General features: G+C 44.4%; 41 protein-coding genes, 1 pseudogene and 1 riboswitch. Of the genes and pseudogenes, 31 read left to right on the top strand and 11 right to left on the bottom strand.

The genetic code is table 11. The features are described from left to right. Positions 1–101: 101 nt before the first annotated feature. From qoxD to qoxA, 4 genes are read right to left on the bottom strand one after another with little or no spacing between them, the layout of a single operon-like run. The gene (qoxD, locus tag ABDZ72_RS09350; protein WP_343752548.1) at positions 102–401 is read right to left on the bottom strand and encodes a cytochrome aa3 quinol oxidase subunit IV; all 300 of its coding nucleotides are present in this window, start codon (positions 399–401) and stop codon (positions 102–104) included. A gap of 1 nt (position 402) precedes the next feature. Beyond that, on the bottom strand, positions 403–1,008 hold the full coding sequence (gene qoxC / locus ABDZ72_RS09345; protein ID WP_343752547.1) for a cytochrome aa3 quinol oxidase subunit III: 606 nt from the start codon (positions 1,006–1,008) through the stop codon (positions 403–405). Position 1,009: 1 nt separating this feature from the next. Next, entirely contained in the window at positions 1,010–2,947 is a 1,938-nt protein-coding gene (gene qoxB / locus ABDZ72_RS09340) for a cytochrome aa3 quinol oxidase subunit I (RefSeq protein WP_343752546.1), read from the bottom strand. 21 nt (positions 2,948–2,968) lie between these two features. Further along, entirely contained in the window at positions 2,969–3,901 is a 933-nt protein-coding gene (qoxA, locus tag ABDZ72_RS09335) for a cytochrome aa3 quinol oxidase subunit II (RefSeq protein ID WP_343752545.1), read from the bottom strand. 395 nt (positions 3,902–4,296) lie between these two features. Here qoxA and cyoE point away from each other — a divergent pair, with 395 nt between their 5' ends. Together cyoE and ABDZ72_RS09325 are read left to right on the top strand one after the other, a co-directional pair. Then, positions 4,297–5,238, top strand: coding sequence for a heme o synthase (gene cyoE / locus ABDZ72_RS09330; RefSeq protein ID WP_343752544.1), 942 nt, complete (start codon positions 4,297–4,299; stop codon positions 5,236–5,238). Between the two features lie 70 nt (positions 5,239–5,308). After that, positions 5,309–5,590, top strand: coding sequence for a GNAT family N-acetyltransferase (locus tag ABDZ72_RS09325; protein ID WP_343752543.1), 282 nt, complete (start codon positions 5,309–5,311; stop codon positions 5,588–5,590). Between the two features lie 84 nt (positions 5,591–5,674). Here the strand turns inward: ABDZ72_RS09325 and ABDZ72_RS09320 are convergent, their stop codons facing one another. Next, complete coding sequence (locus tag ABDZ72_RS09320) at positions 5,675–7,177, bottom strand: helix-turn-helix domain-containing protein (RefSeq protein ID WP_486191617.1); 1,503 nt, start codon at positions 7,175–7,177, stop codon at positions 5,675–5,677. 300 nt (positions 7,178–7,477) lie between these two features. On the opposite strand from ABDZ72_RS09320, the gene ABDZ72_RS09315 reads away from it, so the two are divergent. The 9 genes from ABDZ72_RS09315 (at position 7,478) to ABDZ72_RS09275 (ending at position 22,010) form a co-directional block, all read left to right on the top strand. Further along, on the top strand, positions 7,478–14,470 hold the full coding sequence (locus ABDZ72_RS09315) for a Cna B-type domain-containing protein (RefSeq protein ID WP_343752541.1): 6,993 nt from the start codon (positions 7,478–7,480) through the stop codon (positions 14,468–14,470). Between the two features lie 21 nt (positions 14,471–14,491). Next, positions 14,492–15,073 (top strand): class D sortase, encoded by a 582-nt coding sequence (locus ABDZ72_RS09310; protein ID WP_343752540.1) that lies wholly within the window; start codon positions 14,492–14,494, stop codon positions 15,071–15,073. Between the two features lie 208 nt (positions 15,074–15,281). After that, a riboswitch (FMN riboswitch) is annotated at positions 15,282–15,433 on the top strand. Between the two features lie 179 nt (positions 15,434–15,612). Beyond that, positions 15,613–16,719: a bifunctional diaminohydroxyphosphoribosylaminopyrimidine deaminase/5-amino-6-(5-phosphoribosylamino)uracil reductase RibD gene (gene ribD, locus ABDZ72_RS09305; protein WP_343752539.1), complete on the top strand. Its 1,107-nt coding sequence runs from the start codon at positions 15,613–15,615 to the stop codon at positions 16,717–16,719. Continuing rightward, positions 16,700–17,314, top strand: a complete 615-nt coding sequence (gene ribE / locus ABDZ72_RS09300) for a riboflavin synthase (protein WP_343752538.1) — start codon at positions 16,700–16,702, stop codon at positions 17,312–17,314. The genes ribD and ribE overlap by 20 nt, the downstream gene beginning before the upstream one ends. A gap of 15 nt (positions 17,315–17,329) precedes the next feature. Continuing rightward, positions 17,330–18,523 carry a bifunctional 3,4-dihydroxy-2-butanone-4-phosphate synthase/GTP cyclohydrolase II gene (locus tag ABDZ72_RS09295; RefSeq protein WP_343752537.1) on the top strand — a complete coding sequence of 398 codons (1,194 nt, stop codon included), beginning with the start codon at positions 17,330–17,332 and terminating at the stop codon, positions 18,521–18,523. Between the two features lie 45 nt (positions 18,524–18,568). Continuing rightward, positions 18,569–19,051 carry a 6,7-dimethyl-8-ribityllumazine synthase gene (gene ribH / locus ABDZ72_RS09290; protein WP_343752536.1) on the top strand — a complete coding sequence of 161 codons (483 nt, stop codon included), beginning with the start codon at positions 18,569–18,571 and terminating at the stop codon, positions 19,049–19,051. Between the two features lie 83 nt (positions 19,052–19,134). After that, a complete protein-coding gene (locus tag ABDZ72_RS09285) occupies positions 19,135–19,332 on the top strand; it encodes a hypothetical protein (protein WP_343752535.1) in 198 nt (65 codons plus the stop codon). A gap of 5 nt (positions 19,333–19,337) precedes the next feature. After that, positions 19,338–21,218: an ABC-F family ATP-binding cassette domain-containing protein gene (locus ABDZ72_RS09280; protein WP_343752534.1), complete on the top strand. Its 1,881-nt coding sequence runs from the start codon at positions 19,338–19,340 to the stop codon at positions 21,216–21,218. A 120-nt stretch (positions 21,219–21,338) separates the two neighbouring features. Beyond that, positions 21,339–22,010 carry a hypothetical protein gene (locus ABDZ72_RS09275; protein WP_343752533.1) on the top strand — a complete coding sequence of 224 codons (672 nt, stop codon included), beginning with the start codon at positions 21,339–21,341 and terminating at the stop codon, positions 22,008–22,010. 467 nt (positions 22,011–22,477) lie between these two features. On the opposite strand, the gene ABDZ72_RS09270 is transcribed toward ABDZ72_RS09275, so the two are convergent. Beyond that, the gene (locus ABDZ72_RS09270; RefSeq protein WP_343752532.1) at positions 22,478–23,818 is read right to left on the bottom strand and encodes a CoA-disulfide reductase; all 1,341 of its coding nucleotides are present in this window, start codon (positions 23,816–23,818) and stop codon (positions 22,478–22,480) included. A gap of 297 nt (positions 23,819–24,115) precedes the next feature. On the opposite strand from ABDZ72_RS09270, the gene ABDZ72_RS09265 reads away from it, so the two are divergent. The 11 genes and pseudogenes from ABDZ72_RS09265 (at position 24,116) to ABDZ72_RS09215 (ending at position 35,432) form a co-directional block, all read left to right on the top strand. Then, positions 24,116–25,273 carry an aminotransferase class I/II-fold pyridoxal phosphate-dependent enzyme gene (locus tag ABDZ72_RS09265; RefSeq protein WP_343752531.1) on the top strand — a complete coding sequence of 386 codons (1,158 nt, stop codon included), beginning with the start codon at positions 24,116–24,118 and terminating at the stop codon, positions 25,271–25,273. A 60-nt stretch (positions 25,274–25,333) separates the two neighbouring features. Then, on the top strand, positions 25,334–27,004 hold the full coding sequence (locus tag ABDZ72_RS09260) for a thiamine pyrophosphate-dependent enzyme (RefSeq protein ID WP_343752530.1): 1,671 nt from the start codon (positions 25,334–25,336) through the stop codon (positions 27,002–27,004). A gap of 26 nt (positions 27,005–27,030) precedes the next feature. Beyond that, complete coding sequence (locus tag ABDZ72_RS09255; protein ID WP_343752529.1) at positions 27,031–28,527, top strand: aldehyde dehydrogenase family protein; 1,497 nt, start codon at positions 27,031–27,033, stop codon at positions 28,525–28,527. Positions 28,528–28,531: 4 nt separating this feature from the next. Then, a pseudogene (locus tag ABDZ72_RS09250) lies at positions 28,532–28,974 on the top strand (saccharopine dehydrogenase family protein); the annotation flags it as partial. Between the two features lie 110 nt (positions 28,975–29,084). Next, entirely contained in the window at positions 29,085–29,873 is a 789-nt protein-coding gene (locus tag ABDZ72_RS09245) for an IclR family transcriptional regulator (RefSeq protein WP_343752528.1), read from the top strand. Further along, positions 29,873–30,190 (top strand): DUF3870 domain-containing protein, encoded by a 318-nt coding sequence (locus ABDZ72_RS09240; protein ID WP_343752550.1) that lies wholly within the window; start codon positions 29,873–29,875, stop codon positions 30,188–30,190. Before ABDZ72_RS09245 ends, ABDZ72_RS09240 begins: the two co-directional genes overlap by 1 nt. A 177-nt stretch (positions 30,191–30,367) precedes the next feature. Then, entirely contained in the window at positions 30,368–31,051 is a 684-nt protein-coding gene (locus tag ABDZ72_RS09235; RefSeq protein ID WP_343752527.1) for a response regulator transcription factor, read from the top strand. Between the two features lie 2 nt (positions 31,052–31,053). Continuing rightward, positions 31,054–32,055 (top strand): sensor histidine kinase, encoded by a 1,002-nt coding sequence (locus ABDZ72_RS09230; RefSeq protein ID WP_343752526.1) that lies wholly within the window; start codon positions 31,054–31,056, stop codon positions 32,053–32,055. 135 nt (positions 32,056–32,190) lie between these two features. Then, the gene (locus ABDZ72_RS09225) at positions 32,191–32,874 is read left to right on the top strand and encodes an ABC transporter ATP-binding protein (RefSeq protein ID WP_343752525.1); all 684 of its coding nucleotides are present in this window, start codon (positions 32,191–32,193) and stop codon (positions 32,872–32,874) included. Further along, on the top strand, positions 32,871–33,077 hold the full coding sequence (locus ABDZ72_RS09220) for an ABC transporter permease (RefSeq protein ID WP_343752524.1): 207 nt from the start codon (positions 32,871–32,873) through the stop codon (positions 33,075–33,077). Before ABDZ72_RS09225 ends, ABDZ72_RS09220 begins: the two co-directional genes overlap by 4 nt. Further along, positions 33,078–35,432, top strand: coding sequence for an ABC transporter permease (locus ABDZ72_RS09215; protein WP_343752523.1), 2,355 nt, complete (start codon positions 33,078–33,080; stop codon positions 35,430–35,432). It abuts the gene before it with no gap. Positions 35,433–35,541: 109 nt separating this feature from the next. Here the strand turns inward: ABDZ72_RS09215 and ABDZ72_RS09210 are convergent, their stop codons facing one another. The 3 genes from ABDZ72_RS09210 to mreBH form a co-directional block, all read right to left on the bottom strand. After that, on the bottom strand, positions 35,542–36,744 hold the full coding sequence (locus ABDZ72_RS09210) for an acyl-CoA dehydrogenase family protein (protein WP_343752522.1): 1,203 nt from the start codon (positions 36,742–36,744) through the stop codon (positions 35,542–35,544). An 87-nt stretch (positions 36,745–36,831) separates the two neighbouring features. Beyond that, a complete protein-coding gene (locus tag ABDZ72_RS09205; protein WP_343752521.1) occupies positions 36,832–37,983 on the bottom strand; it encodes a CaiB/BaiF CoA transferase family protein in 1,152 nt (383 codons plus the stop codon). A gap of 507 nt (positions 37,984–38,490) precedes the next feature. Next, a complete protein-coding gene (gene mreBH / locus ABDZ72_RS09200) occupies positions 38,491–39,498 on the bottom strand; it encodes a rod-share determining protein MreBH (protein WP_343752520.1) in 1,008 nt (335 codons plus the stop codon). Between the two features lie 432 nt (positions 39,499–39,930). Here mreBH and ABDZ72_RS09195 point away from each other — a divergent pair, with 432 nt between their 5' ends. Beyond that, positions 39,931–40,671 carry a CAP domain-containing protein gene (locus ABDZ72_RS09195; protein ID WP_343752519.1) on the top strand — a complete coding sequence of 247 codons (741 nt, stop codon included), beginning with the start codon at positions 39,931–39,933 and terminating at the stop codon, positions 40,669–40,671. A gap of 35 nt (positions 40,672–40,706) precedes the next feature. Here the strand turns inward: ABDZ72_RS09195 and ABDZ72_RS09190 are convergent, their stop codons facing one another. Beyond that, positions 40,707–41,876 carry an MFS transporter gene (locus ABDZ72_RS09190; protein WP_343752518.1) on the bottom strand — a complete coding sequence of 390 codons (1,170 nt, stop codon included), beginning with the start codon at positions 41,874–41,876 and terminating at the stop codon, positions 40,707–40,709. Positions 41,877–42,077: 201 nt separating this feature from the next. Between ABDZ72_RS09190 and ABDZ72_RS09185 the strand changes: the two genes are divergently transcribed. The 5 genes from ABDZ72_RS09185 to ABDZ72_RS09165 all read left to right on the top strand — a co-directional run bounded on the left by ABDZ72_RS09185 (position 42,078) and on the right by ABDZ72_RS09165 (position 45,518). Continuing rightward, the gene (locus ABDZ72_RS09185; protein ID WP_343752517.1) at positions 42,078–43,073 is read left to right on the top strand and encodes a glutaminase; all 996 of its coding nucleotides are present in this window, start codon (positions 42,078–42,080) and stop codon (positions 43,071–43,073) included. A gap of 47 nt (positions 43,074–43,120) precedes the next feature. Further along, on the top strand, positions 43,121–43,789 hold the full coding sequence (locus ABDZ72_RS09180; RefSeq protein WP_343752516.1) for an SOS response-associated peptidase: 669 nt from the start codon (positions 43,121–43,123) through the stop codon (positions 43,787–43,789). Positions 43,790–43,868: 79 nt separating this feature from the next. Then, positions 43,869–44,339, top strand: coding sequence for a low molecular weight protein-tyrosine-phosphatase (locus tag ABDZ72_RS09175; protein WP_343752515.1), 471 nt, complete (start codon positions 43,869–43,871; stop codon positions 44,337–44,339). A gap of 19 nt (positions 44,340–44,358) precedes the next feature. Continuing rightward, on the top strand, positions 44,359–44,658 hold the full coding sequence (locus tag ABDZ72_RS09170) for a YtxH domain-containing protein (protein ID WP_343752514.1): 300 nt from the start codon (positions 44,359–44,361) through the stop codon (positions 44,656–44,658). A 26-nt stretch (positions 44,659–44,684) separates the two neighbouring features. Next, positions 44,685–45,518: a YihY/virulence factor BrkB family protein gene (locus ABDZ72_RS09165; protein ID WP_343752513.1), complete on the top strand. Its 834-nt coding sequence runs from the start codon at positions 44,685–44,687 to the stop codon at positions 45,516–45,518. An 18-nt stretch (positions 45,519–45,536) separates the two neighbouring features. On the opposite strand, the gene ABDZ72_RS09160 is transcribed toward ABDZ72_RS09165, so the two are convergent. Then, positions 45,537–47,474, bottom strand: coding sequence for a heavy metal translocating P-type ATPase (locus ABDZ72_RS09160; protein WP_343752512.1), 1,938 nt, complete (start codon positions 47,472–47,474; stop codon positions 45,537–45,539). Between the two features lie 296 nt (positions 47,475–47,770). On the opposite strand from ABDZ72_RS09160, the gene ABDZ72_RS09155 reads away from it, so the two are divergent. The 3 genes from ABDZ72_RS09155 to ABDZ72_RS09145 all read left to right on the top strand — a co-directional run. Next, positions 47,771–48,634 (top strand): transporter substrate-binding domain-containing protein, encoded by an 864-nt coding sequence (locus ABDZ72_RS09155; protein WP_343752511.1) that lies wholly within the window; start codon positions 47,771–47,773, stop codon positions 48,632–48,634. Between the two features lie 3 nt (positions 48,635–48,637). Beyond that, entirely contained in the window at positions 48,638–49,318 is a 681-nt protein-coding gene (locus tag ABDZ72_RS09150) for an amino acid ABC transporter permease (protein WP_343752510.1), read from the top strand. A gap of 98 nt (positions 49,319–49,416) precedes the next feature. Then, the coding region (locus ABDZ72_RS09145; RefSeq protein ID WP_343752509.1) for an OsmC family protein at positions 49,417–49,624 on the top strand (208 nt) is incomplete at its 3' end.

Genomic DNA, 49,624 nt, shown 5'->3' with positions numbered 1-49,624 from the left:
ATTAAAGAACAATTCAGGTTCTTGTTCGCATCTTTGATGGATCAAAACTGTAGTTTTTCACCAGTCTTCTAGGGATTCATCGATTTGTAAATCAAGATTATTTACCAGCCAAACGTCATGGTAAACAAGGATCCCGCAACGATAATCGCTGCCATGACGAAACCGTGGAACATCATATTCCAAGGGACATGGCCATTACCACTGGCGGATTCGGTCACGTGCATGAACATAAATAACTGAATTCCGGCCTGCAGAACAGCCATTACCATAATGCCTGCAACGACCCAGGATACAGGTAAATCAGATCCTAAAGCGGTCCAAGCTGCGAGAATTGTAAGGACAATGGAAATGACGAATCCGACAATGTGTTTTATAGGATAACGTTCGGTACGTTCTGACATATTACATCACCATCCCAATCAAGTATACACCGGTAAAGATGAATATCCATACAACGTCAAGGAAGTGCCAGTACAGGCTTATGATAAAAACTTTGGTTCCGGTCGTCGGGGTTAATCCACGTTGGGCCAATTGAATGAGCAACATGATGGCCCAACCGATACCAAGTGTTACGTGCAGACCATGCGTGCCGGCCAGCACAAAAAATCCTGACCAATAGGCACTGGCTTGTAGAGTAGCCCCTTCCCCCGCATAATGGGCGAACTCATATATTTCAAAACCTAGAAAGCTAAGACCGAGTATAAGTGTTACGATCAGCCAGGTGAGCAATGATTTCAATGATCCATTCCGCATACTGTGAATGGCCAATCCACACGTGAAGCTGCTCGTCAACAACAAAAATGTCATCGTCAGTGCGGTTCCCGGTTCAAACAATTCTCCCGGTGTTGGTCCATTGGCGGTCCGTCCGAACAAAACAGCATAGGTGGCAAATAACGTTGCAAACAGTGCCATTTCTGCGCCCAAAAAGATCCAAAAACCGAGGATGTTCATTTGGCCGGTTTGTGTCCGATATTCCAGCGGTCCGGTTTTTGATTGAGGAGCACTCATGTTATAACCTCCTTGCTGATTGTTCATATTTTTTAATCTCATCGGTTTCGATATGGTAGCCTTCATCATAATCAAAGGACCGCAACCCCATAAAGATAAGTGTACCGATCAAGCCGATAATAGCCAATGTAATCCATTCAAATACAAGAGCAAAGCTTGCAAAGGCCAAAATCGCCATCATAAGAAACGGTCGTCCACTGTTGCTTGGCATGTGAATGGGTTCCACCTTGGCTTCATCAAACGTTGTTTCGCCCTTTTTCTTCATTGCCATAAACGCATCATGTTGATCGATGTGTGGCAACGTCGCAAAGTTGTAATGCGGTATTGGTATCGGTGTTGCCCATTCAAGCGTTCGACCATCGCCCCATGCATCGCCGGTGGTTTCACGTTTGCTGTGGCGATAGCTGTAATAAACGTTGTAAACAAATATCGCAAAACCAATTCCCATGCCGAATGCACCGACTGTGGCAATCACATTCAATGGCATCCATTCCGGAATGATCGTAAACACACGACGCGGCATTCCATCGAGTCCGGCAAAATAGAGCGGGAAGAAACAGACATGGAATCCAATGACGAAAAACCAGAATGCGTATTTGCCTATTCGTTCGTTCATTTTGTGACCGAATATTTTCGGGTACCAGTAAATCAAGCCGGCAAAACTAGCAAACACCGTCCCTGCAATGAGAACGTAGTGGAAGTGTGCAACTAGAAAATACGAGTTATGGAATTGAAAATCGGCAGCTGCCATTCCCAGCATAACGCCGGTCACACCGCCTATGACAAAGCTTGGGATAAAGGCAAGGGCCCACATCATAGGCACGGTTATACGTATTTTCGACTTATACAGGGTCGCCAGCCAGTTGAATATCTTTACTCCTGTTGGCACGGCAATCAGCATCGTTGACACCGAGAAAACTGAGTTGACGAATGATCCCGCACCCATGGTAAAGAAATGGTGTACCCAAACAAGGAAGCTTAGTCCAGCAATTATCACCATTGACCAAACCATAGCCGTATAGCCAAATAACTGTTTACGGGCAAATGTGGCGATAACCTCGGAAAAGATACCAAAAGCCGGTAAAACAACAATATATACTTCCGGGTGACCCCAAAGCCAGAAAAGGTTCGCCCACATCATAGGCAGTCCTTCACCTGTCAGTGTGAAGAATTGGGACCCGAATATCCGGTCGATGGTCAACAGGGCCAGTGCTACCGTTAAAATCGGAAAAGCAAAGACGATAATAAAACTTGTCACCAATGTTGACCACGAAAATATCGGCATTTTAAACATTTTCATGCCAGGTGCACGCATTTTTAAAATCGTGACCATTAAATTGATTCCCGTTGCCAGTGTCCCAATACCGGATAGCTGCAGCCCGAGTAGATAAAAGTTCTCGCCGGGACCGGGACTCATGGCTGCACCAGCAAGTGGCGTATAGCTTGTCCATCCCGCATCGGGTGAACCACCAATGACGAATGAAACGTTAAACAGCATAGCGCCAAAGAAAAATGCCCAAAAGCTCATGGCATTTACATACGGAAACGCAAAGTCGCGGGCGCCAATTTGAAGCGGAACGATAATATTCATGAGCCCGATCAGAAACGGCATGGCCATAAAGATAATCATGACCGTTCCGTGCGTGGTAAAAATTTCATCATAATGTTGTGCGTCCAGAAAATTCATATCAGGAAAAGCCAGCTGTACCCGCATCATCAGCGCATCAGCGCCACCGCGGAACAACATGGCTAATGCACTTAAAATATACATAATTCCTATTTTTTTGTGATCGACTGTTGTCAGCCATTCACGCCATAACCATCCCCACTTTTTAAAATAGGTTAATAGAAAGATAATCGCTGACGTTACAAGCGCAATCGCCACCATTCCGCCGTAAATTAACGGTTCGCCAGTGACAAAAAACTCATCTAATTTCATCGGTTCACCTGCTTTCTATGATTATTCATTGTTGTCATCGTCTTTCTCATTTTTCAGGTGTAATAATTGGTCGTACGCATCAGGGTGCCGTTTGATGGCATAATCACTTCCGGACATTGTTCCATGATCAACCCATTGAAGGTGCGTGGAAGAGAACGCCAATTCCTCCGATAAACCGGGAGCAAGCAATGAATTGTACTGCTTTTGTGTTAATGCCGGGGCATCGTCTTGGGTTTTTTCTACCCATTCCTCGAACGACGCGGTGTTCTCGGCGTGGACCTCAAACGTTTGTTTCGTGAATCCTTCCCCATTAAAGTTGGCATTGCGTCCGGTATAAACGCCACGGTCATCAGCCTGCAGATACAGAATGTTTTCCATACCAGCCATGTTGTACTTTTGTCCACCGAGTGCCGGAATCCATAATGCGGCCATCGAATCGGCCGAAGAAAGACGGAATTCCACTGCCCGATCGGTCGGTATATGCAAATAGTTTACCGTTTCAATGTTTTGTTCCGGGTAACTGAAAAACCATTTCCAGTCAGCAGATGTCGCATACACAACAAGTGGATCTTTATCCTGGGAAACGTCCGGTGGCTGCTCCAGATCAAACAATGTTTTAACGGTTGGAACGGCCAATGCAGTAACAATGATAAGAGGAATTATTGTCCAGAGCGTTTCTATTGCTAAATTACCATGGATGTGTGGCGCATAATCACCTTCTTTTCGATTCGGGTGATCACGAAAGCGTATCACCATATATGTGAACAAGCCGAACACAACTACAATGATGCCGAGCATGAACCACACAGAATACATAATCAGGTCTTTCTGACTGTCCCCGACCGGCCCTTTTGGGTCAAGCACAGTGATGGCATCACACCCACTTAAAAACAAAATGAAACCGAGCGGCAGAATCGCCAATAGTTTTTTAGCATGATGTTTAGTAACTTTCATCGGTGTATCACTCCATATCATTCATACTGATCGTTCGGTATTGAGTTTTTTATCAAAATACAGTATTGATTATAACAGACGAAAAGGAGGAACAGATGATAATAGCGGAAGTTAACCATCATCTTCATCGAATTGTGGATATTTCGAAATAAAATGTTCACAAAAAATACATTGACCTTTATTGATTTCGTATTACGATGGATGCAAACGACGTAAATACTCATGTTCATGGTCGTTTCATCAAAACGACGTATGGTATGAAAGAAAAAGGATATATTAAAACGGAATACCCTGTTTAGGCATTAACAATTCTTTCTGCTTACATAAACGGATGAAACGGTCTATAATAGACGGTAGTGTGTTTATTAGCAACGAAAATTAAAGGGATGAATCAAATGAGCAAACAAATGATGACGTCATCAACCATGAATCAAGCCGAATGGGTGCCTGATAAAGATAGTGAAACATCACTCGCTGCTGATTTAAAATCTTTGTTTAAAATCACGGTTTTGGTAGCGAATGTCGTTCCTGTTTTTGCTGGTTTCTGGCTGGCTGCGTATTTTACCGAAGCCTCTTTTGCTGCAAATATTGATATATTTCTGCTCGTCATGATTGGGAGCACACTGGTTATGGGCGGGGCCCTTGTTATTAATAATTGGTACGATGCCGATATTGATTTGATTATGTCCCGAACACAATCCCGGCCAACCGTGACCGGGAATATACCTCCCCGAACCGCTCTGCGGATTGGTGTTGCAACCAGTATTGCCGGATTTATTTTGTTGATGTTTACGACGGCTGAGGCAGTGCAATTTGCTTTTATAGGCTGGTTTGTGTACGTCGTGTTATACACGATGTGGTCCAAACGCAAATATACGCTGAACACAGTTATTGGCAGCATTTCCGGTGCTGTGACACCGCTAATTGGCTGGGCCGCACTCGCTCCGGTTTCGCATTTTGCTCCCATTGCTCTGGCACTCATCATTTTCATTTGGCAAATGCCGCACACGTTTGCCATCGCCATTCGTAAATATGATGAATACAAAGCAGCGGATGTGAAAATGTTGCCGGTCGTTCACGGTATTGAAATAACGAAGCGGCAAATGATTATTTATACCGCCTGCCTCTTGCCGCTGCCGTTTTACTTGTTTTCACTCGGAACCGCTTTTGTCGTCATCACAAGCGTTCTTAATGTTGCCTATATCGTCCTGGCTATCAGTGGGTTGTTCGCTAAAGATAATGTGAAATGGGCGCGCAATATGTTTCTTGTCTCGGTTAACTATTTATTGATTATTTTTGTGATGGCGATTGTTGCCACGCTTCCTTGGTCAGGATGATGGGCTGAATGATTATGTTTTGGCCGGAACGGGAATACTTATTTCAAGTGATAATCTATAAAGGAGGCCGATGTTGGTGGAAATTAAAAAAGGCGACGGCAAATTTTATATCGGGGATAATGAGCAAAACCCGACGGCAGAGATTACGTTTAAGCCAATCGGGGATGATAAGCTGGATGTGGATCATACGTATGTAGCTGAAGAACTGCGTGGGGAGGGAATTGCCGGAAAACTGACGGAAAAAATGGTGTCCCACGCAAGAGATGAAGGAAAGACAATTAAACCAACATGTCCGTACGTAGCGGATAAAATGGAACAAACACCGGAATATCAAGACATGTTGGCTGACTGACAGCTGTGCGCCAGGGTTGAACCACCTTGGCGTCTGTTCGTATCGGATGAAAGCGCAAGATTGTAGAACCAAAACGCCAATTGTCTAATGAAAAACGCCAAATTCACGATCATGAAGCGACTGTGAAATTCGGGAAAGAAATTGACCTTTTTTCCGTTGAATGACATCATCAATGGCCTGTGCTATTTTTTGAATGGTTTTATCCGAAATGATTGGCGTGATCAATATAACCTCCTTATCAGGTGTGTTTAATGAATGGGGTGAATCGGTAATAATTATATCCGTTTCGGCAGGTATATCGTCGTCACTTGTTATACGAGATGCATCCCTTGTTTTAAAATAGGCTTTGCCCTCAAAATGTGTTTTTAATATCCCGTTATTATCCTTAACAAAGAACGACCGTGACGTTAATACTAAAATGTTGGCTTTTAACGCTTCTAAATTGTGGAGGTGACGATTTAATAAAATAGCCAACGAAATCATATTGCTTTCATGAAAAACGAAACCTGCTTCCTTGGACCATTCATGACATAAGCAATGCACCATTGTGTAAACGTGTTTTGCGTTATTCTTTGCTGAGCGCAAAATGGATTCCTGTGGTACATATTGAATATCAGGAGCTACGCTTCGCAATAGGGAAACTTGGTATAAGTTAAAAATGTCAAACAACAGATCTTTATCATCCCATATCGCAATTCCTAAATGCTCCTCCAAAAACTGTATGAACGTTTTGAAAGCATCGTGATCTTTATGGGTTTGAAGGATCTCGTTTCTGTTTTCGGCAAAGACAATCGTGAATTGAAATTCCGTATAAAGAAGACCAAGGTAAATATAGATTCTTTCATGCAGAGGAAATGCAGCATTCATTAATTCCTCCAGATAATCAAAAAAATCCTGCATATCGATGAACAACGATTCTTGTTGGACGTTGCTGCTGATGGAGAAGGGGAGTTCATCTGCGGGAAAGCCGTCTTCAGAACGGTTTATGCATAACATCAAAAAATTATAAAATGCATTCAAACCGTAATTCGTTAAACGGATACCGTAATGGTTTTCCAAATAATCTTTAGCGGGTTGTATGTGCGAATAGTGAGAATGAATAGTGTAGTGATCAGAAATTCCTTTCCTTGATAAGTTAATTTCAAATAATAATAATCGTTTCATTCCTTCACTTCCAATAATTTGATAAGGATTGCGTTTCATCCTCAGAAAAAACGACTGAACAAATGACTCGGCGGAAGAGATCAATTGTAATGCAGTGTTTCGACTTACATACATGTCCTCGCATATCGCTTCCAATGAATAGGATTGATATGTAAGCAACAATTCCATAAAGTTAAATAACGTATCGTTCTCATCATGCGAAAAAATACTGGAAACGGTTTCGCTTGATGGTTGAATTAAATAAATGCCAATGCCTTTTTCGGTCGGTATTGACCAGCCGTTCGGCAATTCCTCTCGTAGCGTAATCAACTCATTTTGGACGGTTTTGTACGAACAATCAATTGTTTCTCCAACCTCCTTTAACGCTATAGCGTTAATGCTCTCCTCCAAGCATTTTAAAATATCATATTGTCTTTGAGAAATAGCAATCTTTTCAGTAATAGAACCACCCCTTATGGGTCATGACACATATGCATCATGGCAATCGTTTTATAGGAATATGGTTTGAATGAATAGGTAAAATCTATTATAGCACATTTCCATTACAGTGGAAAAAATAAATATTGTTGTCGTTATCATTGCAGGTTAAAATAATAGATTGAAGGAATGAAAATTGTGCAATTGGGGGTGTGAAGCATGTTTCGTTTATCCGATATTGCTTACTGCTCTGTATAGATTCTATTTTATTTTGAAATTTTGAAGGTAGAGGGAGGTTAAAGGAAGTTGCAGCGAAAACTATCAATCTTATTTACTGGCATGCTATTGTTTCAAGTGATCTTTGGTAATTTACCAATGATGGCCCAGGTCAACGCGCAATCTGAGGATTCTAATTTATTCAAATCAGTAACGCTCGTTGATAGTAAGGAAAACTCTAAGGATGCAGACGTCAGCCCTCCCTATTTAAACATTGAATGGGGAACGAAGGACGTTAACCTTGAAGACAACCCATCCTTTTCAACAACAAATGTTGTCCCGGACGGTTATCAAATTGCTGAAAAGCAAGAGGGAACGCTGACAGATGAGGAAAACTTGGGCACATATACAGCTGCGAAAGATAATTCGATAACTGCTGAAGTGAATGCCGACGCTAAAGATGCCAGTGGTGCGTTCAAGGTAAAGGTGCAAGCGACTGACACCAAGCAAGAGTCAAATCCTACCAGTAATGAAGACAACACGTCTGGCACAGATGAAACAACGGGTGAAGGATCTGACGACGGGTCAGCCACGAATAACAGCCAAGATAAAAACCCGGACAAAGGGCAATCTGAGGAACAGCCAACAGGTGATTCATCAGCTGGCGATGACCCCAATAAATTTGATGAAAACAATCCATCAGACAATTCGTCAACAAACGGACCGAAGAATGAAGGATCATCCTCTGAGGGTGGCAATCAAGACACAGCAACTGAGGAGCCAGGTGGGTCTGGAGATGGTAGCGGATCTAACTCACCGGGAGATAAGACAAAAGAAGATGACAGTAATACTGATGGAAACAATCAATCAGGTAATGCGCCATCAACCGATACAGGGAATGAAGAGCAAACTGACACAGGAAATAAAAATACTGATATAAAAGAAAATATTATTGATACATTCACTCTAGAGACCAAAGATGGTAAAGCTGTTGAGGATATCGAAGGAATTGATTTAGAAGAAGTTGGAAAACTGGAATTAGCCCTTGATTGGTCATTAGACAATAACCATGGATATACGAATGGTGCGCAATTTGAATTTCAATTGCCAGAACAATTTGCGGAACTTAGTTTACCAGACGGAAAATTAGATGGCTATGGAGATTATTCCGTAAACAGTGATGGATTAGTTACCTTTACATTTAATGAGAAAATCGAACAGGAATCAAACATCGAGGGATACTTCGACATTGAAGTGGAACTGGACGAACAAACTATCACGGTAACTGAGGATGAACTACAGTTTATTGTGAACGATGAGGTTGTTAAAAGAATTCCAGTTAACTATGAACCCACAGGCGGTCAGGCGATCAATAAAAGGGGATCGCATGGCGAAGGTGGCAAATTCAATACAAAATCCATTGATTGGGAAGTTGATATTAATACGACCTTGGAGTCATTGAAAGGTGCTACTATTAAAGACGCGATCAATGAGAATCAATCTTTAGATATGGATTCTATTGAACTTTATGAAGCTGACGTTGATATTGAGGGTAATATTACCAGTCTTGATGATACGCCAGTAACTCTCGGTGATGATAATAAATCAAGCGAAAATGAACTGAAATTAGATCTGGGAGACACGGATAAGGCTTATCGGCTAGTATATACCACCGATATCACAGATGATGAGGGCACTGAGTATTCGAATGAAGCCGTTCTGTCATCTGATGGAAAAGACAATGCTTCGTCTGGTGCTACTGTCTCGGTTCAACGTCAAGATCATTTGAATAAGTCATCTGAGGATTTCAACAAAGATAATCACAGTGTTGATTGGGAAGTCGAATACAACTTTGATGAAAAACAGCTGGATAAGGGGAACAAATTGACTGATGAGTTTACCTTTACATCTAAAGGCGACGACTTGAGTGAAAGATTTGAAGTGACAGACATTCAAATCGAACAAGTTGATTCATTTAATGGGGATGGTTCGGTTAATGAAACGACTCCAGCTAATGATGCGTTCGATAAAAACATCGATGGTAATAAAGTCACTTATACACTTAACGAAGACACAAATAAACCATTTAACATCGAATATACGACACAATTAAAAGACGATAAATACATCACGCATGATGGCGAGATTTCCAATACTGTTACCGTAGACGGTGAGACTAAGAAAAGCAGTCAAGGTGTCTATCAACAAGTTGGAGATAAGAGTCATTCTGATATTAACTATGAAGACAAAACCATTGAATGGACGATCAAAATCAACCAGGATAATCGTACTTTAAATAACTTCAATCTGGAAGATGATTTCAGTGGTTCTGGTCAGAAGCTGGATGGCTCAATCAATATTTCACCGGAAAAGTCTGACGCAACAATAACCAAGAAAACAGATTCAGATGGCCTTGTTGATGGATTTGATATTGACTTCGGAACTATCTCAGAATCATACACAATCTCCTATACAACGAAATTCACGTATGATTTTGCCAATAAGGATCCAGAATTAGCGAACAAATTGGATTTGATATATGAAACAAGTAATGGAACAGAGTATACTTATGAAAAGCAGATAGGCGATACACCAAATGACGAAACAACAAGTAATGGAGCAAAAAGCGGTAACGTTGATAACGATTCAAAAGTAATCACTTGGAAAACGGACATTAACTATAATCAGCTCGACTTAAAGAATGCTAGTTTTACAGACCCCATTGAAGATAATCAATCCTTAATAGATGGTTCGGTTGAAATCTATAAAACATCAGTTGATAGCAGTGGAGATATTTCAAAAGGTGAAAATGTAACAGATGACTACACGATTAAAACTAACGATGGCGAAAAAATTAGTATAAACTTTGGTGAGATTAATCAAAGTTACCGTATTGAATTCAAAACAAAAGATAAAGATGATATCTACAATGATGATGAGACATATGGAAATACGGCTACCTTTGAACCCAGAAATGGTGAATCACACGAACTTAAAGCACACGTGACAATCCCTCATCAAGGCGAATTCGTGGGCAAAAATGGAACTCACAATAAAGACGAGTGGACCGTTGATTGGGAAGTCGATATTAACAAGTCAGAGTCTGCGTTAACGGACGTTATAGTAACAGATGATCTAGGAAGTGAAGATGCTCAAAAACTATTGGAAGACTCATTTGAGCTAACAAAGAATGGCGAACGGTTAGAGGAAGGAACAGATTATAATCTCGATATAGCAGACAACGGGTTTACCCTAGATGGACTCGGGGACATCAATGAACATTATGTACTAACCTATTCGTCTTATATCCTGACAGAGGAAACGGCGAATCTAACCAATAACGCACATATAAAATCAAATGAGGAAGTTACAGGTACAACTGAAAAAGAAAAATCCATCGAAGTGAAAATTGGCTCAGCATCAGGCGGTGCCACGGGAGAAACAGCAACACTCGCTGTGAACAAAGAAGAAAAAAGAACTAACACACCTGTAGAAGGCGTTCAATTCCAGCTTGAAAAAACTGTTCAAGGTCAAGACATCATTGTCCGGGAAGGAAAGACCGATGAAAATGGAGAGCTTAACTGGTCGGGCTTGAAATATGGTGACTACACCCTGCACGAAAAAGTGCTTGATAACTACTTTGCAGACCCGGATTATTCAGAAGGTTCTAAGGATGGCTATGTTTCTAAGGATATAACAATTGATAGCGAAAATATGACAGATAACAATGTTCAAACAGAAGAAGTGAAGAACGAACGCAAGACAGGAACAGTTAAACTAATCAAAAAAGATTCCGTTACCAATGAATCTTTGGGTAAAGCAAAGTTTAAGATTACGAACCAGGAAACCAGGCAAACATTTGATTTAGAAACGAACAGCAATGGAGTTACCGGGGAAGGTGTACCATTTGGTACGTATTCTATTGAGGAAATCAATGCACCCGATGGATACAAATTGACTTCAAATATTGATGATTTCAAAATTGAACCAGCAAAACTTAAAGAAGTAGAAGTTCCAAATGATGCTGTTATTAACGTAACAGTTGATAAGATATGGGTTGAGGTCAATGATAAATATCGCCCGGATGCCGTTACAGTTCAAGTGAAAGATGATGATGGCGTTGTTAAAGAAAAAGAATTAACAACAGACAATGACTGGCAGCATACGTTTAATGGCCTTAGGAAGTATGATGATAATGGCAATGAAATAGAATATAAGGTAGCAGAGAAAAATCTCGAAGGTTATGAATCAGAAATCAAAGAGCCAGAAGACAATAGCTACGAGATTACAAACACACAAAAGACAACGGATATAAGCGTAAAGAAGACATGGTATGATAACAATGATGCAACAGGGGATCGTCCGGAGTCTATCACGATTAAATTAATGAATGATGGTGAATTTGTTGAAGAGCAAGAGATCACAACAAATGGTGACTGGGAATATACGTTTAAAGACTTAGCCAAGTATAACAAAAATGGCGATAAGATAAACTATACAGTCGAAGAAGTAGATGAGGACTACTCAGACAAGTATAAAACGGACATAAACAAAGCTGAGGATAATGAGAACATTGATTTTTATATCAATAATACACGAGTCGGTGAAACGTCCGTTAATGGCGAAAAGATTTGGAAGGACAACGATGACGAAACAGGCGATCGTCCAGACTCCATCACAGTTAAATTACTGCAGAATGGTAAAGAAGAAGCTTCCAAAGAAGTAACTGCTGAAGACAATTGGGAGTATAGCTTCAAGGACCTGGAACGTTTCGATAACAGCGGTACCGAATACGGATATACCATCGATGAGGAACCTGTTGACAATTATGAAAAATCACTTGACGGAAATAACCTTATTAACGTTCGTACAGGTAAAACGAGTGTATCTGGCACGAAGACCTGGAAAGACAATGAAAATGCACAAGGCGACCGTCCGGATTCTATCAAAGTGAATCTGATGCAAAACGATACAGTTTTCACCGCTCAGGAAGTCACAAAAGAAGATGGCTGGGACTACGAGTTCACTCATTTGCCTAAGTACGATGATAAAGGTAATTCCTATGAATATAAAATCAAAGAACAAAACGTCCCAGGGTATGATTCAGAGGTAAATGATTTTGATCTTACTAATACACGTTCTGAAACGACATCGTTTGAAGTTACTAAATCATGGCTAGATGATGATTCCAGCGACAGACCTGAATCAGTTGAAGTTGAATTATTCAGAACTCCTGCAGACGGAGAAAAAGAATCTGTTAAGACATTCCAACTTTCAGACAGTAATAACTGGTCACGAGAGTTTGAAGATTTGCCAGCCTTCACTGATGATGGTAAAGCTTACAAGTATAGTATTGTTGAGGAACCAGTCGATGGTTATGACACTACGGTGAATGGTTTTGACATCACAAACACGCGTACTGGACTAACTGAAGTTAATGGTGAGAAGACATGGGAAAATGATTCATCTTCAGACAGACCAGAAACCATCACGGTCAATCTGCTGCAAGATGGTGAGGAAATTGATTCTCAAGATGTAACGGCTGAAGACAACTGGTCCTACAGCTTCACAGGATTGGCTGAATTTGATGAACAAGGATCACCTTACAACTATACGGTCGAAGAAGAAGCAGTCGATGGTTATGAAACAACTGTTGACGGTTATGACATTACCAACACGTATGACGACTCCTCATCCGAAGACGACGATTCCGGTGGTTCTAACGGCGGAGGAAATTCCGGCGAACCAACCGGCTCAGGTGATTCTGATGACGATCGCGTTGACGTAACAGGAACCAAGACATGGTTGAATGATGAAGCGTCCAACCGCCCGGATTCCATTACCGTTAATCTTCTTCAGAACGGAGAAACGATTGATTCGGTCGAGGTTTCAGCTGAGGATGATTGGGAATACAGCTTCACCGACCTTGATGAATTTGACGATGAGAATGATGCGTACGACTATACCGTCGAAGAAGAAAAGGTCGCTGGCTATGACACAACCATTGACGGTTACGACATTACGAACCAGCGTGTCGAAACAACCGACGTCACGGGAACAAAAACGTGGGAAAACGACGAAGCATCCGATCGTCCAGAAACGATTAAGGTCAATCTGCTACAAAATGGCACCGTTATTGACGGAAAAGAAATCAGTGCAGACGATGATTGGACGTACAGCTTCACTGATCTGGAGACATATGATAATCAAGGTGAAACGTATGATTACTCGGTGAAAGAACAGGATGTGCCAGGATATGATTCTGAAGTCAATGGCTATGACATCACCAACACGAAAGTCGAGACTAAATCGATTAACGTAACGAAATCGTGGTTAGATGATAATGCCAACGACCGTCCGGAATCTGTAACCGTTGATTTGCTGCAAAATGGCAATGTTCTTGACACTGTTGACGTCACAGCCGATGATGATTGGAGTTACACTTTCAATAATCTGGAAGCTTATGACGACAATGGCATTGCGTATGAATACAGCATTCAGGAAAATAATATCGACGGCTACAAAACAACAATCGATGGTTATGATATTACCAACACGCGTGTAGGTACAACGACCATCGATGTATCCAAACAGTGGGAAAATGATGCGCCAGAAGATCGTCCGGAATCCATCACGGTCGAATTGCTGCAAAACGGCAACGTGATCGACACAGTGGATATGACGGCTGATCAGAACTGGACGCACACATTCACAGAATTGGATCAATACAATGATAAAGGTATTGCTTATAACTATACCGTTCGCGAACAGGATGCAGCCGATTATCAATCGAGCATCAATAAAACGGATAATGGCTATACCATCATTAACACGCTAGAAGATACGCCAGAAGAAGACGAATCTGGCGAGCCGGGAGGTTCCGATGAGTCGGACGAACCAACAACTCCCGACGATTCTGATGGTACGGACGATCCCAGTGATGATAGCGGCCAAGGCAACTCGGATGACACCCTTCCACAAACTGGTGAAGAGTGGATGAGATATCTGCTGATCGCTGGATTGTTAGCCATAGTTACAGGCGGTGTGCTTCTGTTCAGCAGCCGTAAGAGAAAATTGGACTAATGACACGAAAGGGTGAGTTCAATGAGAAAAACTAAAAAAACAGCAGGTATATCGTTTATTATCATTGGACTCACTCTCTTGGCTATCCCGTTGTATTATGAATGGGATAAACAACAGGAGACTAAGGCGATGGAAGAGGCAATGACGCTGATATCCGAATCGGACAACGGTGATGTAGATTTGTCCTCTGTTGACAATTTAACGGTTCCGAAAGAGCAATTGGAAAAAACGTTGAAACTGGAAATACCAGCGATTGATCTGAAGCAAAAGGTGCTTCCTAAGACAACGGAAGAAAACTTGAGTATTGCACTGACCCAGATCAAATCAGAACAAACTCCCGGGGATGGCAATTTTACCATAGCCGGGCATCGGGGATATCGCGGCGACCGCCATTTTCGGAATCTGCCGGATGCCCCGGTTGGGTCTGAAGTGATTTTGCATCAAGGTAATGAGGAATTCACGTATACCATTACAAGCTCGAATGTTATTGAACCAACCGATGTTGACATTTTAAAAAGTCAACAAGATCAAGATCAAATCACGCTAATCACCTGTACGATCGATGGAAAACAGCGAATTGCCGTTCAAGGCACTTTAAATTAAAGTCGTATAAAAACCCGGAGCACTCAGCGTCTTCCGGGTTTTTTTACGTATGAGTGGGTGTTTTGTTTTATTTTAATGATAAATTTTTGACGACAACCGTCCGTAACGAGTAGAATAAGTGATAATAGGATTAACATTCGTCTTCCGAAAGCTGATTGTTTGCGCTCATTTCGGAATTCCGTTATACCTAAACGATCATAAGGCATTCATATTCCTTCGGGGCAGGGTGAAAGTCCCGACCGACGGTGATAAGGTACAACCTTAAAGTCCGTGACCCGTGCGGTTAGAAACCATAACCAAGCGGTGGACCCGGTGTGAGTCCGGGACCGACAGTGACAGTCTGGATGGGAGAAGGAATTTTTCAGGTCATAAGCAAGCAGGTAAGCGGTATCATATCATGCTTGTGTTGTTTATATATAGAACACACCTGTAAAATTCAGCTCATCCACCTCTGAAGGGACATTCAGGGGTTTTTTTATGTGTTGAAAACAAATGAAGCCAAACCATAAAGCTGTTTTGGCTTGCGGAGGTATACAGCGATGGACGATGAATACTATATGACATTGGCCTTGAACTTGGCCAAATCAGCGTCAGGGCAGACCAGTCCGAACCCTCCTGTTGGAGCCGTTGTCGTCAAAGACGGTGAAATCCTGGGGATGGGAGCTCATCTTCAGGCCGGGGAGGCTCATGCGGAAGTACACGCGCTCCAGATGGCCGGGGAAAAAGCGAAGGGTGCAGACATTTACGTCACGCTTGAGCCGTGCAGTCATCATGGAAAGACGTCGCCGTGTGCTGATCTCATCGTGGGAAAAGGCATCAAACGTGCCATCGTTGCTGTTATGGATCCAAATAAAAAGGTCGCTGGACGCGGATTGGAAGCATTGCGTGCAGCAGGCATTGACGTGAAAACCGGCGTTTTGGAAGAGGAAGCCGCAAACGTCAATCGCGCATTTTTTCATTATACACAGACCTCGACGCCATTTGTAACAGTGAAGACGGCCGTCAGTCTTGATGGAAAAACAGCGACAAAGACAGGGAAAAGTAAATGGATCACCGGTGAAGAAGCTCGTATGGATGTGCACCGGCATCGCCACAGTCACGATGCGATTTTAGTGGGTGTGAATACGGTAATAGCTGACAACCCAAGTCTGACTGCTCGCCTGCCCAACGGTGCGAAAAATCCACTCCGCATTATTCTTGATTCCAACTTGCGCACGCCGCTTGAATCGTTGGTTGTAACCGATCAAGAAGCGACGACATGGATCATCACCGGCAATCAAGTGAGCGATGAAGTGATTAAGCCTTATAATGAATGTGGTGTAAGGGTTATCCCGCTACGTGCCACAGAACCCGACACCGTTCTTCCCTATTTGGGACGTCACGGTGTCATGTCGCTGTTTGTGGAAGGTGGTGCAACTGTCGCGGGATCCTTTTTGCTGAGCAGACGGATCAACCAGCTCGTGCAGTATATGGCCCCCAAATTGATTGGCGGGGTGGAAGCCCCCGCATCCGTGGGTGGACAAGGGTTTGAGTCCATCCAGAATAGCATGCCAATGACAATAACATCTATGGAAAAGATAGGGGACGATATGAAACTTATTGCGGAACCACAGGAGGACGATGCCAATGTTCACCGGAATTGTTGAAGAAATGGGGCGAATCGGTCAACGGGATGTTATTTCTGAAAAAGCAGTACGGCTGACCATCGAAGCAAAGGTTGTTATTGAGGATGTGCATATCGGTGACAGCATCGCGGTCAACGGTATTTGTCTGACGGTAACAGATGTCGACAACAACTCGTTTGGCGTGGATGTCATGCCGGAGACGATCAACGCGACGTCCCTTCGCACGCTGGACGAAGGGTCACCTGTCAATCTGGAACGATCGATGCCTGCTGATGGCCGGTTTGGCGGACACTTTGTCACCGGTCACGTGGATGATACAGGTACCATTATTCAGACATCCAAGCAGGAGAATGCGATTTACTATACGGTTTCCATCCCGCCGGAACTCACCGCTTACGTTATTATGAAAGGCGCGGTCGCTATTGATGGGGTAAGTTTAACCGTTTTCGGCATTCAGAATCGACAAATAACGCTGTCTCTCATTCCCCACACGGTATCGCAAACAGTGTTGGGTTCCAAAGGTGAAGGCGACAACGTTAACGTGGAATGCGATATGCTGGCGAAACATGTCCACAACCTATTGAATCATCAGCAAAAGCCAGACGAAACTAGATGAAAGGGAGCGAGTCGCGTGTTTCATACCATTGAGGAAGCAATAGATGACTTGAAAGCTGGAAAACCAATCATTGTCGTGGATGATGAGGAGAGGGAAAACGAAGGAGATTTGGTTGCACTGTCGGAAAAGATAACACCGGATACAATTAATTTTATGATTACACATGGGAAAGGGCTTGTGTGCACATCCATCACATCGGATCAGGCATATCAAGTAAATCTTCCATTTATGTCCGATGACAGCAGTGACCCATTTGAGACAGCCTTTACCATCAGTGTTGATCATCGAGAAACCATGACAGGCATCAGTACACAGGATCGGGCCAAAACCATACATGCATTGATTCAATCAAACGCAGAAGGGGCGGACTTTAAAAAACCCGGCCATGTTTTCCCGTTGATTGCCAAAGATGGTGGTGTACTGGAACGTCCGGGTCACACAGAAGCATCCCTTGATTTGGCAGAATTGTGCGGGGCTAATCCGTCCGGTGTGATTTGTGAAATCATTAAAAACGATGGAACGATGGCACGGGTGCCTGATTTGCAACAAATGGCTCAAACGTTTGATTTAAAACTGATAACCATTGCTGATTTGATCGCATACCGGAAAATGAATGAGGTGCATGTAACCAGGGAGGTAGAGACGAATGTGCCGACGGAATACGGATCGTTTCGCGTGTACGGATATACCAACGATCTGGATGGAGAGGAACATATCGCGCTTGTCAAAGGAGACATTCACTCGGGAGAACCGGTGCTCACCCGAATACATTCGGAGTGCCTGACCGGTGATATATTCGGGTCTTACCGTTGTGACTGCGGATCGCAGCTGCATGAAGCACTCGATCAAATCAATGCAGCAGGCGCAGGTGTACTCATTTATATGCGCCAGGAAGGCCGGGGTATCGGACTTTTAAACAAATTGCGCGCCTATAAGTTGCAGGATAACGGGATGGATACCGTGGAAGCGAATGAACAACTTGGATTTCCCCCGGATATGCGGGACTACGTTCTAAGTGCTCATATTTTGAAAGACTTGGGCATCACCCATGTGAAACTGTTGACCAACAATCCGGAAAAAATGGATGAGTTGCAGTCTGATGGGATTCAAGTGTACGAACGAATACCGATTGAGACGAATGTCCGGAAAGAAAATGAACATTATATTCATACAAAAATAAATAAAATGGGACATATGCATCAAAGGTGAGAAACCATACCGTATGGGAAACCACGGTTTAATAAGGAGATGGTAATGGTGGGAAACGTTTTTGAAGGAAACCTTGTTGGAACGAATTTAAAAATCGGTATCGTGGTGGCGCGGTTCAATGACTTCATAACTGAAAAATTGCTTGATGGAGCGGTAACCACCTTCAAACAGCACGGTGTGAAAGAAGCCGATGTGGATATAGCCTGGGTGCCGGGAGCCTTTGAAATTCCGGTCATTGCTCAAAAAATGGCATTGAACGCGGACTATGATGCGGTTGTGGCGCTCGGGGCGGTCATCCGCGGATCAACGCCTCATTTTGATTATGTCTGCAGTGAGGCAGCGAAAGGGGTATCCGCCGCTTCGTTGGCATCCGGCAAGCCGGTTATTTTTGGGGTTTTAACGACGGAAACCATTGAGCAGGCTATCGAGAGAGCAGGAACGAAAGCCGGCAATAAAGGCGCGGAAGCAGCAGCGGCCGCTATTGAAACGGCGAACGTTGCTGGCGAACTGAATGCATCATCTCAATGATGGTGAGGGTTTATAATGGAAAAGGGACGGCTATATAAGATAGACTATAAGGACAGTATGCCTATGTCTGGAGGAAACGGAACATGAAAATCATGGTTTATCAAATTATCGGAATAGGTATTATTTGGACTGGTATGGCCTTCTTTTTCCAGGATATGGACCAATTGAGCAAAATTATATTTTACGTCGTCACATCATGGCTGTTGTTTTTAATTGTTCTTCTGATAAAACAGTTTATAAAAGGGAATGAGGACGATGATGAATCCTCAATAGGAAGGTAATCGATATGCTGACAGTTGATCATTTATATAAATCTTACGGCGACAAGACATTGCTGAACGGGGTAAGTTGCCTTATTAAACCACATGACCGCATTGGTTTGATCGGTGTCAACGGAACAGGGAAATCGACGTTTCTAAAAATTCTCGCCGGTATTGACACTGCAGAGCGTGGCTCCGTCAGTCATGCCAAGGATTATTGGGTGGAATATTTGGAGCAAGAGCCTGATCTTAATCCGGAACTGACGGTTATGGAACAAATTTATTATGGTGAAACCCCCATCATGAAAGTGATGCGGGAATATGAACAGACGCTTCTTGACTTACAGGAGTCCCCTAATAACGAACAGGTTCAGGAACGGCTGCTCACCAAACAACAACGGATGGATGAATACGAAGCTTGGGAAGCCAATACAGCCGCTAAAACTATCCTCACCAAACTGGGGATCACCGGCTTCACCCGTCCGGTGCGGGAGCTATCCGGTGGTCAACGCAAAAGGGTGGCCATTGCCAAGGCATTGATCCAGCCGGCCGATTTGCTAATTCTGGATGAGCCGACCAACCATCTCGATAACGATACGGTCGAATGGCTGGAACAATATTTGGCATCGTATAAAGGCGCCCTATTGCTTGTCACACACGACCGTTATTTTTTAAACCGTGTCACCAACCAGATTTTCGAACTTGATGACGGGAACTTGTACACATATGAAGGCAATTATGAGTTGTTTCAGGAGAAAAAAGCCGAACGGGAAGCATTGGAGGAACGTTATCAAGAGAAACACCAGAGCATGCTGAAAAAAGAAATCGCTTGGATGAAAAAGGGACCGAAAGCGCGCGGAACGAAACAAAAAGCACGCATTGACCGAATTGAACAAATGAAAGAAAAGCAATTCACTTCCGAGTCCCATGATGTATCCATTGATGCAGGGTCCGTCCGACTCGGGAAAAAAGTCATGGAACTGGAGAATATCACGAAATCGTATGACGACAAACAACTGCTCGATGATTTTCATTTTCTGATCGTCCCGGGTGACCGTCTCGGAATCGTTGGCCCTAACGGCTCAGGCAAATCAACACTCTTGAATATTATGGCGGGATTTGTTGAACCGGATAACGGGCATGTGGAAACCGGTCCGACCGTCAAAGTCGGTTATTACACACAAACCGATGAAAATTTGGATGACAACAAGCGTATCATTGAAGATATTCGCGAAGTAGCCGAAGTTATTCGGACGAAAAATGGAGACGAAATAACAGCGGAACAGATGCTGGAACAATTTTTGTTTTCCCGGTCCCAACAGTGGAATTATATTCGCAAACTGTCAGGCGGTGAAAAGCGGCGTCTGTATTTGCTGAAAATCCTGATGACCGAGCCGAATGTGTTGCTTCTCGATGAGCCCACCAATGATCTGGATACACAGACGTTAAGTGTCCTAGAGGCGTACCTTGATCAGTTTCCGGGCGTTGTCATTACAGCTTCACACGATCGTTATTTCCTCGACCGGGTCGTTGATCACATGCTTGTCTTTAAAGAAAATGCCCAGGTGGACCATTTCCATGGCAATTATCATGATTGGCTTGAACGGGAAAAACAACAGGCGCAGGAGCAAAAGGAGACAAAGTCGAAACCGGCTTCCAAAAAATCTGCCCCCAAAAAAATGTCCTATCATGATAAAAAGGAATGGGAAACGATTGAGGATGATATAACGGAATTGGAGTCACACATTGATGAACTTCAAGAACGTATCGCCAATGCCGGTAGTGATGCGGGTGCTGTCCATGATCTATACGAAGAACAAAAAGAACGGGAACAGGAATTGGAAGCCAAATTGGAGCGCTGGGAAGAGCTGTCATTACTAGTGGAAGAAACCGAAACCAAACCCTGATTGGTAAACGAGAAACAAACAATAGAGAAACATTTGTGTTTTTGTGGAAATTATGTTTAATTTATATGGTATGAAGGAAACTAAAAAAGATATAATGATGGTAAAGAAGGAGGTATTACTGTGAAGTTATTTCAAGTCAGGAAGGGACAGTTCGTCTATTATAAAAATGAACTTCATAAAGTATATTCCGTTAAGCCGGTTTTTAAACAATCCATCCACTTGTACCGTATGAAAGACATGCAGCAGGATTTAACAAGTGCGAATAACATCGAACCATGCCGACCGAAACATAATGATACATTTATATTTTACGGACGGCGTTATACGATTGATAAGAATAAAAAGCCGGAAACAGGCGACTATATTCTCATTACGAAACCGACACCCGATTTTCTCGACCATTATTCGCTAAATGAAATTGAAAAAGTGGACAGCGTGGAAGACGGAAACGTGGTGACGACAAGAGATAATGGTGTGAAACATAGTGAATATGTCGTCATGGTCCCTGGCAAAACCGAGGACAGCGACGATATAGCTTACTTTGACAAAGCGCTTGTATCGGATGCTCAGTTGCAGGAAGATGAATCACCCGGACTGCCGGAAGAAACGGATAACTTTGATGGCCCGGTCGTCGGTGATATTTACTATGATGTCGAGAATGACTTGAAGGCCATGATTGTTGCTATGACAGATGATGAGGTCATCTTTGGTCATCAAGTTCGAGTGCACATGAAAGATTTAATGGACGAGAACAAATACCGAATGATCTATCGATTTGAAGAAGGCTTTTAAGTATAGCTCCTGAAGGTTTTGCTTTCGGGAGTATTTTTTGCGAAACGTGAATGCAAGCTGTCATACAGAATAAACCGGGGCTGGGACAAGACTGAACAAATTAATTCTAAATACGAACGATATATTTAAGGCGTGGCCATCGCTCCGGAAAAACACTGCGCTTTCACCTTGCCAGGCACAAGCGCGACATCTGTTCAAGCTTCCTTTGGTCGCTTTCACAGTGTCTTCTTTGCCGCGGGCGCTGATAAGCCTCCTCGTGTTCGTCGCGTTGCATTCTTATTCGTCGAAGCCTACTCATGGAAGCTTTGCCTTGTGCTTATCGCACTGTGGGGTCTTATCTAGGCTTTTCATCCCGCAGGAGTCTCCGTGTTTTTCCTACGCTAAACGAAAAATCCGAACTTATTCAGATCTTTAGCGAATCATAGTTCGGATTTTTATTTAACCAAACGTCTTTTGTCCCAGCCCCATCACTCAAGCATGCTGGAAGCTTTGTACCCAATAATATTGACGGGGTCTTTCGGTGACGAGTACGGCGGTGCGTAAGCAAGCTCCAGGTCAGGCAAGTCATGAACGGTCAAACGCCCCTTCATGGCGGTTGTCAGGACAGCGAGCCGTTTATCAGCACCGTCTTCGCCGATGACCTGTGCTCCGTACAATGTTCCATCCTGTGGGCTGACTAGAAGCTTTATGGACACTTTTTCCGAACCTGGATAATAACCAGCATGGGAGCGCGATTTGTGAGTTACTTCCTTGTACGTCATGCCCAATGCATCGAGTGATGTTTTATTCAAGCCGGTTGCCCCGACCGTCAGATCAAAGACTTTAAAAATGGCTGACCCTTGTGTGCCATTATACGTGTCATTGGCTCCTTGCAGGTGGCTGGCGATAATGAACGCCTGGCGATGAGCCGGCCAAGCCAGTGCAATGTGTCGCGGTGTCCGGACAAGGCGATCATGGGTCTCCACGGCATCCCCTAAGGCGTATATATCCGGATCGGTTGTCTGCATAACATCATTAACCTGAATAGCGCCTGTATCCCCAATGGCCAGTGAGCTGTCGACAGCCAGTTCCGTGTTGGGTTTGATCCCAGCGGCCATTAATGTCATATCAGCCTTGACTGTTTTCCCGCTGGACAAATGCAAGAGAGATCCATTTTCTGAAAACGACGCAAGTTCTTCATCGAGCATAATCGAAACCCCTTGCTCCTGCATATGCTGTTCGATCACGGTTGCCATGTCACTGTCAACCATTTTGGAGACGTGTTCGGATCGGTCAATGACTGTACAGTCGATGCCAATCGCCTTAAGATTTTCCACCATCTCCATACCAATAAATCCGGCTCCGACAATGGCGCACGTTTGGGGCTTATGGGTTTGAATGTATGTGTGTATCAGATCCATATCCGGAATGGTATGCAAGGTGAATGTCCGGTCTTTATTCATTCCTTCAAATGGAGGCATAACGGCCGAAGCCCCAGGTGAAAGGATCAGTTTATCATATGGTTCATGGTACGTGCCTGTTGTGTGTCGACACATAACCTGTTTTTGTTCGCGGTCAATGGATGTAACCATTGTGTTGGTTTGAACCTGCACGTGATACGTTTGGGCAAAAGATTCTGTATCGACAAGCAAATCATCCCGCTTGTTGACGATGCCGCCAATATAGTAAGGCATTCCACAGTTGGAAAATGCAATATGTTCCCCTTTGTCTATGATAAGAATATCAGCATCCTTATCCTGGCGTCTCAGTTGTGCTGCAACCGTGGCACCACCGCCGACCCCGCCGACAATAACCACTTTTCTTGACATTCAAATCGTCCTCCTTCTCTTGTTACTTATTCCCTTTTCCTTACGTTTTTAACCTGTATGCTGACGAACCTTTTCTAAAACGTTACAAGAGTCCAAGAAAGTATAGGAACACAACAATAATGCTGACAGGGGTCGGCCAACGCATCATGTGAAAGCAGATTTTAAAGAAATAATAGCAATACATCATTTTTACAAAAATCTATTGATTAAAAACAATTGAAATTTTTTAACGTTTATTTTATACTTGTAACTGAAAGATGAAATGCCGTTTTAATTAATGAAATGGGAGGAGATGGAATGGTCTTTACCTCGGATAAGGTGAACCAGTTGCCGCCTTATTTGTTTGCTTCGTTTCAGCAAAAAAAGAAGCAGATGGAAGCCGATGGTGTGGATGTCATTGATTTAGGGATTGGTGCCCCTGATCTGCCGACACCGTCATTTATTGTTGAGGAGTTGGCGGAGGAAGTGAAACATCCGTCCAACCATCGTTATTCCACGTACAGCGGATGTGCGGCATTCAGAGAAGCCGTCGCTCATTTTTATAAAAACCAATATGGGGTTAACGTGGATCCCGAGACAGACGTTCTTGCCCTTATTGGGTCTAAAGAAGGGATAGCCAATCTGATGCATGCGGTTATCAATCCCGGCGACAAAGTGCTGGTTCCGGATCCGGGTTACCCGGTTTACAAGACGGCAGTCCATCTGGCCGGTGGTGAAAGTTCCTGTCTGCCACTGGACGCTGAAAATGGCTATGTTCCGTTATATGAGCAGGCAGATCTGGATCAGGCAAAGGTGATGTTTTTGAATTATCCAGCCAATCCGACGGCGGCGACCGTAAATTACGACACTTTCTTGCAAGCGGTTACAAAATCTGCGGAACATGACATGCTGCTTGTGCACGATGCGGCTTATGACATGGTTACGTTTAACGGCTATCAATCACCAAGTGTGTTGCAGGTGCCGGATGCCAAAAAGCATGCTGTTGAATTTGGCTCTTTGTCGAAAAGTTTTAGCATGGCCGGGTGGCGGATCGGCTATGCGGTCGGTCATCCAGACGTTATTCAGTCTCTGGCTACGCTCAAGAGCAATATGGATACAAGTCAATTTTTGCCGATTCAAAAGGCTGCTGCTGCGGCGTTAAAGAGTGACTTTGCGGTTGTTCATGAGTATAACCATATTTATCAGAACCGAATGGAAACGTTGTACACAGGCTTTCAACAATTAGGCATTCATGCAGATAAACCGAATGGCACTATTTTTCTTTGGGCAGAAGTTCCTGAGGGGTACTCGTCCATGGAATTTGCCGACAAATTGCTGTATGAGGCAGGGATCATTGTGACGCCCGGCCATGCATTCGGTTCCCGCGGCGAAGGTTTTTTCCGCATAGCGCTAACGGTTCCGGAAGAACGTCTGGATGAGGCGATCAACCGAATGAAACAGCTGGATATAACATAAACGTCTTTAATTGGGACGATTACTATCCCATTAATGCGCGAGAAAAGGAGGCCATTCGTAATGGATACAACAAAAGCAACACAAACATCAAGCACGATGACAGCGGCACAGGCGATTGTTGAATGTATGAAACGGGAAGACATACCTTTCGCGTTCGGTGTCCCTGGGGAAAGTTACTTGCCCTTATTGGATGCTATTGGTGATGAGCCATCGATTCATTTCATTTCTGCAAGGCATGAAAGCGGTGCATCGTTTATGGCGGAAGGATACGCCAAATCAACGTTGAAGCCGGGTGTTGTAATGGCGACCAGGGGGGTTGGCGCGTCCAATCTATCCATTGGCGTGCATACAGCTTTTCAGGATTCAACGCCAATGGTTGTTTTTCTTGGTCAGGTGCACAGCAAGTTTCGCAACCGGGAAGGATTTCAGGAAGTCGATCTGGACCGTTACTTTGGTCATATTGCTAAATGGGCGGTGGAAGTCCAGGATGCTGATCGGATCCCGGAATTGGTACAGCGGGCATTCCTCACGGCGCAGTCCGGGCGTCCAGGACCTGTCGTTGTTTCATTGCCGGAAGATGTTCTCCCCGCAGAGTCGGATATGGTGTTCGGTCCGGCTACGGTTAAACCAAAACCGGCACCATCACCAGAAGATGCTGATGAGGTTGAGCAACTGCTTGCAGAAGCGGAAAAGCCGCTTATTATAGCAGGAGGAGGTGTGAAAAGTTCTCAAGCAGAAGACACACTCGTGACGTTTGCCAATCGATATCACGTGCCGGTCATGGCTGCATTTCGCAGACATGATGTCTTTCCGAATGATCATCCATTGTACGCGGGCCACTTAGGACTTGGCACCAATCCGGCTATCCTTGAAACTGTAAAAGAAGCCGACCTGATTATCGCTCTGGGAACCCGTCTATCAGAGGTGACGACGCAGGATTACACCATTATCACAACGAATAAACAGCTGGTTCACATTGATATCAACATGGACACCATTGGCAAGGTTTACCGTCCGAATGTCGGCATTGCGGCGGATGCGAACGAAACGTTGAGGACGTTGTTGACAATGGACATCCATCCTCGCTGGAAAGGATGGGCCGACACACGCCATCAAGAATACGAACGTGTTAGCCGTTTGAACGTTTCGCATAATGATGGAATTCATCAACATATAATGGCAATGTTGAACCGAACATTACCAGCAGATGCGCTTCTGACAAATGATGCCGGCAATTTCGCAGGATGGCTGCATGCGCATTACCCTTTCACGAAAAAACATACGTATGTCGGACCGACGTCAGGGGCGATGGGGTACGGCATGCCGGCAGCGCTTGGGGCAAAACTGGCTTTTCCGAATAAACCGGTCGTCGCCCTTTCCGGTGATGGCGGTTTCATGATGACCGTGCAGGAACTGGAGACGGCTGTTCGGAATCACATTCCCGTTATATGCGTCGTTTTTAACAACAACATGTACGGAACGATCCGTATGCATCAAGAACTGCAATACCCGGAAAAAGTCGTTGGTACGGATTTAGGAAGTGTTGCGTTTGCTGATTTGGCAGCCAGCGTCGGAGCGGATGGGTATACCGCAGAATCATCCGAGGCGTTTGCCGAATCACTTGAGACAGCGATGCAAGCTGATCGTCCGACCGTTATTGAGGTGTTTACAGATAAGGAACAAATCTCTGTTTCGTCCACGATTACGCAAATTCGTAACCGTGCTAAGTAAATAAACAAATTTAGGAGGTATGCTGTATGGCTAGTACATTGCTTAATGCAACAACATTGAACCATTTCATTGGTGGAAACTGGGTTGGGGATAATAAGTCTGCTGACGTAACGAATCCGGCGAATGGGGAAACGATCGTCCATGTTCCCCTTTCCGATGGTGGTGCTGTAGATACGGCGGTTGAAGCGGCGAAAAAAGCTCAAAAAGAATGGGCAAAGGTTCCAGCACCGCAGCGGGCGGAAGTGCTGTTTGAAGCCGGCAATAAGATGAAAGCACGAAAAGAACGGCTTGCACAATTGTTAACGATGGAAAACGGAAAAGTGTTGGAAGAAGCGCGTGGAGAAGTACAGGAAGGCATCGATATGGCTTTTTACATGGCCGGAGAAGGGCGACGCTTGTTCGGTCATACGACGCCGGCAGAACTTCCGAATAAATTTTCCATGAGCCAGCGCTGTCCGGTTGGTGTGGTTGGCATTATTACGCCATGGAATTTCCCGATTGCCATTGCTACTTGGAAGTCATTCCCAGCTATTATTGGAGGTAATGCTGTTATTTGGAAACCGGCAACAGAAACGCCGATTATGGCGCATGAACTGGCTAAGATCTTGGAAGAATCTGGTCTGCCAAAAGGCGTCTTGAACGTCGTATACGGAAAAGGATCAACGGTCGGGGATGCGATGGTGCATCATGATGATATTCGTGTCATGTCGTTCACCGGATCCAATGACACTGGGCGCAATATTGCTAGTGAATGCGGAAAACAACTGAAAAAAGTGTCCCTTGAAATGGGGGGGAAGAACGCCATCATTGTTATGGATGATGCCGATCTTGACCTGGCCGCAGAAGGCATTGTCTGGAGTGCATATGGCACAAGCGGTCAGCGTTGTACAGCGGCTAGCAGGGTGATTGTACATGACGATGTAAAAGAGCGTTTGGAAGAGCGGCTGCTTGCTAAAATCGAGGAATTGACAATCGGTGATGGGCTGGATGAAACGAACAACGTCGGTCCTATTATTAATCAAGCCGGCATGGAAAAAATTCAATCGTATATCCAAATTGGCCAGGACGAAGGAGCCAACCTGATTGCCGGTGGATATGTGTTAAACGATGGTGATTTAGGCAAGGGGCATTATGTTGCACCGACATTGTTCACAGATGCCAAACCGGAAATGCGTATTTCACAGGAAGAAATTTTTGGACCAGTTGTCTCTTTGATTCCTGTAAAAAGTTTTGATGAGGCCATTGAGGTGAACAATGGCGTATCGTATGGGTTGTCGAGTTCCATTTTTACGACGGATGCCAACCGTGTGTTCCAGGCACAGCGCGACCTTGACACGGGTATTGTTTACGTAAATGCCGGTACAACCGGGGCAGAAATCCATCTCCCATTCGGTGGCACGAAAGGTACAGGCAATGGTCACCGCGATTCTGGTGTGCAGGCATTGGACGTGTTCACTGAATGGAAAGCTGTATATATTGATTACAGTGGTAAACTGCAACGCGCACAAATCGATACGGAATAAGAGAGCAAACCAATTAGATAAATGTGATTCTATTAAATTGTATGTCGGTGGTAATCCGTTCGTCCGGAACCACCGTTGGCATACAATTATATTTTTCCATGGAGGGGTTTTTGATCATTACACTGACCCGGCGTTGATTATCCGTAATGGTGTTAAACAAAAATGACGTCATTAATTGAAGTGGAACAGGTTCGTTTTGCAAATTTCGGCCCGTTTAAGGCCTTACACATATCGGGCGGTCCATCAACTCTATCCTTAACCTATCCCTATCTGAAAACACTTGAGTATAAAACAAACCGTTATCCGAGCCATGCAGAAAAATGTACTTGTTGATTTGAATTTGACACGGACAGATTATACGGTAGACTTAAATGGAGAACAGGTTAACCCGCGTGAGGTATGATTAAGGTGCTTGATCCGATTGTGGATCTTGGTGACAAAGATGATGGCTCGATGTAGTGTCACCATTCATGACGATCTATCAATCTGAAATTTGACACGTCCCCGCACCCTTTTAGTTCTATTGAGCGGCTGAGGCAGGCAGAGGAGAAATAGGGATGAATCAAAGTGTATTAAAAGCATTGCAACTACTGAATTACTTTTCGACAGAGACACCGGAGTTGACATTGAAGGAACTCACCCAAAAGTCAGGGATGCCTAAACCAACTGTGTATCGCTTGTTGACGGCGATGGAGCATCAACATGTATTATCCAAAACAAAAGAAAATGAACACGACAGCAAGTATCAATTAGGACTCAAATTACTGGAACTCGGTCAGCTGGTTTCCGATCAATTAGAGGTGCGCACGATTGCATTGCCTGATATGGAACGTTTGGGTACGGACATTAATGAAGCTGTCCATTTGGTTATTGCTGATCAAGGTGAGGCTGTATACATTGAAAAAGTGGATAGTTCGCGAGCGCTTAGATTGAATACACGCATCGGAAAACGGTCTCCGCTCCATCTTGGTTCCGGTCCTAAGATGCTACTGGCAAATATGGCTCGGGAACAGCAGCAAGACATGGTGAATAAAGCTGAACGGTTTTACGCTGCGGATCATCAGCCCATTAATAAAGACCGATTGCTTCAGGAGCTCGGGGCGATTTATAAAAACGGTTATGCATACAGTATTGGCGAACAGGACCCTGACACAACAGGGATTTCTTACCCTATTCATGATTACAATAACCAAGTCATTGCTGCACTCGCTGTAAGCGGCCTGTCCAGTCATTTTGACGGGGAAAACCTGGACGTACTGAAAGCCAAAACACGTCAAACAGCCGGGGCGATATCCAGAAAGCTGGGTTATCGCGGACCGACATGGCAACAGGGGGATGATGATTGATGAACACGGTTTTTATCGCCGGTCATGCCAGACTTCCATCCGGAATGGCCGCCAAAAGCATCTATGAAACATTGACGATTACTGCGGAAATCGACAAAACGTATGGCGTTATTGTAACTGCCAATTGCACGCTGGCAACCGAACACGGCAGGGATTTCGTCCATCATCTATTGAAGGGGCACAGTCTCCAGGACGGTATTGATACGCCGGAACACATAATGAAAGAACACTACTTAGGAAAAGCCGGCAATGCTCTTGTGTCTGCTTTAAACGATTTATACCGGCAGTATGAACATTATCAGGAGAATCACGGGTAGAGCCGTTCCGTTGGTTTTGCTCTGGGCTCCTTTAAGTAAATCGATTTAATAGGTGCGTTGGATATCCGAATGGTTAAGGAAATTTGGATATCTATGAAGAAAAGCTTATAATCCTTACAGTACGGGGCAAAGGACATCCTCTGTGCCCCGGATTTTTGTTGCTTCGGAGGATGAGTTATGCGTATTTTATTTGTTGAAGATGATAAAACGATTGCATCGGGACTTGAGTATTCGTTGCAGCAGGAAGGGTATGACACAGTCGTGTGCCACGACGCGCAATGTGCCAGAGACGTTCTCTCCGGACAGCTCGACACCATTACTCTCTGCCTATTTGATCTATCTCTTCCCGACGGCAACGGCTATGATTTATGCGAACGCGTTAAACAGCAACGTGACATACCGGTCATTTTTTTAACTGTCGTTGATGATGAAGGCAATGTTGTTAAGGGACTTGATATGGGTGCAGACGATTATATTACGAAACCATTCAGACTTCGTGAGCTGATGTCTCGGATCAAATCGGTCCTGCGCCGGTACCAGCAGAAGGAGCCGACGAAGTCTGTCCTGACAATCGGAAATATACATATCAAAACCGCTCAGGCTACGGTATATAAGGATGGAGACGAGATCCAGCTCACAGGTTTGGAATACCGGCTCTTACTGACGTTTGCTAATCACCCCGACCAGGTGCTTTCAAGAGATCAACTGCTTGACCATATTTGGGATGTCGCGGGTGACTTCGTGAACGATAATACACTGACCGTCTATATCAAGCGGCTGCGGGACAAGCTGGAAGATGACCCACAACAACCACGACTGATTAAAACGGTCCGCGGTTTGGGTTACAAGGCTGGTGATTAACCATGTTCCGAAACCGTGAAATGAGACGCTTGTTCATGACTATGGTGACTGTTGGAATCGTTGCCGTCGCCATTGCTGCTTTTCTATCTACCATGGCCATAATACTTGTTACCGTCCTGACGCTCCTTTTGATCGGCACCACACTTTGGGCAACCATGTGGCGCTACCGGGAAATCGGGAAGCTTTCTGGGTATTTACGTGATATCTCCAGTGGCAACTATTCAATGGATGTGCGCGATAATGAAGAAGGGGAGCTGAGCATTTTAAAAAATGAAATTTATAAGGTTACAAGTATGCTGGCCGAACATAAAAGCTCGCTGCAGGCAGACAAAACCCATTTGACTGATGCTATTTCTGACATTTCCCACCAGTTAAAAACACCGCTCACATCGATGCGGGTGATGACCGATCTCTTGGAGGATCCCAACTTGCCGGAGTCAAAACGGATAGAATTCACACATAATATCCATGTCCAACTTGAGCGTCTGGATTGGCTCGTCACATCGCTTTTAAAACTGTCCAAAATCGACGCTGGTACTGTGCAGTTCAAGCAGGATGTGATTCTGGTCAGGGACCTTATTGAAAAGGCCTTAGAATCGCTCCATGCCCCAATCGATGTAAAAAATCAACGCGTATCCATACAAGGGGAAGATACTGTCTCGTTTACCGGTGACCTCAACTGGACAGCAGAAGCACTGGTTAACATTCTGAAAAATGGTATTGAGCATACACCGGAAGAAGGCAGCATGTCGATCCGTTTTTCCGAAAATACCCTGTTCACCGACATCGTTATTACTGACAACGGACCAGGCATCCCAAAAGAAGACCTTCCATATATTTTCAACCGGTTCCATAAAGGCAAGCATAACAGCGAAGAAAGTGTCGGTATTGGCCTGGCAATGGCTCACGGCATCATTGCTAACCAAGGGGGGACCATCGATGTTGACAGCGCGGAAGGTCAGGGCACCCAATTCCATGTCAAATTCTATAAACACAATATTTAACATGTAAAGGAGTAGAGTTAGATGTGGGTGAATGCTGTGCCTTCCCTTAAGTGACTAAATTGTCATGAAGTCAATCACTTGTCTGTCACTTTGGATGTTTAGACTGGAATTAAGAACCGACATGGAGGTATTCATATGGAGATATTAAATGCCAGCAATTTATCCAAAGTTTATGGACAAGGCGCAACAGCTGTTAATGCACTTGATGACGTCTCCTTTGCCGTCAATAAAGGGGAGTTTGTTGTTATTATTGGTCCGTCCGGTTCCGGGAAATCGACGCTACTGCATTTACTCGGTGGGGTGGATAGGCCAACGGATGGAAGCCTGTCTGTTGAACATACGTCTATTTTTGATTTGAATGAAACGCAATTGGCGATTTTTCGGCGCCGTCAGATTGGGCTTATTTATCAGTTCTACAATCTGATTCCCGTTCTGACTGTGGAAGAAAATATGACGTTGCCACTTCTTCTGGACGGGCATAAAGTAAACAAGAAGCAATTTAATGACATTGTGACGGCATTGGGTTTAAACGAACGTTTGAACTATTTACCTAATCAGCTCTCAGGTGGGCAGCAGCAACGGGTATCCATCGGCAGGGCACTCATTAGTAACCCGGCGTTAATGCTTGCCGATGAGCCAACAGGGAACCTCGACAGTAAAAACAGCAATGATATTATGGACCTACTCAAGATGTTTAACAAAACGTATAACCAAACACTTATTGTGATTACCCACGATGAGCGGATTGCCCTGCAGGCGGATCGGGTCATTTCCATTGAAGATGGCCGGATTGCCAAAGACGAGGTGACCCGTCCATGAACATCATCAACAAACTGACGCTGCGCAATTTGAAGAAGAACAAAAGCCGAACGCTCGTGACCATTATTGGCGTCATTATCTCTGTTGCCATGCTGACAGCGGTGTCGACACTAACCGTTTCATTCATGAATTTGCTGCAAAAACAGGAAATGGCCAACAACGGTGAGTGGCATGTGTTATATAAAGATGTCAACGCTGAATAGGTGGAGGCTATACAAAGTGATGAGGAAACGGAAGATGTCGTCCTGTCCAACAATCTTGGCTATGCCCGGTTGGAGGGCAGTGACAACGACTATAAACCCTATGTATTCGTCAAAGCGTTTAATGACCAGGCTGAACGAACATTTCCGACCGAACTGACGAAGGGTGAACGCCCGGAAAATTCCAATGAAGTGGTTGTTTCGAAGCATATAGCAACGGACGCAAATGTGTCTTTAAACATTGGAGATACGCTGAAACTTGGGATCGGTAAACGTGTTGCCGGTAAAAGTGCGCAGCCTCTGGATCAAACAAATCCTCTCCAAACAACAGAAGCTGGAAAAAACATCGAAACGCTGAAAAATAAACAAACGAAAACATTCACTGTTGTTGGTGTCATGGAACGGCCGTCGTGGGAACCACTTTCCGCACCCGGCTACACCGTGATGACTCATCTGGATAAAACCAGCATGGAAGATAATGAAACAGTTAATGCTTCTGTTATTTTGAAGGACGTTAACCAGTCACTGTTTGACCATGCACATGAATTGGCAGCCAATCAAAATATTAAGGACGTTCAATTTAACAATGGCCTACTCCGTTATTATGGCGTAACAGACAATCAGGGTCTTCAAACAACGCTTTATTCGCTCGCTGCCATTATTATCACGATTATTGTTGTCGGGTCCGTCTCACTGATTTATAACGCATTTGCCATTTCAGTGGCTGAACGTTCGCGGCATTTGGGCATGCTGTCCAGTGTCGGCGCCACAAAAAAGCAAAAACGGAATTCTGTCTTTTTTGAAGGTGCCATTATTGGCGCGATTGGGATTCCGCTCGGCGTTGTCAGCGGAATAGTAGGCATTGGCATAACGTTTCACTTTATCAACTCACTTATTCAAAATGTGTTTGATTTCGATCAGAATATGACCGTAGTTGTGACGCCATGGTCGATTATCACGGCCTGTCTGGTGTCGATTTTGACTATTTTCATATCAACGTATATTCCGGCAAGGCGCGCATCAAAAGTGTCAGCCATTGATGCGATCCGGCAGGCAGCCGATGTGAAATTGTCCCGCAAAAAGGTTAAAACATCCAAGCTGACACGTAAGCTTTTCGGGATTGAGGCGGAGATTGGCCTAAAGAACCTGAAGCGCAATCGCCGGCGTTATCGGGCAACCATCTTTTCACTTGCCATCAGCATCGTACTGTTTTTGTCAGTGTCATATTTCACGGAAAATTTGCAGAAGTCATACGATCTATCGCAGGCAGATATTGATTACGATATTAAAATGTTTACAAGCAACGGATTTTCCGAGCCGTTTGTTGATGGCGTGAAAGCGTTGGACACGGTATCAGAATACACTCGCGTCAAGGAATTGAAAACCCGGTCTATGGTGGCTAAAGAAAAAACAGGTGAAGAGCTCCAAGGGGGTAACCATGCATTTGAAGATGGCAAGTATGAGTATATCATCAGACTTCACGCCTTGGATGATGACAGTCTCAAAGCCTATGCCAAAAAAACCAAAGCAGATTTTGCCCAGTTAACAGATCCTGACAGCCGCTCAGGTATTGTCATTGATACGATTGACTACCGTGATCCGGACACAGGCAAATTCAAAGTCACAAAGGTCATTCATGCTGACATCGGACAGACACTTGAATTGACATCAGAAAATAACGATGATCTGGGCGATATTCAAATTGCAGCATTAACCAATACCGCACCAACAGGCATTAAACCATCGAATGCCGGTGTGCTTAATATTGTTGTCAGTCAACAAACGATGAATCAGATACTCGAACATGATTCCGTGGGTAATGTCGATACAAATATCTATTTGTCAAGCGATGATCCACTCAAAACCCAGAAACAGCTTGAGAAAATAAAGAAAAGTAACTTTCCGATTTATAATGTTTATCAGCGTAGACAGCGGATGGAACAAATGACTCTGCTCATGTCGGTGTTTGTATACGGCTTTATCGCTTTGATTACCGCGATTTCCGTCGCCAACATTTTCAATACGATTTCCACGAGCATATCGCTTAGAAAACGGGAATTTGCCATGCTGAAATCAGTCGGCATGACACCGAAAAGCTTTAACAAAATGATCAACTATGAAAGCTTGTTCTACGGCATCAAATCGCTGCTGTATGGACTGCCTATCAGCATCGGTATCATGTATTTGATTCACCAGTCACTTATGAACACATTTGACTACGCTTTTTCACTGCCGTGGATGGATATACTGTTCGTTACCATCGGCGTCTTCATCATCGTTGGATCGGCCATGCTCTACTCAAGTGCCAAAGTGAAAAAGGAAAATATCATTGATGCACTGAAGCAGGAAAATGTTTAGAAAGATATGAAAAAAAGCCGCATGGTTTCCTTTAAATGCGGCTTTTTCATGTCTTAGTGTCGATATTCGTTGATATCGATGCTAAGCTCAGTACCTTTTTGTAACTTTTTTATACTGTGGCATGATTGCCTTCCCAAGCCGGAAGCATGTTGTTTAATGGTTTATCCTGACGATAGCCGAGTGCATAGTCCGCTTGCATAAGGGTGTGAATTTCTCGCGTTCCTTCGTAAATAACCGGAGCTTTTGAGTTCCGCAAATAGCGTTCGACTGGATATTCATCGGAATAGCCATTGGCACCGTGAACTTGGACGGCATCATCGGCCGCCTTATTGGCAAAATCACATGCTTGCCACTTGGCCATTGACGTTTCTTCGGTGTTACGTTTTCCTTCGTTCTTCAGCTCGCCGGCCCGATAAACCAGCAGGCTGCTCATTTCCAATCCTGCTTTCATGTTGGCGATCATCTGTTGAACAAGCTGGTGTTGGCCGATTGGTTTGCCGAATGTTTCCCGTTCGTGGGCATAGTTGACACTCGCTTCCAAGCATGCTCGGATTTGTCCGACGGCGCCAGCAGCAACCGTGAACCGACCGTTGTCGAGGGCGGACATAGCGATTTTAAATCCTTCCCCTTCGTCGCCCAGCATGTTTTCTTCCGGTACTTTGACGCTGTCGAAAAATATTTCACCAGTGTTGCCGGAGCGTATGCCGAGTTTTCCTTTCGTTGCCTTGGAGTCAAAACCTTCCCACTCCCGTTCCACAATGAATGCTGATATGCCTTTGTGTTCGTTTTTCTTATTGGTATAAGCGAAAACAAGGAAGTGATCGGCGGAATCACACAGGGATATCCATGATTTGGATCCATTCAGTATATAATGATCGCCCTGTTTGACCGCTGTGGTTTGCAGGGATGTGACGTCGGAACCGGCGGCAGGCTCCGTCAGTCCGTAAGCACCGATTTTCTCTCCCTTTGCTTGAGGAACAAGGTATTTTTGTTTCTGTTCTTCGGTGGCCCATTGCAGAAGAGTCATGCTGTTTAAGCCGGTATGGACAGAGACGGCTGTGCGGAAAGCCGTGTCCCCACGTTCGAGTTCTTCACAGACAATGGCCAGCGCGTTATAGTCCATACCGCTTCCTCCGTATTCTTCCGGGATGCAGACACCCATCAGTCCAAGATCGGATAGTTTCTGCATGATGGATGGGTCAAATTTGCCTTCCCGATCCCATTCGGCAATGTAGGGAATAATTTCGTTGTCCACGAAGTTCCTGACGGTTGTTCGCAGCATATTTTGTTCTTCTGAAAAATGAAAATTCATTTATTCAACGCCTCCTGTAATAGATGAAATTTTTGGATGACAGCGATTTTATGGCTTTTGCACTCAAATCAGAATGTCCGTCACGGATCATTTGATCATGCCGAGTTGCTTAAGCAATTCCTCATTATGTTCGCCGGCATCGGGCGGATGGTGTTTGGTTTGAACAGGTGTCCGTGACAATTTCAGCGGACTGCCGATCATACGGATGTTACCCGCGGTTGGGTGTTCGGCGTCGACAAACATTTCCCGCTCGTTCAACTGCGGGTCATCGGCCACGTCGTTCATAGACTGAATTGGCCCGCACGGAATGTTATTTTGTTCACATTGCTGTTGCCAATAGGCGGTGGACCCGGTCAAAAAGATGCCCTGAAGTAGTGGAATCAGGTCGTTCCGGTTGGCCACACGGTCCGGATTTGTTCGGAATCGCTCATCGGATGCATACGCCGGTTTTTCCAAAATTTTGCATAAGTTTTGGAACTGATGATCGTTGCCTACTGCAATCACCATCTCCCCATCGCTGGTTGTAAATGTCTGGTATGGGACAATATTGGCATGCTGATTCCCGAGTGCTTCGGGAATTTTCCCTGCCATTAGATAGTTGCTTCCGACATTCACGAGAGCGCTGACAGCTGAATCATACAGAGAAAGGTCAAGCTTTTGGCCTTTACCTGACTGTGTCCGCTCCAACAGGGCACCCTGGATGCCAATACAGGCGTACAGCCCCGTCAAAATATCCGTAATGGCGACTCCGACTTTTTGCGGACCGGATTCCTGATCACCGGTAATGCTCATCAGGCCGCTCATCGCTTGAATGATAAAGTCATAGCCGGGCATGTTCTTGTATGGACCCGTTTCACCGAACCCTGTAATCGAGCAGTAGACCAAACCGGGGTTGATCTCGGACAGCGTTTCATAATCAAGCCCGAGCCGTTCCATGGTTCCGGATTTAAAATTATTAATGACGACGTCGCTGTCACGGATGAGATTTTTAATGGCTTCATTGCCTTCCTCGGACTTTAAATCAAGCGTAATGCTTTTTTTGTTCCGATTGGCACACAAATAGTACGCACTGACCCCGTTTTGAAAAGGCGGTCCCCATTTCCGTGTCTCGTCACTGCCGCCTGGTGCTTCTACTTTTATGATTTCAGCACCAAGGTCTCCGAGAATCATAGTTGCATAGGGACCGGCTAGGACTCTGGATAAGTCAAGAATTCGAATATTTTCAAGTGCTCCAGCCATCATGTCACCCCTTTCTAAATTAAAATAAGCCACTCCAAAAAGACGACAGATTCACTGTGGCAGTTGAGATAACCAACTGCATAAGTGCAACTAAGGCAATCGCCTGCACCTAAAAGGCTTGGCGCTTACCAAGTTTTCTTTACTGTTCGTCGATTTGAACTGGCTTTTATCTGTTGAAGCAGAACTGGAATGGAACTGCAAACAGATTGAACAGTTATAAACGGATTTGTCATGATTTCAGGCACCTGTGAGGCAATGATATGTGTTATTCACCCCTGAGGTGTCCTCATTCTATCATGCGGTGCAGCGTGGAAGCGCTTCAACATGATTAAGGTCATTATATACTATTCTGAACAATTTGTAAACCATTTTTTTCACTATTCATGGGCTGTCCTATCCTTATTTCCAAACGTGGATCAGTACATGCGTGAAGGTGGGCTACAAACGGAAAAAAACCGCGCCCATCATAGGAATGGATCGCGGTTGGGATAGCTGTGTCATTTATACTTATTTAGCCGCTTTCTGCAGTTTGGTGATCATTTTCAATGAACGACCGGTTCCGATCGCAACGGATTCCAGTGGATTGGGTGCGATATGAACGGGGACGAACAGTTCGTCGGAAAGCCAGTCCTTCAATCCGTTCAGCAATGCCCCGCCGCCGGTCAGTACGATGCCGTGGTCAACGATGTCACCGCTCAGTTCCGGCGGGCAGTTTTCCAGCGTGGCACGAATGTTTTCAAGAATTTGATCAAGCGATTCTTTCAAGGCAGAGTAAACTTCCTTGGAAGAAACCGTGACCGTTTGCGGCAAGCCGGAAACCATATCACGGCCGCGGATATCCAATGATTCTTCAGGATGGTTTTCATCGGCATGTCCAATTTCCATCTTAATATTTTCGGCTGTTCGTTCACCGATTAATATGTTGTACTTCTTACGGATGAAATTGACGATTTCGTCATCCATAGTGTCGCCGCCGGTGCGGATGGAACTGCACGAGACAACGCCACCGAATGAAATGATGCCCACCTCGGACGTGCCGCCTCCGATATCAACGGTGACGTTGGCAATGGGTTCATCGACCGGTAAATCAGCACCGATGGCAGCTGCCACAGGTTCTTCAATCAAATGAACATGTTTGGCCCCGTAGCTGCTGACAGCATTATGAATCGCACGCCGCTCAACCGTTGTGCTTCCGGATGGGGTGCAGACGACCACCGTTGGCTTACGCATGGACATTCCGATGGTCTTACTTACTTTTTTTAAAAATTCCTTCAGCATTTGTGCCGTTACATCATAGTCGGCGATCACACCATCTTTTAATGGTCGGATCGGGACAATGTTTTGCGGGGTTTTGCCAACCATTTCTTTTGCCTCAGACCCAACAGCGACGACATTTTTTGAGTTCAAGTCAATGGCAACGACGGATGGCTCGTTGAGAACAACCCCTTTTGTTTTGGAATATATCAGTATATTTGCGGTACCAAGGTCAATTCCGATTTCTGCAGTTGATAACATCCTATGTTCCTCCAATGATGATAAATTAAACATCTATGTGATAAATGTTACATACAAATTCTCTTATACCATTATTCTACTATAGCACAGTTTACAGGGGTTATAAATAACGAGAAAATAATGGTTTATACTCGAATTTTCTCCATTATTGGAGGGGATTTCAAGTAACATTTTGATTACATATTATCAGTATATGTAACATAATCGAAGGGTGTAGAAAGCTGTCAATATGTCATCTTGTTCAATTATTTCCAGTATAAAATATACCTTCCAGTGATGGTACTGAATAAAAGTAAGCCAATCCTATGATGAGGCGGTTTTCCTGAAAAGCATATAAGCTTGTCACGGCTTATGGAAATATATTGCATAAATATTACACTAATCGTATGCTACGATAATGACGAAACAAAAAACACAGGAGAGGTGCTATACATGCGGAATAAATTAATGACGGGGACGTTAACGATCGCACTATTGTTTGGCGGAGCTTTTCAAATGACAGCGGATGTCTCGGCAAATTCAGCTGATGTACCAAAACAGAACAATCAGGAAATAGTTTATTCTACCATTGAGGATGATGGTTGGAGTGAATTGTCATCAAGTAATTTCCAGGATGTTATAAAGCAATATTTCCCGCAAGCCAATTTTGACTCAAACAATCAACAGGATACCAACGAAAACGATCAAGAACAGAAAAAACAGGATCCGAACAAGCAGACCAACCAACCGGCTGAACAACAGCCAACGGAACAACAGCAAAAGCAGCACCAGCAAAACGCTTCCCAATCACAGCAACTTAGTGAATTTGAACAGCAAGTGGTGGAGCTGACAAATCAGGAACGGACGTCACAAGGTCTCGATCCGCTGAAAGTGGACACCGAGCTCAGCAAAGTAGCACGAAAAAAATCACAGGACATGGCGGACAATGGCTATTTCGCACATAATAGCCCAAATTATGGATCACCGTTTGATATGATGGAACAATTCGGTATTTCTTATCAGACAGCCGGTGAAAACATTGCAAAAGGGCAAAGTACCCCGCAACAGGTCGTGGATGGATGGATGAACAGTGAAGGTCACCGTGAAAACATTATGAATCCTGATTTCACACATATTGGTGTTGGCTATGTCGAACAAGGCAACCACTGGACACAACAATTTATTGGGAAGTAAATAGGATGATACCAATGGACTGATCTTGCGTAAGGTCAGTCCATTTGTTTTTCGATTATGCTGGAACGATCATCTCCGTATATTGACACAATCGCCGCACCAACAGCTAAGACAATCATTGACCCGCCGACAACGGCATTCATCTCAACCGAAGCCCGTTCAATAACCAAACCGCCAACCAGTGACCCGACCGCGATACCAAGATGAAGCGCCGAGTTATTCAAGCTTTGCTGGATGTCGGATGTTTCCGGAGATAGTCCCATCAAATAGCTTTGAGTGGCCGGTGCCAACGTCCAACTCAGCATGCCCCAAATGACAACGATAGCCAGGAAAGCCGGCCATGCAACGGTTGCCCCTGGTATGCTGAACATAATGAGGGTGAATAGCAAGGTTGTCAGCAGGATGGTCCGTTTAGAACCAATGGTGTCGGATAAAAAGCCACCAACGCCACCACCGCTGACGGCAGCCGCCCCGAAAATTAAATAAATAACACTGACCCATGTTCCACTGGCATCCAATGTTGTTTTAGCAAACGGGGTTAAGTAAGCATAAAGCGTTGTATGTCCCGCTAAAAATAGAAAGGTCACCGTTTGCCCAAAAAATATTTTCCGGTTTTTCAAGGTCGCCAGTTGCTTCCGGAGTGGGTAGGACGGATTTGGTTGCACACGGTCCATTAACATAGACACACCGACTGCTGAAAGGACCGTCAGAAACGTAATCAGCACAAAGGGAGCGCGCCAGCCAAATGCGTTTCCCATAAGCAGTCCCACAGGCAACCCCAGAACAATGGATGCGCTGATGCCCATGGACACAATTCCGATCGCCCGTCCGCGGTATTTCGGATGAACGATGGATGGTGCGATGGTCAGACATAAAATGACTAACAGTGAACCGCTCAATGCCAAAATGACACGTCCGATAAATACGACCGCATACGATAAGCTGAATACGGTTACGACGTTGCCTGTAAAAAACACAGCAAGGGATATAAGCATCAGCCGCTTTCGTTCCATGGATGCTGTCCATACAAGAAGCAACGGTGAGCCGATAGCAAAGATAAGGGAAAATATCGTAATCAGGAATCCAACTTTTCCAAGCCCCACGTTCAGATCATCGGCTATTAAATCAAGTATGCCACCAATAATCAATTCAACCATTCCGACGACGAATGCGACAACAGTTAAAAAGTATACTTGTTTATTCATAACAGGACGCCTTCCTCATAATAGTGATATCATTTGTCTATCATTAATGGTAAATCCGTCCATAATAAAATACAAGGTCATGGTTCACCCTAAAAAGCAATCATAATATCTATTTCTATATAATGGAACAATTTATGAATGGAAAAACAATAGTCAAACATATCAACATCATAGGTATACGATTTACAAAGGGGTGATAAGATGGTTCAAGGGATGGCAAACTGGAATACGGGACAGACGCAGAAATGGCTGCAACAGTACGTGGATGACTGGGTTGCGTTTTACCGGAAGCGTACGAACGACGGGGACGTTGCCTCCTATATTCCGGCTTTGGCGCAGGCGGATCCAGATGATTTAGGTATTTCAATTATTGGTAAAAGCGGTATGACCGTTCGTTCCGGTGATACCGACATGTCGTTTACCCTGCAGAGTATTTCCAAAGTCATCAGTTTCATTGTTGCCTGCATGGAATGCGGTGTATCTTATATGCTGGACAGAGTTGATGTGGAGCCGTCCGGTGAAGCGTTTAATTCCATCATGCATTTGGAGATGCAGCAAGTGGAAAAGCCGTTTAATCCATTGATCAACGCCGGAGCGATTACGGTGGGATCTATTTTACCAGGAAAAACGTCGGACCAACGTCTGGAGCCAATATTTCAACTGCTTGAAAACATGGTGGGATACCGGCCGAAACTGAATGTGGATGTGTATGAGTCGGAGAGGGATTCATCGATGCGGAACAGGGCGATAGGCTACTATTTACTGGAAACCGGCTTTTTGGAATCGGATTTGAATGTCACACTGGAGACGTATTTCAAGCAATGTTCCATCGAGGTGACGATAGATGACCTTGCCAACATAGGCATGGTGCTTGCCAATGATGGAATGAATATAAAAACAGGTGAAGCGATTATCCCGAGACAAATTGCCCGGATTGCTAAAGTGCTCATGCTGACGTGTGGTATGTACGATGCATCAGGAAAATTTGCCACCTATGTCGGCATTCCGGCTAAAAGCGGGGTTTCAGGCGGGATCGTTGCAGCAGTGCCGCCGAGGGTCAGAGATGAGCCTATGCCATTTACGGACGGTTGTGGTATCGGGGTTTACGGGCCGGCGCTGGGGGATGAAGGAAACAGCATTGCCGGCATTCGTTTGTTGCGGCATATTGCCAACCAGTGGGATTTGAGTATTTTTTAGTTGGGAATGTGTAGGGTTATTTTTTCAAAGAGGAGAGGAGTGGCATTATGTGTGGACGATATACATTGCTGGCGGATGAAGCGGAGATTTTGGACAAGTTTAGCATTGAACAGTCCATTCCCGATTATGAACCCAGCTATAATATTGCACCGGGACAGCAAGTACTGGCGGTGATTCATGATGGGGACAAAAAACGGGCAGGCTATTTACGCTGGGGGCTTATTCCTTCATGGGCAACGGATGAAAAAATTGGCTATAAGATGATCAATGCCCGCAGTGAAACAGCTCATGAAAAGCCCAGCTTCAAACACCTCATGACCCGGAAACGTTGTTTAATTGTCGCTGATAGTTTTTACGAATGGAAACGGGTCGGAAACGAAAAACAACCGAAGCGCATTCAGTTGAACGATAGGAAATTATTTGCGTTTGCCGGTTTGTGGGATAAATGGGAATACGGTGATCAGAAACGGTTCACGTGCACGATTCTGACTAAAGCAGCTAATCGATTTATGCAGACCATTCATCATCGCATGCCGATTATTTTACCTAAAAGTCATGAGGATGCGTGGATTACAACAACCAATCAGTCGGCGGATGAGGTGCATCAATTTCTGCAAGAGGTGGAAACAGAACCGTTTCAGGCGTACGATGTGGCCAGCTACGTGAATGCAGCGAAAAATAATGATGCAGGGTGTATTGCTCCGTTGCATAAATAGAAGATAGTGGCCTTTCCAACTGTTGGATAGTATAATAAACTCAGCTATACGAATTCATACATCGGACAGGGGTGAGCGGATGATACGTGTGTTATTTATATGTCTCGGTAATATTTGCCGGTCACCGATGGCGGAGGCTATTTTCCGGGATTTGGTGAAAAAAGAAGAATTATCTGATAAAATAGCAGTGGATTCGGCTGGAATTGGTTCATGGTACAGTGGGAAAATGCCCCACGAGGGGACCATGCACATTTTGGACAGAGAACACATCCCTTATAGTGGCATAGCATCCCGGCAAATACATACGGATGACTGGCACAGGTTTGATTATATGATTGCCATGGATGACGAGAATATAAGCGCTTTACAAGACATGGCAGGTTTTGGGGATGGTGTCGAGCCTCGCAAACTTATGGATTACGTTGATGGAGCAGACACCTCCAATGTAACGGATCCGTTCTTTACGGGTCATTTTAACGATACGTATGATTTGGTTTCAGAGGGTTGCAAACAGTTTCTTCAGCATATCAAGGAAACGAATAACATATAACGAAAAAGGAGCGATTTAAATGGGTAAACAAAAATTATGTTTAGGAATGATTATTGGAACCATAGCGGGTGGGCTTTTGTCTTTGTTGGACCGTGATGCGAGAAACTATACCAAAGAGAAATTGGCAGATGCTAAATACGAATCATCGTATTATGTCAAACACCCGTCAGCAGCAGTGAAGCGTACGAAAAATAAATTCGACCGATTAAATACGCAACTATCGGCAAGTACAAACAACGCCATTAATGCGCTGGAGCAGGTGGAAAACACATTGGATCAGTTCACTGATGATAGAGGAACGAAAAGACTGGGGCAATAAGTTAATAATAACGTGGGGTTGATAGAATGTGGGAGGAGATCAAGGATTTTATCCAAAAATTGTACAGGCAAATCACGAATCATGACATTTTTGGACTGGGTGCACAGCTGGCTTATTTTTTCCTTCTTTCTTTATTCCCCTTTCTATTGTTTCTGATGACTTTGGTAGGCTATTTGCCGCTCAATGACTTGGATATTATAGGCTTTATCGAAACATACGCACCCGGTCAAATAGCGGATATGATTCAACAAAACGTTCATCAGCTAGTCAATAATCAAAATGGGCAACTGTTGTCCATCGGCATTATTGGGACGCTGTGGTCTGCATCCAATGGAATAAATGCAATTATGCGCGGTTTTAACCGGGCGTATGACGTGGATGAAAATCGTTCGTTTATTGTTACGCGGTTGATTGCCATCGTTTTGACGATTGCTATGATTCTTGTCATTTTTATCGCATTTCTACTGCCTATTTTCGGAAAAGCCATTGGTGCCTACATTTTCACATTCTTTGGTGGGTCCCAACAATTTTTGCAAATATGGGAAGGTATGCGTTGGGCCATATCGTCAGCCGTTTTCTTTATCGTACTTGTGGCATTGTATAAAATGGCTCCCAATAAACGGATTTATTTTAAAAATGTGGTGTGGGGGGCCTTGTTTGCGACCGTTGGCTGGCAATTGACGTCGCTGGCATTCTCCTTCTATGTCAACTCTATTGGTGATTACTCGGCAACGTATGGAAGTCTGGGAACCGTTATTGTGTTGATGATCTGGTTTTATTTATCCGGTATTATCATTATGATCGGCGGTGTCATCAATGCCACATTGCGGCAAGAAACAATTACAGACGAAGAAAAATAGCTGTCACTCGGGTGACAGCTATTTTAGTAATCGGAGTCCGTTCAGGATAACAAGTATCGTGCTTCCTTCATGCCCAATGACACCAAGCGGCATATCGAGCAACTGTGTGAAATTGGAAATAATCAGGACAGCGATAACCGTTAAAGAAAAGATAATATTTTGCTTAATAACGCGGTTCATACGACTGGAAAGACGTAAAGCTTTCGTGATTTTAGGCAATTCGTTTTTCATCAGAACGACATCGGCTGTTTCCAATGCGACATCTGTTCCTTCTCCCATAGCAATCCCGGAATCGGCCGATGCCAACGCCGGAGCATCATTGATACCATCTCCGACCATCGCGACGTACTTATACGTTTGGCGAAGGTCTTTGATATGATCCACTTTTTCCCCGGGCAAACATTCTGATCTGAATTCATCGACGCCTGATTCGTTCGCGACCGCACTGGCCGTCTGCTCGTTGTCACCGGTCAGCATAATGGTGTGAATACCCTGGCGTTTTAATGCTTGAATCATTTTTTTGGTGTCGGTACGAATCGTGTCTTTCAGGGCATAGAGTCCCACAATTTTTTCGTTCGCTTTCACGAAAATGACGGTTTTTCCTTCGCCGGCTAAACGCTCAGCGACACCATTATGAAACAGGGATGCTTGTTCATCGCCGACAAACGATGCTTTACCGATTGTCCATGTTATACCGTTAATAACGGCTGTGACGCCTTTTCCACTTTTTGTCGTCGCTTCCTGAACACGAATGGATGACATATCCGTTTGTTTTTTGGCATGTTCGGTAATAGCCAGTGCCAGTGGGTGAGTGGATTCATTTTCAATCGCTGCCGCGGCTGTCATGATGTCTTCGCGGTTGTCGCCCGGCAGAGTCAAAAATTCTGTGACGACCGGTTTTCCGTTTGTTAGTGTACCGGTCTTATCAAAGGCGACAGTATTCATGTTGCTGAGATTTTCCAAGTGGACGCCACCTTTAAACAAAACCCCCCGTTTGGCGCTGTTGGAAATAGCAGATAACGTTGCAGGCATAATGGATGCAACGAGTGCGCATGGTGATGCTACAACCAATAAAATCATGGCCCGGTAGATGCTTTCAGAAAGCGGCCATCCGAATATGAGCGTTGGTAAAAACATCATGGCTGCCACGACGGCCAGAACGACTTTGACATAAATCCCTTCAAACCGCTCAATAAACAGCTGGGAAGGGGATTTTTCGTCCTGTGCATCCTGGACGAGTTGAATGATTTTTTGGAACAGGGTTTCGCTGGCCGGTTTCGTGATTTGGACCGTGATGGATCCATCAAGTGCCATCGTACCGGCAAAAACGTCATGGTTATTCGTTTTGCTGACAGGCACTGATTCTCCTGATATGGCACTTTCGTCGATGGCAGTGGCCCCTTTGACAATTCTGCCGTCTGCAGGGATTCGTTCGCTAGCACGGACGAAAATGGAATCCCCCGGTTGCAGCTCGGAAACAGGAACCAATTCTTCATTGCCCCCGGTGATACGAACGGCTTCTTCCGGCTGTATTTGCATCAGCGACGATATTTCACGGCTGCTTTTGTTCATCGTATACGTTTCCAGCGCCCCTGACAAAGCAAAGATAAATATAAGAATGGCGCCCTCTGTCCAGTAGCCGATAGCAGCTGCCCCGATAGCCGCAATAATCATTAATAATTCTACATTCAAATCTTTATGATGAATGGTTTCCAGAATGCCTTCCTTCGCTTTCGCATATCCGCCGATGATAAATGCGGATAAGTGAAGCGTAACCCACCATCCATTACTGATATTATTTTCAAGTAGCCATGCAGTTAAAATGAGCAATCCACTGAAAAGGGCTGCTATTATTTCAATATGCTCATGGATGCTTCTCATCTTGTCAGTGATGGCCTGTTGTTGTTTTTTTGGCGTCGATTGCTCGCATCCAAGTGTTTTTGCCTCCATTTTCATCCTCCCCGAGTAATTGATAACAATAGTCAATTTCATTAGACGGATACGATGTTTTAAAATTCATCAGTACAAATACTAAATAACAATTTAAAATAATTATTATTTAATATTAATTTTAATTATAATGTTGTTGTTATTTAAATGTCAATGATTAAGTCATAAATTCCGCTACTGATTAATGCAAAAACTTATCACATTCATACAACAATTCGTAATATTGAAGTGGGCTTGTTGCACTGTTATAATCAAGTTGAATTTTTGAAATATAACAACAGTCGGGGAAGGAGAGCAGAGTTATGTGCGTCAGGAAATGGACTGTCATACTGCTGACAGTCATGTTTGTCTTAAGTGCGTGCGGTAATAATGAGGCAGAGAGCGGAGACAAGGATAAAGAGGGTAAGAAATGGAAGGAAATCCAGGACGCCGATGAAATCGTTGTCGGCACACCGGGCACGTTAGTCGCTTCCTCATACTATGAAGGAGAAGGCAAAAGCAAAGAACAGCTGACAGGGTATGAAGTGGAAGTGATGCGGGAAATCGGCAAAAGGCTGAATTTGGATATTACATTTGAAATCATCGGCTTTGACAGTGTGCTGTCTGCTATCAAGAGTGGACGAATTGATATGGCAGGGATGGGCATTACAGATAAGCGAAAAAAGACATTTAATTTCACGAATCCTATAAAATATTCGTATACGACCATGGTGGTTAGAGACGATAACTACTCCGGCATACATAAACTGGAGGATTTAGAAGGAAAAGTAGCCGGGGGAGCGTCTTCCACCGTTTACAGTCAAATTGCCCGGAAATTCGGCGCAAAGGTGAAAACCTATGGCAATGCACCCAATGAAGCTTACCTCCGGGATGTGAATAATGGTAGAACCGATGTCGTTATTAACGATTATTACCTTTCCAAATTCGGTGTTGCTGCTTTTCCGGAATTCGATATCACGCTGCACCCGGAACTGAAATTTCACCCGACAAGGAAAGGGATCGTTATGAAGGATGGTGCCGATAAACTTCAGGAAAAAGTGAATCAAGCCATAGCGGATATGCGGGGGGATGGGACCCTGACAGAATTGGCCAAAAAATTCTATGACGAAGATGCTTCAAAAAAACCTGAAGGCAATATCCGGGAAATAGAAGGATTGGATTTTTAAACGATGAACGGATTGGATTTTGGCGGTGTTTTTGACGTACAATTGGCATGGGAAAGCCTGCCATTTATACTGCGAGGATTGCCAGCAACAATTGGTATTGCAATGGCCGGGATGGCACTTGGCATGGTTTTGGGACTGTTTCTCGCTTTAGCCCACAGCTCCAGACACATCGTTTTACGGTGGCCGGCACGCCTTTACATTTCGTTTATGCGCGGAACGCCGATTTTAGTGTTTTTGTTTATCCTTTATTTTGGTCTTCCGTATCTTGGAATAGAGTTGGGAGCGATAATGGCGGCATCGCTCGGTTTTGGATTGAACAGTGCTGCCTATATTGCAGAGATTGATCGTTCCTCCTTGAATAGTATTGATGATGGCCAATGGGAGGCAGCGACATCTCTTAATATAGGATACTGGAAAACGTTATGGTTTATTATATTGCCACAAGCTGCCCGAATCGCCATTCCTCCATTGACCAACGTGTTTATGGATTTAATGAAAGCAACGTCACTGGCGGCGGTTATTACGGTTCCGGAGTTGTTTCAACGGACACAGATTGTCGTCGGCAGAGAATTTGATGCCATGACACTGTATATAGTTGTTGCCTTAATTTATTGGCCGATCTGTGTGCTTATATCGTTTGTGCAAGATCGCCTGGAAGCCAAGTATAGCAAGTTTGTTTCGTGAAGGTATGGCGGTCAATACAAAACGTTTTTAGAAAACAAGAATGTCGTGTACGATAAGAAAAAGAGAACATAAAATTGGTTGATAAAGGAGCGAAAACTATGGAACTTTATTCAAAAGACGAGGGTATGCGCATTGATCTTGGTTACGGACAATTGGACATATCCGGTGATGAAACATATGGATTCCGCCCATTTCAGTTGATGGTTGCATCCATTGCCGGGTGCAGTGCGTCCGTTTTCCGTAAGATACTGGATAAACAACGGGTAGACGTTGAGGAACTGGTCATTCAGACTGACGTGGAACGCA

This window comes from Lentibacillus halophilus (assembly GCF_039522485.1).
GTDB lineage: Bacteria > Bacillota > Bacilli > Bacillales > Amphibacillaceae > Lentibacillus > Lentibacillus halophilus.
This window is presented reverse-complemented; position numbering and strand designations above follow the sequence as displayed.

What these genes read in the sequence shown, in the direction of transcription:
- ABDZ72_RS09180 (WP_343752516.1), top strand. Translation starts at nt 43,121, where the DNA reads ATGTGTGGACGATATACATTGCTGGCGGATGAAGCGGAGATTTTGGAC.
- qoxB (WP_343752546.1), bottom strand. Translation starts at nt 2,947, where the DNA reads ATGAAATTAGATGAGTTTTTTGTCACTGGCGAACCGTTAATTTACGGC.
- ABDZ72_RS09235 (WP_343752527.1), top strand. Translation starts at nt 30,368, where the DNA reads ATGCGTATTTTATTTGTTGAAGATGATAAAACGATTGCATCGGGACTT.
- ABDZ72_RS09260 (WP_343752530.1), top strand. Translation starts at nt 25,334, where the DNA reads ATGGATACAACAAAAGCAACACAAACATCAAGCACGATGACAGCGGCA.
- ABDZ72_RS09265 (WP_343752531.1), top strand. Translation starts at nt 24,116, where the DNA reads ATGGTCTTTACCTCGGATAAGGTGAACCAGTTGCCGCCTTATTTGTTT.
- ABDZ72_RS09220 (WP_343752524.1), top strand. Translation starts at nt 32,871, where the DNA reads ATGAACATCATCAACAAACTGACGCTGCGCAATTTGAAGAAGAACAAA.
- ABDZ72_RS09325 (WP_343752543.1), top strand. Translation starts at nt 5,309, where the DNA reads ATGTTGGTGGAAATTAAAAAAGGCGACGGCAAATTTTATATCGGGGAT.
- ribE (WP_343752538.1), top strand. Translation starts at nt 16,700, where the DNA reads ATGTTCACCGGAATTGTTGAAGAAATGGGGCGAATCGGTCAACGGGAT.
- ABDZ72_RS09280 (WP_343752534.1), top strand. Translation starts at nt 19,338, where the DNA reads ATGCTGACAGTTGATCATTTATATAAATCTTACGGCGACAAGACATTG.
- ABDZ72_RS09195 (WP_343752519.1), top strand. Translation starts at nt 39,931, where the DNA reads ATGCGGAATAAATTAATGACGGGGACGTTAACGATCGCACTATTGTTT.
- ABDZ72_RS09155 (WP_343752511.1), top strand. Translation starts at nt 47,771, where the DNA reads ATGTGCGTCAGGAAATGGACTGTCATACTGCTGACAGTCATGTTTGTC.
- mreBH (WP_343752520.1), bottom strand. Translation starts at nt 39,498, where the DNA reads ATGTTATCAACTGCAGAAATCGGAATTGACCTTGGTACCGCAAATATA.
- ABDZ72_RS09245 (WP_343752528.1), top strand. Translation starts at nt 29,085, where the DNA reads ATGAATCAAAGTGTATTAAAAGCATTGCAACTACTGAATTACTTTTCG.
- qoxD (WP_343752548.1), bottom strand. Translation starts at nt 401, where the DNA reads ATGTCAGAACGTACCGAACGTTATCCTATAAAACACATTGTCGGATTC.
- ABDZ72_RS09185 (WP_343752517.1), top strand. Translation starts at nt 42,078, where the DNA reads ATGGTTCAAGGGATGGCAAACTGGAATACGGGACAGACGCAGAAATGG.
- ABDZ72_RS09165 (WP_343752513.1), top strand. Translation starts at nt 44,685, where the DNA reads ATGTGGGAGGAGATCAAGGATTTTATCCAAAAATTGTACAGGCAAATC.
- ABDZ72_RS09175 (WP_343752515.1), top strand. Translation starts at nt 43,869, where the DNA reads ATGATACGTGTGTTATTTATATGTCTCGGTAATATTTGCCGGTCACCG.
- ABDZ72_RS09225 (WP_343752525.1), top strand. Translation starts at nt 32,191, where the DNA reads ATGGAGATATTAAATGCCAGCAATTTATCCAAAGTTTATGGACAAGGC.
- ABDZ72_RS09205 (WP_343752521.1), bottom strand. Translation starts at nt 37,983, where the DNA reads ATGGCTGGAGCACTTGAAAATATTCGAATTCTTGACTTATCCAGAGTC.
- ABDZ72_RS09170 (WP_343752514.1), top strand. Translation starts at nt 44,359, where the DNA reads ATGGGTAAACAAAAATTATGTTTAGGAATGATTATTGGAACCATAGCG.
- ABDZ72_RS09285 (WP_343752535.1), top strand. Translation starts at nt 19,135, where the DNA reads ATGAAAATCATGGTTTATCAAATTATCGGAATAGGTATTATTTGGACT.
- qoxA (WP_343752545.1), bottom strand. Translation starts at nt 3,901, where the DNA reads ATGAAAGTTACTAAACATCATGCTAAAAAACTATTGGCGATTCTGCCG.
- ABDZ72_RS09270 (WP_343752532.1), bottom strand. Translation starts at nt 23,818, where the DNA reads ATGTCAAGAAAAGTGGTTATTGTCGGCGGGGTCGGCGGTGGTGCCACG.
- ABDZ72_RS09240 (WP_343752550.1), top strand. Translation starts at nt 29,873, where the DNA reads ATGAACACGGTTTTTATCGCCGGTCATGCCAGACTTCCATCCGGAATG.
- ABDZ72_RS09310 (WP_343752540.1), top strand. Translation starts at nt 14,492, where the DNA reads ATGAGAAAAACTAAAAAAACAGCAGGTATATCGTTTATTATCATTGGA.
- ABDZ72_RS09230 (WP_343752526.1), top strand. Translation starts at nt 31,054, where the DNA reads ATGTTCCGAAACCGTGAAATGAGACGCTTGTTCATGACTATGGTGACT.
- ABDZ72_RS09150 (WP_343752510.1), top strand. Translation starts at nt 48,638, where the DNA reads ATGAACGGATTGGATTTTGGCGGTGTTTTTGACGTACAATTGGCATGG.
- ABDZ72_RS09190 (WP_343752518.1), bottom strand. Translation starts at nt 41,876, where the DNA reads ATGAATAAACAAGTATACTTTTTAACTGTTGTCGCATTCGTCGTCGGA.
- ABDZ72_RS09160 (WP_343752512.1), bottom strand. Translation starts at nt 47,474, where the DNA reads ATGAAAATGGAGGCAAAAACACTTGGATGCGAGCAATCGACGCCAAAA.
- ABDZ72_RS09210 (WP_343752522.1), bottom strand. Translation starts at nt 36,744, where the DNA reads ATGAATTTTCATTTTTCAGAAGAACAAAATATGCTGCGAACAACCGTC.
- ABDZ72_RS09255 (WP_343752529.1), top strand. Translation starts at nt 27,031, where the DNA reads ATGGCTAGTACATTGCTTAATGCAACAACATTGAACCATTTCATTGGT.
- ribD (WP_343752539.1), top strand. Translation starts at nt 15,613, where the DNA reads ATGGACGATGAATACTATATGACATTGGCCTTGAACTTGGCCAAATCA.
- ribH (WP_343752536.1), top strand. Translation starts at nt 18,569, where the DNA reads ATGGTGGGAAACGTTTTTGAAGGAAACCTTGTTGGAACGAATTTAAAA.
- qoxC (WP_343752547.1), bottom strand. Translation starts at nt 1,008, where the DNA reads ATGAGTGCTCCTCAATCAAAAACCGGACCGCTGGAATATCGGACACAA.
- cyoE (WP_343752544.1), top strand. Translation starts at nt 4,297, where the DNA reads ATGAGCAAACAAATGATGACGTCATCAACCATGAATCAAGCCGAATGG.